Genomic DNA, 52,266 nt, shown 5'->3' on the forward strand with positions numbered 1-52,266 from the left:
CGTCCCGGGCCCCCGTCCCCGCCGGCCCCCCCCTCCCCCCCCCCGCCCCCCGCCCACCCGGGCGCGGGCCCCCCGCCGCACGGCGCGGCCGGGGGCCCGGCCCCTCTCGTCGTTCAGCGGCGCAGCAGCGGCTGCCCCGGCGGGACCGGCCCGTCGGGCGGGAGCAGCGCCAGGTCCAGCCCGCGCACCAGGCGGGCCCGCAGGGTCTCGTCGGCCGCCAGCGCCTGAGCGACCCGGCGCGCGGCCGCGGGGGGCTCGGCGCCCGCGGCGAGCACGACGGCGAGGGTGCCGTCGGCGTCGGCGCCGCCCCGGCCCAGGTGGGCCCGGACCACGGCCGGCTCGGCCGCCACGACGGCCCGTACGGCTTCCCGTACGGCGGGATCGGTCAGCGGGTCGGCGTCGGTGCGGCCCTCGGCGAGCGCGAGCAGCGCGGCGCCGGTGAGCTGGTAGGTGACCGGGCCGGCCAGGTCGAGCACCACGGTGTCGGCCTTCTCGTGCGCGGCGGCCGCCAGGGCCTGGTGCAGCGGGACGGCCACCGGCCGGGCCGCCGGGTCCCACAGCGCGAGCGAGGCGATCGAGGTGAAGGCGGGCAGCGCCCTCCGGTCGCCCGCCCTCAGCGTGGGGACGGCCATGTCGCTGGTCTTCTCCCGCTTGAGCCCGGTCTCCGGGTCGGTCTCCACCTCGCCGAGCACGGCGACGACCGGGACGAGCAGCCGCGCGCCCTTCAGCGCCGCGAGCACCTCGGGCTCCTTGGCCCGGTCCCCGGACCAGGCGGCCAGGGCCGCGGTCAGGCGGGGGTCCGCGGAGCCGTCGTCGTCGGAGAAGCCCGGGTCGGGAATGTTCTTGTTCGCCACTTGTCCCACGTTCGCCTCGTTCGCCACGGTCGGTCCGACCCTACTGTGCGGCGCGCGCGTCCCGCCGCGTGCCCCGGCGCGGGCGGCGGGCCAGTACGCAGGCCAGCGCGAGCAGCGCCGCCCCCGCGACGGCCGCCGCCGGGGGGCCGAGCCGGGCGGCGCGCTCGGGCGGGCGGACCGGGTCGGGGCCGGAGCCGAAGTAGGTCCGCCCGGCCGGGACCGGGGTGGGCACCGGGGCCTGCGGGCGCATCGCCTCCGCCATCTGCAGGGCGGCGGCCGGGTCGGCCATCCCGTGGCCGCGGGCGTCGTCGCGTCCGCCGGCCGGGGAGTCGGAGGCGGTGTCCTCCAGCAGCTTCTTGATCTGGGCCGGGGACAGTTCCGGGTGGGCGGACCTGACCAGGGCCACCGCGCCGGAGACGAAGGCCGCCGCGGCACTGGTGCCCCAGCCCTCGTAGTAGGAGCGGTCCGGGTCGGCGATGACCACGTCCACGCCGGGGGCGCTGACGGTGGCGTACCAGTTGCGGGTGGAGAACTTGGCCTTCCGGCCGCGCCGGTCGACGGCGGTCACGGCGATCACGCCCGGGTAGGCGGCCGGGTAGGAGACCCGGTCGCCGCTCTCGCCCCCGTTGCCCGCGGAGGCGACGACGACCACGCCCTTGGAGAGCGCGTACTGGACGGCCTCGTCCTCCCCCGCCTCGTGGTGCGCGGAGTCGCTGTCGTCGCCGAGGGACAGGTTGATCACGTCGGCGCCGTGGTCGGCGGCCCAGCGGATGCCCTCGGCGAGGGCGCCGCCCTTGGACTCGCGGGCCTGGGCGCGGCCCGGGTCCCCCTCCTCGAGGATCACCCTGACCGGCAGGATCTTCGCCTGCGGGGCGACGCCGAGCACGCCCTGGCTCCGGTTGGGGCCGTGGCCGTGGCCGGCGATGATGCCGGCCATCGCGGTGCCGTGGCGGGCCCAGGAGCGGTCGCCGCGGCCGGCGCCCATGCCGACGAGGTCGGTGCCGTCCTGGACCTGGCCCGCGAGGTCGGGGTGGGAGTCGTCGACCCCGGTGTCGAGGACGGCGACGGTGACCCCGTCGCCGCGGGTGGTGCCCCAGGCCTCCTCGGCACGCAGGGCCAGCAGGCCCCACTCGCGGTCCCGGATGGTGTCCGCGGCGGCGGTGGGCGCGGCGGCGCCGGTCGCGAGGAGGGCGGCGAGCGCGAGGGCGGCCGTACGGCGGGCCGGCCTCATCGGGCCGGCGCCGGGGTGGGCGGGGCGGTCAGGGTGCGTACGGCTGCGGCGACGCGGCCGGCGAGGCCCTTGGCCTCGTGGCCGAGCCCGGCCCGGGCGGCGGGGGCCGTGGCGTCCTTCTTCATCAGGTCCTCGGCGGGCAGGGGCGTTTCCAGGTGGCGGCCGTCGGCGAAGGCGGACACCGTGTAGAGCACGACGGGGGCGTCGGGGAGCACGGAGGCGGTCCAGGCGGCGCGCTGTGCGTCGGTGAAGCCGTAGGCGGGCGGGGCCGCGAGCTGCCCGGTGAGCGCGGCCATCGAGGGGGCGTCGGCCGGGGTGAAGACCAGGCCGACGGTGATCAGGGAGCTGCCGGTGGCGTCGGTGTAGGTGGCGCGGAGCACGCGGGTGCATCCGGTGGCGGCCAGCAGGTGCTGCCAGTCGGCGGAGAGGGCGGCGGCGCAGTCGGCGTCGGGGGCCAGGGCGACGCGGGTCCAGCTGCGGTCGGCGCCGCCGGGTCCGGCCGCGGGGCCTGCGAGGACGGGCGGCAGGAGGCCGTCGACGGGGCTGGAGTGCCACAGCGAACGGGCCTTGTCGTAGGCGGCGTCGGCTGAGGGCGGGCGGTGCGTGGCACGGTGCTCGGACCAGACGGTGAGGCCGGCTCCGGCGAGGAGGCCGGTGCCGAGGGTCGCGCACACCGCTGCGGCCAGCAGCCGTGCGGGGCCCCGGCCGGGGCGGGGTGCGGGGGGCTGGTCCGGGTCGGGCTCGGCCGTGATCGCGGTGCGCGGTGTCGTCGTGGTCATCCGGCGGCTCCGCCCCCCGTTCCGTACGGCTGCCTTCCCGATACTTTACGGGGTTCGTCCGAGGCCCTGCTCCGTCCCGGGGAGCGGATACCCCTACCCACCGGTAGAGACCTCTGGCAAGCTGCCGCCATGTCTTCCGACCGGGCCCGGTACGACCGGGCGACCGCGCATCTCGACGCGCCGCTGGCCATCGTGGACCTCGAGGCGTTCGACGCCAACGCAGACGACCTGGTCCGCCGGGCGGGCGGCAAGCCGGTGCGCGTGGCCAGCAAGTCCGTGCGGTGCCGGGCGCTGCTGGAACGCGTACTGGCGCGGCCCGGGTTCGCCGGGATCATGTCGTACACGCTGGCGGAGTCGATCTGGCTGGCCCGCGCGGGCTTCGAGGACGTGCTGCTCGCCTATCCGTCCGTGGACCGGGCCGGATTCGCGGAGCTGGCCGGGGACGCCAAGCTGGCCGCCGCCGTGACGGTGATGGTGGACGATCCCGCGCAGCTGGAGATCGTCGACGGGGCCCGCGACGGCGGTTCCGAGGAGATCCGGGTCTGCCTCGAACTGGACACCTCGCTGCAGCTGTTCGGCGGGCGGGTCCGGGTCGGGGCGCGGCGCTCGCCGCTCAGGGAGCCCGCGCAGCTGGCGGAGCTGGCGCGCGCGGTGGGCGAGCGGCCCGGGTTCCGGGTGGTCGGCCTGATGGCGTACGAGGGCCACGTCGCCGGGGTCGGGGACTCGCTGGCCGGCCGGCCGCTGCGCTCGCGCGCGATCCGGCTGATGCAGGGCGCGGCCCGCAAGGAGCTGGCGGCGCGGCGGGCCGAGGTGGTGCGGGCCGTACGGGCCGTGGTGCCGGACCTGGAGTTCGTCAACGGGGGCGGGACGGGGAGCGTCGCGGAGACCGCGGCCGAGGACGCGGTCACCGAGATCGCCGCCGGGTCGGGGCTGTACCTGCCGCGGCTGTTCGACAACTACACGAGGTTCAGCGGGCGTCCGGCGGCGCTGTTCGCGCAGCCGGTGGTCCGGCGGCCCGGGGTGGGCGTGGTGACGGTCCTCGGGGGCGGGTACCCGGCCTCGGGCGCGGCCGGCGCCGACCGCTCGCCCGTGCCGTACCTGCCGCAGGGGCTGCGCTACGACCCCCAGGAGGGCGCGGGCGAGGTCCAGACCCCGCTGCTCGGCAGCCCGGCCGACGACCTGCTGATCGGCGACCGGGTGTGGTTCCGGCACGCGAAGGCCGGTGAGCTGTGCGAGCGGTTCGACACCCTGCACTTCGTCGAGGGCGACGGGGTGACGGGCAGTGCGCCGACGTACCGGGGCGAGGGGAAGACCTTCCTCTAGACCTCGTACTCAGTACACGGAGTCCGTCTGGTCCGGGACGACGCTCGCGTCGGGGCGCAGGACCGGGCCCTTGGTGCCGTCGTGGTCGACGTAGCCGGTCGTCGCGCACGGGTAGGGCGTGGTCTTCTGCTTCTTCGGCTCGATGAACATGGGGTTGACGATCCAGCGGCCGTCGCCGTTCTCGTACGCCCGGCACATGAGCTCGTTCTTGTTGCGGTTGAGGACGAGCCGCAGGGCGGTCGCGTCGCGCAGGAACGAGACGTCGGTGTCGGAGTCGCCGGCGGCGAACACCTGGCGGCGGGCGGGCGGCTGGACCTTCTCGGCGTCCGCGCCGCGCACGCCGAAGACCTCCTGGTTGATCCAGCAGCGCTTGCCGTCGATGTACGTGATCATCGTGTCGGCGCCGTCGGGGACGGAGCCGCAGCCCTGGAGGCGGGAGGTGAGCTTCCCGCCGCGGGTGGTCGTGTTGCGGATGCCGATGACGTGGTCCGCGTCGATGCCCACGCCCTTGGCCCACACCTCGACGACGGGCTGCGGTGAGGCCGAGCTGATCCAGACGTCGAAGCCGGCCCGGCGCAGGGTGTTGACCAGGTCCTTCTGCTGGTCGTAGTAGCGGACCCAGCCGGTGGCGGTGCCCGTGCCGACCTGCTGGGTGGCGCCGATGGGCGCGGCGAGGTTCTCGGTGCGGGCGGCGGCGGCGAAGCCGCGGACGTCGCGGGCGGTCCAGCCCTGCATCAGCTGGGCCAGCCAGGAGTACGAGGGCTCGGTGGTGCGGCGGTCCCAGCCCGCGAAGGCGGGGGCGCCGGCCCGGGTGGCGACGGTGCCGTAGACGGCGTTGATCTCGTCGGCGCAGCCGGCTCCCTCCGGGGTCCCGGTGGGCAGCGGCTCGCCGGTGCGGGCGAGGGGGGTGCAGGCGGCGTCGAGGGCGGTGGCGGCCGCGGGGGTCAGGAAGCGGCTGGTGGCGGACCAGTCGGCCGGGCGGCGGATCTTCCCGTTGCGCAGCAGCCAGTACATGGTCGCGTCGCCGACGTCGTTCTTGACGACGGTGTTGTCCCAGTCGAAGACGGCCACCGGCCTGTGCCGCCGTCCGCCGCAGGTGCCGTACCGGTCGACGAGTTGCTGGAGGCGGGCCTGGTTGTCCCCGTACCAGCCGGGTCCGACGACCGCCCGTCGGCAGGAGCCCGGGTCCGCCTGGGCGGGTGCCGCCAGGAGGAGTCCGGAGCCGGTCGCGGCCATGAGGGCGAGGGAGGCGGTTCTGTTCCTGCGCATGCTGCTCCTCGGGGGGATTCGGGGGGGTGGGGATACGGCACAGCCGGGCGCCTTGCGGGGCGCCCGGCTGGGGGAAGGCCGGTGGTACGGGCCGGTGGTGCGGGTCGGGCTACAGCGGGGTGACGTACGCGCCGGAGATGCCGCCGTCGACGAGGAAGTCGGTGGCGTTGATGAAGGAGGAGTCGTCGCTGGCGAGGAAGGCGACGGCCGCGGCGATCTCGGTGGGCTCGGCGAAGCGGCCGAGCGGGATGTGCACGAGGCGGCGGGCCGCGCGCTCGGGGTCCTTGGCGAACAGCTCCTGCAGGAGCGGGGTGTTCACGGGCCCCGGGCACAGGGCGTTGACGCGGATCCCCTCGCGGGCGAACTGCACGCCGAGCTCGCGGGACATGGCGAGGACGCCGCCCTTGGAGGCGGTGTAGGAGATCTGGGAGGTGGCGGCCCCCATGATGGCCACGAAGGAGGCGGTGTTGATGATGGAGCCGCGGCCCTGGCGCTGCATGTAGGGCAGTGCGGCCTTGCAGCAGAGGTAGACGGAGGTGAGGTTGACGTCCTGGACCCGCTTCCAGGCCTCCAGGCCGGTGGTGAGGATCGAGTCGTCGTCCGGGGGCGAGATGCCCGCGTTGTTGAAGGCGATGTCGACGGAGCCGTAGGTGTCGAAGGCGGTCCTGAACAGCGCCTCGACGTCCTCGGGGCTGGTGACGTCCACCTTCACGAAGGTCCCGCCGACCTCTTCGGCCGCGGCCTTGCCGGCGGTCTCGTCGATGTCGCCGCAGACGACGTTGGCGCCCTCGGATGCAAGGCGGCGTGCGGTGGCGAGGCCGATGCCGCTGCCGGCTCCGGTGATGACGGCGGTACGGCCGACCAGGCGGCGGCAGACGATCTCTTCAGTGCTCATGTGCTTCAGGCCTCCGTGCTGATGAAGACGTTCTTGGTCTCGGTGAAAGCGGTGAGGGCGTCGGGTCCGAGCTCGCGGCCGAGTCCGGACTGCTTGTATCCGCCGAAGGGGGTCCAGTAGCGGACGCTGCTGTGGGAGTTGACGGACAGGTTGCCCGCGGCGACGGCGCGCGATACGCGCAGCGCCCGCCCGATGTCGCGGGTCCAGAGGGAGCCGGAGAGGCCGTACTCGGTCGCGTTGGCCAGGCGTACGGCGTCCTCCTCGTCCTCGAAGGGCAGGACGACGGCGACCGGGCCGAAGACCTCCTCGGCGGCCACGGGCGCGGTGGGGGCGACGTCCGTGACGAGGGTCGGGGGGTACCAGAAGCCGGGGCCCTCGGGGGCCTTGCCGCGGATCGCGGTGAGGTCGCCGGTGACGTAGGAGCGGACGCGCTCCAGCTGGGCGCGCGAGATGAGCGGACCCATCTGGGTCTTCTCGTCGAGCGGGTCGCCGACGATGACGGACTCGATGCCGGGGGCGAGGAGCTCCAGGAACCGGTCGTAGGCGGAGCGCTGTACGAGGATCCGGGTGCGGGCGCAGCAGTCCTGGCCGGTGTTGTCGAGGAAGGCCATCGGCGCAGCGGCGGCCGCCGCTTCCAGGTCGGCGTCGGCGAAGACGATGTTGGGGCTCTTCCCGCCGAGTTCGAGGGTGACGCGCTTCACCCGGTCGGCGCACTTGGCCATGATCTGCTTGCCGACGCGGGTGGAGCCGGTGAAGACGATCTTGGCGACGCCCGGGTGTTCGACGAGTGCGTCGCCGGCGACGTCCCCGCGGCCGGGGAGCACCTGGAAGAGGTGCTGGGGGATCCCGGCCTCGAGGGCGAGTTCGGCGAGGCGCAGCGCCGTGAGGGGGGTGGTCTCGGCGGGCTTGAGGATGACGGCGTTGCCCGCGGCCAGGGCCGGGGCCACGGCCCAGGCTGCGATCGGCATGGGGAAGTTCCAGGGGGCGATCACGCCGATCACGCCGAGGGGTTCGAGGAAGGTGACGTCGATGCCGCCGGCGACGGGGATCTGGCGGCCGGAGAGGCGCTCCACTCCCCCGGCGGCGAAGTCGAGCAGGTCGCGTACGTTGCCCGCTTCCCAGCGGGCGTTGCCGATGGTGTGGCCGGCTTCGCGGACCTCCAGCAGGGCCAGTTCCCCGATGTTCGCGTCGACGACCGCGGCGAAGCGGCGCAGCAGCCGCGCGCGGTCCGCGGGGGCGGCCGCCGCCCAGGCGCGCTGGGCCGCAGCGGCCCGGGCGACGGCGGCGTCGACATCGTCCCGTGTGGCGGCCGGGACGATGGCGACGGTTTCCTCGGTGGCCGGATTCAGAACCTCGAGATCGAGGGGGGCCAGCACATCGGACACGTGGTGCCTCACAGTTTCGTTCGGTGGCGTGCGGTGGCGTGCTGCGGCTACAGGCGTTCGAAGGAGCGGCGCAGCTCCCAGTCGGTCACCGCGGAGTCGTAGGCGTCGAGTTCGACGCGGGCCATGTTGCGGTAGTGGGCGACCACTTCCGGGCCGAAGGCGGCCTTGGCGATCTCGCTGTTCTCCCAGAGCTCGGCGGCCTCCCGCAGGGTCGCGGGGACGTGCGCGTAGTCGGCGGTGTAGGCGTTGCCCGCGCACACCTCGGGGAGTTCCAGCCGGTTCTCGATGCCGTAGAGCCCGGCCGCGACCAGGCCGGCGACGGCGAGGTACGGGTTGACGTCGCCGCCGGGGAGGCGGTTCTCGAAGCGCATGGAGCGGCCGTGGCCGACCACGCGGAGCGCGCAGGTCCGGTTGTCCACCCCCCAGGCGACCGCGGTGGGCGCGAAGGATCCGGGCCGGAAACGCTTGTACGAATTGATGTTGGGGGCGTAGAGAAGGGAGAAGTCGCGCAGCGCCGCCAGCTGGCCGGCCAGGAAGTGCCGCATCACCGGTGACATTCCCCCTGGCCCGTCTCCGGCCATGGCGTTGCGTCCGTCGGTGTCGTTCAGCGAGAGGTGGATGTGGCAGGAGTTGCCTTCGCGCTCGTCGAACTTGGCCATGAAGGTGAGCGAGACGCCTTCCTGGGAGGCGATCTCCTTCGCCCCGGTCTTGTAGACGGAGTGCTGGTCGCAGGTGGTCAGCGCCTCGTCGTAGCGGAAGGCGATCTCGTGCTGGCCGAGGTTGCACTCCCCCTTCGCCGACTCGACGACCAGGCCCGCGGCCTGCATCTCGTTGCGGATGCGGCGCAGCAGCGGTTCGATGCGGCCGGTCCCGAGGACGGAGTAGTCGATGTTGTACTGGTTGGCGGGGGTCAGGCCGCGGTAGCCGGCGTTCCAGGCCTGCTCGTAAGTGTCCTGGAAGACCATGAACTCCAGCTCGGTGCCGACCATCGCCGTGTAGCCGAGCTCGGCGAGGCGCTCCAGCTGGCGGCGCAGGATCTGCCGGGGCGCGGCGACGACGGGCGAGCCGTCGTTCCAGGCGAGGTCGGCGAGGACGAAGGCGGAGCCCGGGTTCCAGGGGATCCGGCGCAGGGTGGCGAGGTCGGGGTGCATGGCGAAGTCGCCGTAGCCCCGGTCCCAGGAGGACATCTCGTAGCCGTCGACGGTGTTCATGTCGGTGTCGACGGCGAGCAGGTAGTTGCAGCCCTCGGTGCCGTGCGCGAGGACATCGTCGAGGAAGAACTGTGCGGCGAACCGCTTGCCCTGGAGCCGCCCCTGCATGTCGGGGAAGGCCAGGACGACTGTGTCGATCTCACCGCTGGCGACGAGGGCACGGAGCTCCTCGGGCGCGAGCGGCGGCTTGCGGTCTACCACTGGATTCTCTCCTTCGGTGAGCCGAGTGGGCCTAAGGTATTGAACAGAACCATTGCTTGGGAAGGGGAGGAGCCAAGATGACCGACACGGCGAGCGAAGGGGACGCCGCGCGGCGGCTGGATCCCGTACTGCGACAGGTGCGGGCGGGCAACGGTTTCGAGGAGGCCCTGGAGCAGATCCTCCAGGTGGTCCGGCTGGGTCTGGTCTCGGGCGGCGAACGGCTCCCGCCCGAGCGCGAGCTGGCGGAACGGATGGGAATCAGCCGGGTCACGCTGCGCGAGGTGCTGAAGGTGCTCCAAGACCAGGGGCTGGTGGAGGCCCGGCGCGGCCGGTACGGCGGAACGTTTGTGCTGCCGCGCCCCGACACCCCCGCGGGCGGCGCCGAGGAGGAGCTGCGCCGGCGCGTCGCGGGCGTGGACATCGAGGACGTACTGCGCTTCCGCGAGGTCCTGGAGGTGGGGGCGGCCGGACTGTGCGCCTCCCAGGGGCTGACCGAGGAGGCCACGGACCGGCTCCTCGGGGCGCTGGCCGCCACCCACGACGCCCCGCTCGCCGACTACCGCCGCCAGGACACCCTCTTCCACCTCACCCTGTGCGAACTGGCCGGGTCCGCGACCCTGACGGCCCAGTACGCGGCGGTCCGGGCCACGGTCAACGACCTGCTGGACTGCATCCCCCTGCTCGTGCGGAACCTGGAGCACTCCCAGCAGCAGCACACCGCGCTGGTGGAATCGGTCCTGGACCGGGACGCCGCCGGGGCCCGGGAGACCATGCGCGAGCACTGCTGCGGCACGGCCGCCCTGCTGCGCGGGTTCCTCGCGTGACCCGGCGGGAGAGGGCTTCGTAACTTCCGTTTAACGCAGAGGTCTTGCGCACTCCACTCTCCTGCGGCAAAGGTACGCAGCACAACCATTGCAGCATCGCCCGCAGGCAGGAGCGCACGATGGCCGACGACGTCGCGGCACGGCTGAAAGCCGCGCCCGGAACAACCGACTCCCCCGAGGGCGGGGACGACTATCTGGAGCGCCGCACGCTGCGCCGCGGCAGCGCCGGCTGGCTGCTGCTGACCGGCCTCGGCGTCGCGTACGTCGTCTCCGGGGACTTCTCCGGCTGGAACGTCGGCCTCGACAAGGGCGGCTTCGGCGGACTCGCCATCGCCACCGTCCTCATGGGGGCGATGTACGCCTGCCTCGTCTTCTCCCTCGCCGAACTGTCCACCATCCTGCCGACGGCGGGCGGCGGTTACGGCTTCGCCCGCCGCGCGCTGGGCCCCTGGGGCGGCTTCCTCACCGGCACCGCGATCCTCATCGAGTACATCCTGGCCCCGGCGGCGATCGTCATCTTCATCGGCGACTACGTGGAGTCCCTCGGCCTCTTCGGCCTCACCTCCAGCTGGCCGGTCTACCTCGGCTGCTTCGTGATCTTCATCGGCGTGCACCTGTGGGGCGTCGGCGAGGCGCTGCGCTTCAGCCTCGTCGTGACGGCCGTCGCCGTGGCCGCGCTGCTGATCTTCGCGGTGGGCGCCTTCACCGAGTTCAGCGCCGACGGCCTGAACGACATCCCCGTCGACCCGGGGGCCTTCGGCTCGAGCTCCTGGCTGCCGCTGGGCGTCCTGGGCATCTGGGCGGCGTTCCCCTTCGGCATGTGGTTCTTCCTCGGGGTGGAAGGCGTACCGCTGGCCGCCGAGGAGGCCAAGGACCCCGTCCGCTCCATGCCGAAGGCGCTGGCCATCTCCATGGGCATCCTCGCCCTGCTCGCGCTGATCACCTTCTTCGCCGCGACCGGCGCGCAGGGCGCGGACGCCGTCAAGACCGCCGGAAACCCCCTGGTGGTGGCCCTGGAGGGGGACGGCGGCCCGACCGCCCTGAGCCGCTTCGTGAACTACGCGGGCCTCGCCGGCCTGGTGGCCTCCTTCTTCTCCCTCATCTACGCGGGCTCGCGCCAGCTCTTCGCCCTCTCCCGGGCCGGCTACCTGCCCCGCTTCCTCTCCCTGACCTCCCAGCGCAAGGCCCCGTACCTGGGTCTGGTCATCCCCGGCGCGATCGGCTTCGCCCTCGCCGCGGCCACCGGGAACGGCGCGCGGATGCTCAACATCGCGGTCTTCGGCGCGACCATCTCCTACGCCCTGATGGCCCTCTCCCACATCGTGCTGCGCCGCCGGGAGCCCGGCCTGGAGCGGCCGTACCGCACCCCCGGCGGGGTGGTGACCTCCTCGGTGGCCTTCGTGCTCGCCCTCTCGGCCCTGGTCGCCACCTTCCTGGTGGACAAGGACGCGGCATTCATCGCGCTGGCCGTGTACGCCGTCGCCCTGGCCTACTTCGCGTTCTACAGTCGGCACCACCTCGTGGCCTCGGCCCCCGAGGAGGAGTTCGCGGCTCTGGCGGAAGCCGAGGCGGAACTGACCCGCGACTGAAATCCTGCCCTTGTCCCGCCCCGCTCCACCCCTGCCCCGCCCCTCAGCTCTGCGCCCGTCCGGAGGTATCGAAGTGCCCAGGCCGCTCATCGGCATCACCACCTACGTCGAGGAATCCACCCGCTACGGGGTGTGGGACCTGCCGACGTCCCTCGTACCGTCCGGGTACTACGAGCTCGTCCAGGCGGCGGGCGGCGCGGCCGTGCTGCTCCCGCCGGACGAGCCCGCGGCGGCGGCGGAGGTGCTGAGCCGGGTGGACGGCCTGGTCGTCGCGGGCGGCCCCGACGTGGACCCGGTCCGCTACGGGGCCGTACGCGACCCGCGCACGGGCGCCCCGGCCACCGTCCGCGACCAGTGGGAACTCGCCCTGATCGCGGCGGCGCTCGAGTCGGGCACACCCCTCCTGGGCATCTGCCGGGGCATGCAGGCGCTGAACGTGGCCCTGGACGGCACGCTGATCCAGCACATCGACGGCCACGTCGACACCCCCGGCGTCACCTCCTGGCACCCGGTCCGCCCGGTCCCGGGCACCCGCTACGCGGAGCTGGTCCCGGAGGAGGCGCAGGTCCCGACCTACCACCACCAGGCCGTCGACCGCCTGGGCCGCGGCCTGGTCGCCTCGGCGTACGCGCTGGACGGCACGGTGGAGGCGATCGAACTGCCCGGCTCCGAGCAGTGGGTGGTGGGTGTCCAGTGGCACCCGGAGCGGGACACGGACACGAGGGTGATGTCCGCCCTCGTCGAGGCGGCCTCCGTCCGCACCGCGGTCCCGGTGGGCTGACCCCGACCTCCGTCCCCCGCGCCCGGCGGCGCTCCGGCCCCGATTGGCCGGTCGCCCGCCGGGCGCGCAGGCTTGAAGGGTGCAGACCGACGCGAAGGGCGCGGCATCCGGACCGCTGTCGGGTCTCCTGGAGAACCCGGTCGTCGGGATGGCCCCGTGGATCGTCTTCTCCCTGCTGGTCGGCCCGGGGCGGTTCGAACTCGCGGTCGGGCTGGCGCTGGCTTCGGCGGTCACGCTGATCGTGGTGAGCCGCGCGGTCAACCGGGGCACGTCCTGGAAGCTGCTGGAACTCGCCGACGTGGTGTTCTTCGCCTCCATGGCCGTCGTCGGACTGCTGGCGAGCGAGGGCACCCGGCGCTGGCTGGAGACGTACGCCGGGGAGGTCGCCAACATCACCCTGGCCGTGATCGCCTTCGGCTCGATGGCCGTGCGGATGCCCTTCACCCTCCAGTACGCCCGCGAGCAGGTGGATCCGTCCCTCTGGCACACCCCCGCCTTCCTGCGGACCAACTACGTGATCACGGGTGCGTGGGGCGCCGCCTTCCTGGTGGCGGCGGCCGCGGGCGCGTACGGGGACCTCGTCCTGCACAACCCGAACAACATCTGGACCGGCTGGATCATCCAGATCCTGGCGATCGTCGCCGCCCTGAAGTTCACCGTCTGGTACCCGGACGTCGTCCGCGCCCGCAGCGCCCGCGAGGCCGCCGGGCTGGAACCGGAACCGACGCCCTGGGCCGGGCTGGCGCTGCCTCTCGCCGGCCTGCTGGTACCGGTCGGGATCGCGGTGCTGATCTTCGACAACATGTGGTGGCTGGGCGTCGCCCTGATCGTCGCGGGCTCGCTCCTAACAAAGACCCTCGCCGCGAAATCCAGCCCAGCCGGGTAGATCCGGCTCCGGGGGCACACCCAGCCCCGCCGGCGTTCGAGGCGCGGGGGTCCGGGGGCAGCGCCCCCGGCAACGGCGCCGCACCCGGCACCAAGCCGCCAGGCCCGCCGCTAGGCGCCCCGGCGGGTCAGCGACAGCAGGTCACGCGCCGGCCCGGCCGGCCGCGCCCCCGTCGGCCAGACCGCCCGCAGGGCCCGGCCGAGCGCGGCCCCCGCCACCGGGACCTCCACCAGCCGCCGCGCCGCGAGTTCGTCCCCCACCGCCAGCTCCGACAGCACGCACGGCCCCGCCCCGCTCAGCGCCGCCGACTTCACCGCGGTCGTCGACGCCAGTTCGAGCAGCGGCGCCGCCAGCCCCCCTGCCGGGGCCAGCGCCGCGTCCAGCACCTGCCGGGTCCCCGACCCCCGCTCCCGCAGTATCAGCGGCGTGGCCGCCAGTTCCGCCGCCTCCACCGGCCGGGCCCGCCGGGCCCACGCGTGGCCCGGTGCCACCGCCACCACGAGCCGGTCCTGCGCGATCACCGCCGAGTCCAGCCCGTCCGGCACCGTCAGCCCCTCCACGAACCCGAGGTCCGCCTCGTGCGAGAGGACCCGCTGGGCGACCACCGCGGAGTTCCCGGCGTGCAGCGACACCGCCGTGTCCGGCCGCTGCCCGCGCAGCGCGATCAGCCACCCCGGCAGGAGGTACTCGGCGATGGTCATGCTGGCCGCCACCCGCAGCCGGGAGTCCCGCCGCCCGCGCAGCGCCTGCGCCCCGGCGTCGAAGGCCTCCGCCGCCTCCACCACCTGCCGGGCCCAGTCCGTGACCAGCGCACCCTCCGCCGTCAGCGACGACCCCCGCGGGGAGCGGTCGACCAGGGCCACCCCGAGCCGGCTCTCCATCGCCCGGATCCGGCTGCTGGCCGCGGGCTGCGTGATGCCCAGCCGCCGCGCCGCCCCGCTCAGGCTCCCGACCCGCGCGACCGCGAGCAGCAGCTCCAGCGCACCCAGATCCGGCACCCGGTGCGCCAGCGGCACCCACTCCTCTTCACCCATAACACCAGTTTATGGCCTGATAACGAGATGACCTCTGCCACCCGCCCCCACCTGCATCGATGCTGGATCCATGGCCACCACCATCGTGCGACCCCGCACCCTCGCCACCGAACCCGAGCCCCGGGCCCACAAGGCCCCCGCGCTCCGGCACCTCGGCCCCAACTGGTACGCCTCCGTCATGGGCACGGCGATCATCGCCAACGCGGGCGCGACCCTCCCGTACCAGCTCCCCGGACAGCGCGTGGCCTGCCAGATCGTCTGGGCGCTGTCCGCCGTCGTCCTGGCGGTCCTGCTCACCGCCCGCGCCGGCCACTGGCTCCACCACCGCGACCAGGCCCGTGCCCATCTCCTCGACCCCGCGGTCGCCCCCTTCTACGGCTGCCTCTCGATGGCCCTGCTGGCCGTCGGCGGCGGCACCTTGATCGTCGGCAAGGACCTGATCGGGACCGGCGCGGCCGTCGCCGTGGACACCGTGCTCTTCACCGCCGGCACCGCGATCGGCCTGCTCGCGGCCGTGGCCGTGCCCTACCTGATGGTGGTCCGCCACAAGGTCGAGCCCCGGCAGGCCACCCCTGCCTGGCTGCTCCCCCTCGTGGCCCCCATGGTCTCGGCGGCCGTCGGACCCCTGCTGATACCCCACCTGCCGGCCGGCCAGCCCCGCGAGACCCTGCTGCTCGCCTGCTACGCGATGTTCGGCATCAGCCTGCTCGCCACCCTGCTGATGCTGCCCCTGGTCTTCGGCCGGCTGATCGTGGGCGGCCCCCTCCCCCTGGCCCTGACCCCGACCCTGTTCCTGGTCCTCGGCCCCCTCGGGCAGTCCACCACCGCCGTGAACCAGCTCGCCGACGTGGCCCCCCAGTCGATCGGCGCCCCCTACGCCGGAGCGCTCGGGGCCTTCGCGGTGGTCTACGGGGTCCCCGTGATGGGATTCGCCCTGCTGTGGCTGGCCCTCTCCGCGGCCATGCTGGTCCGGGCGGCCCGTAACGGGATGGGCTTCGCCATGACCTGGTGGGCCCTGACCTTCCCCGTCGGCACCTGCGTCACCGGCGCCGCCGGCCTGGCCCGGCACACCGGCCTGACCGCCTTCGCCTGGCTCGCCGCGGCCCTCTTCCTGGCCCTGCTGACCGCCTGGCTCCTGGCCGCCGCCCACACCCTGCGCGGCCTCACCACCGGCCGCCTCCTCGCCGCTCCCCGCTGATCCCGGCCAGGCCGGAGAGACGGTCTACCGAGCCGCCCGCAGGGCCCCCGCCAGTACCGCGGGGGCCTCGGCCAGGGAAGGGCCGTACCAGGTCAGGTGACGGCCGCCGACCAGGGCGGCCGGGATGCCCGGGAAGGCCTCCGGGCCGTCGTCCGCCGTGAAGCGGTACGGCTCGTCCGGCAGCACCACCAGATCGCAGCCGGCCGCCGCCAGCTCCTCCACGGGGACCCGGGGATACCGCTCCGGGTGCCCGGCGTACACGTTGCGCACCCCGAGGCGCCCCAGCAGGTCCCCCGCGAAGGTGTCCCGGCCGAGCACCATCCACGGCCGCCGCCACACCGGGACGAAGGCGTCGAGCGGGCCGGCCGGCTCCACCCGGGCCCACGCCCGCTCCGCGTCCGCCAGCCAGCCCGGCCTCGCCAGCCCCAGCGCCCCCACCAGCACCCGGTCCAGCTCCCGGAACGCCTGCGGCAGCCCTCGTACCTCGGTGACCAGCACCTCCACCCCGGCGGCGCGCAGGGCCGCCAGGTCGGGGGCCCGGTTCTCCTCCTCGTTGGCGATCACCAGGTCCGGGCGCAGCCGTACGATCGCCTCCACGTCGGGGTTCTTCGTCCCGCCGATCCGCGCCGCGCCACCCAGGTCGGCGGGGTGCGTGCACCAGTCGGTGACCCCCGCCAGCAGCCCCGGCGCACTCACGGCGACCGCCTCCGTCAGCGACGGCACCAGCGAGACGACCCTGCGCACGCCGCTCAGCGTCCGGGGGACGGCGGCTCGGAGGTGGCGTGGATGTGCTCCCCCACCGCGACCACCAGGATCCGGGTGTCCTCGGTGACGGCCCGCCAGCGGTGCCGCACCCCTCCGGACAGGAACAGCGCGTCGCCGCTCTCCAGCCGGTACGCGCGGCCCTCCGCCTCCACCTGGCAGGCGCCTTCGACCACGTACATCAGCTCGTCGTTGCGGTGCTGGTACTCGCGGCCCGCGTCCTGGTCGCCGGTGAACTCCAGCGCGTGCAGCTGGTGGTGACCGCGCACCAGGGGCCGCACGCCCGGGACCGGGGTGAGCCCCGATTCGTCCCCGGCCCGTACGAGGTCCACCGTACGGGCGGTGTCGGAGGCGGCGAGCAGCTCGACGGCGGTGGTCTCCAGCGCGTCCGCGACCCGTTCCAGGGAGCGCATGCTGGGCCGGGCCCGCTCGTTCTCTATCTGACTGAGGAAGGGCACCGACAGACCGCTGCGCGCCGACACGGCCGCCAGCGTCAGGCTCAGCGCGCGGCGCCGCTTGCGCACGGCCACGCCCACCCGGAGCGGTTCCTTGGCGTCCTTTTCGGCGTCCTTTTCGGCGTCCTTGTCGGCGTCGTGGTCGATCCCGCCGATCCCGCCGCCGTGGTCGCCCTTGCCGTCCTTGCCGTTCATGTCGGGGCTGCCCTCCCCTTGTCCGTCGCACATCGGTGTGCTGTAAGCACCTTACGCAGCATCCGCCCCGGGTTTCGCGTGCTCGGGATTCCCGTACGCGCCGGGTGCGCAGCCGTTCACCTTCCGTGGCGGCGGACCCATCCGGCCCACCGGCCGCGTTGCGGCATCATCGTCACCGTGACGACGACACGACGCCTGATGCTCCTGGACACCGCCTCCCTCTACTACCGCGCGTACTTCGGTGTGCCGGACTCCGTGAAGGCCCCCGACGGCACCCCCGTCAACGCCGTCCGCGGACTGCTCGACTTCATCGGCCGGCTGGTCCAGGACCACCGCCCCGACGACCTGGTGGCGTGCATGGACGCCGACTGGCGGCCGCACTGGCGGGTGGAACTGATCCCCTCCTACAAGGCCCACCGCGTCGCCGAGGAGACCGAGAGCGGCCCCGACCTCGAGGAGACCCCGGACACCCTCGCCCCCCAGGTCCCCATCATCGAGACCGCGCTGGACGCCTTCGGCATCGCCCGGGTCGGCGTTGCCGGGTACGAGGCGGACGACGTGATCGGCACCCTAACGGCCCGCGCTAGCGGCCCGGTGGACATCGTCACGGGCGACCGGGACCTCTACCAGCTCGTCGACGACGCCCGGCAGCGGCGGGTGCTGTACCCCCTCAAGGGCGTGGGCACCCTCCAGGTGACCGACGAGGCGTGGCTGCGCGAGAAGTACGGGGTGGACGGCCCCGGCTACGCGGACCTCGCGCTGCTGCGCGGGGACCCGAGCGACGGCCTGCCCGGGGTTCCGGGCATCGGCGAGAAGACGGCGGCCAAGCTGCTCGACGCCTACGGGGACCTCGCGGGGATCATCGCCGCGATCGACGACCCGAAGTCGAAGCTGACCCCCACCCAGCGCAAGCGCCTGGACGAGTCCCGGCCGTACCTGGCGGTGGCCCCGAAGGTGGTCCAGGTGGCCTCCGACGTCCCGCTCCCGGCCTTCGACCCGGCCCTTCCGAAGGCGCCCGCGCAACCCGAACTGGTGGAGGCCCTAGCCCATCGGTGGGGCCTGGGGGGCGCAGTTTCCCGCCTGAGCGGCGCATTGCACGCCTGAGGTGCTAACTTAGGTAAGGCTAAGTTTCTGGGGAGTCAGGGGAGACACCGTGGCACAAGGACGCACCCGCACCGTCGGCACCGCAGCCGTCGTACGCACCGAGCGGCTGACGCCGCACATGGTGCGGGTCGTGCTGGGCGGTGAGGGCCTGGCGCGCTTCGGCGCGGGCGAGTTCACCGACCATTACGTCAAGCTCCTCTTCCCCCCGCAGGGCGTCACGTATCCCGAGCCGTGGGACCTGGAGCGGATCCGCGCCGAATTCCCCCGCGAGCAGTGGCCGCGCCAGCGCGCGTACACCGTGCGGCGCTGGGACCCGGCGCGCCTGGAGCTGACCCTCGACTTCGTCGTCCACGGCGACGAGGGCCTGGCGGGCCCCTGGGCGGAGCGGGCCCGGCCCGGCGAGCCCGTACGGTTCCTGGGCCCGGGCGGCGCCTACGCCCCCGACCCGGCGGCCGACTGGCACCTCCTGGTGGGCGACGAGAGCGCACTGCCCGCCATCGCGGCGGCGATGGAGCGGATGCCGGCCGGCGCGCGGGTGCACGCCTTCGTGGAGGTCGAGGGAGCGGCCGACGAGCAGCGGATCGCCACCCCGGACGGCATCGTCCCGGTCTGGGTCCACCGCGGAGACCGCCCGGTCGGCGAGGCCCTCATGGACGCGGTCAGGGCCCTGCGCTTCCCGTCGCCGGACGTCCACGCCTTCGTCCACGGCGAGGCCGGCTTCGTCAAGGGCCTGCGCCACCACCTCCGGCTGGAGCGCGGCATCGCGCGCGAACGCCTGTCGATCTCGGGCTACTGGCGCCTGGGCGAGACGGACGAGGGCTGGCGCGCGATCAAGCGCGACTGGAACGCCGCGGTGGAAGCCGAACAGGAACACGCGGCCGCCGCGTAGCCACCTCCCGGCGCGGCCACCCTCCCGACCCCGCTCCGCTGCCGGGGCTCCGCCCCGGACCCCGCGCCTCAAACGCCGGCGGGGCTGATCTTCCCCGACCGGCGCCACGAGCAGCGGGCACGCACTCACAGGCCGGCATCAGCCAAATCCAGCCCCGTCGGCGTTTGAGGCGCGGGGCCCGGTGGCAGCGCCCCCGGCAGGCGGCGGCGCACCCGCCCACGGTCCGCGGCAGCGCCCCGCACCGGGACGGCCACCCCGCGCGCGGAGCGCGTACCGGCGGGACAATGTCCCCATGCGTACGCTCCGCGCGCTCGGGGCAGCAGGGGCCGCCGCACTCCTGGCGACGGGAGCGGCCACCGCACCCAGCCCGCCCCCGCCCCCGAAACCGCAGATCAGCGACGAGGCCGTCGACAACGCAGTCGACCACCTCGACCAGACCGTCGCGGACATGATGCGCCGCACCGGCGTCCCGGGCGTCTCGGTGGCCGTCGTCCACGACGACAAGGTCGTCCACATCAAGGGATTCGGCCTCCGCCGCACCGGTGAGACCGCGAAGGTCGACCCGGACACGGTCTTCCAGGTGGCCTCCGTCTCCAAGCCGATCTCCTCGACCGTCGTCGCCGGCGCGCTCACCGGCCCCGGCGAATGGGGCCGCCACACCGACCTCCCCGGGTTCTCCCTCAAGGACCCCTGGGTCTCCGGCCACGTGACGACCGCCGACCTGTTCTCCCACCGCAGCGGCCTTCCCGACCACGCGGGCGACCTCCTCGAAGACCTCGGCTACGACCAGGCGTACATCCTCGACCACCTCCGCCTCGAACCCCTCACCCCGTTCCGCGCGAGCTACGCCTACACCAACTTCGGCCTCACAGCCGCCGCCGAGGCCGTCGCCCGCGCCAAGGGCACCAGCTGGCAGAAGCTCTCCGAGGACGTCCTCTTCAAACCGGCCGGGATGACCAGCACCAGCACCGAGTTCTCCGCGTTCGAGCAGGCCCCGAACCACGCCGCCACCCACGTGAAGAACCCGGACGGCACCTGGAGCCCGCGCTACGTCCGCAACCCCGACGCCCAGGCACCGGCCGGCGGGGTGAGTTCCTCCGCCCGCGACATGTCCCGCTGGCTGCGGCTCCAGCTCGCCGGCGGCACCCTCGACGGCAAGCGCATCATCCCGGCCGACACCCTCGCCGCCACCCACCTCCCGCAGATCCTGTCGCAGCCGCCCGCCCCGCCCGCGAACCACACCGGCTTCTACGGCCTCGGCTGGAACGTCTCCTACGACGACGCGGGCCGGCTGCGCCTGAGCCACTCCGGCGCCTTCGAACTCGGCGCCAACACCAACGTCACCATGCTCCCGCTGGAGCAGCTCGGCATCGTCGTCCTCACCAACGGCGCCCCGGTCGGCGTCGCCGACGCCATCGCCCTGAACTTCTTCGACTTCGCCGAGCACGGCAAGGCCACCACCGACTGGCTCCCCCTGCTGGCGGCCGTGTACGAGCAGGGGGACTTCGCGCTCCGCTCCCCCACCGACTACGCCCGCCCGCCTTCGGGAGCGAAGCCGGCCCAGGACAGCGCCGTGTACACCGGCACCTACGACAACGCGTACTACGGCAAGGCCACCGTCACGGCCGACGACCACGGCGCGCTCACCCTCTCCCTCGGCCCGAAGCCCCAGCGCTATCCGCTCACGCACTACGACGGCGACACCTTCAGCTTCGAGACGGCCGGAGAGAACGCGGTCGGCCGCACCGGGGTGTTCTTCTCCGACGGCACCCTCCGCGTCGAGTACCTCGACGCCGACCACCTGGGCACCTTCACCCAGCAGTAGGGGGTGTGCGCCCCGCGCGCATAGCCTGTCCCCGATGAGACGCAAAGCCCAGGTACCGCCCTCGCCCCTCCCCCAGCGTGCCGGAATCGACCCGGTGCGCCTGCGGCTGCCCGCCGATCCGGAAGGGCGGTGGCCCGATCTCGGCACGTACCTGGCCGCGCGGTACGCAGGCACCCGCGGCGCCGACTCCATGGCGCACCTCCTGGCCGCCGGCCGGGTCCTCGGCCCGGGCGGGCGGGTGCTGGGCGCGCACGACCCGTACGAGCCCGGCGGGTACCTGTGGTTCCACCGGGACATGGAGCCCGAGCCGGCCGTGCCCTTCACCGTCCGCGTCGTGCACCGCGATCCGCACCTGCTGGTCGTGGACAAGCCGCACTTCCTGGCGACCACCCCGCGCGGCAGCCACATCACCCAGACCGCCCTGGCCCGGCTCCGCGAGGAGCTGGACCTGCCGGAGCTCAGCCCGGCGCACCGGCTGGACCGGCTGACCGCGGGGCTGGTCATGTTCAGCGTCCGGCCCGAGGACCGCGGCGCCTACCAGCTCCTGTTCCAGCGGCGGGAGGTGCACAAGGAGTACGAGGCCCTCGCGGCCCACGATCCCGCGCTGGACTTCCCCCGCACGGTGCGCAGCCGGATCGAGAAGACGCGCGGGGTCATCGCGGCGGTCGAGGTCCCGGGCGGCGAGCCGAACGCCGAGAGCCTGGTCGAGCTCACCGCAACCCGCGCCGGCCTGGCCCGCTACCGGCTGACCCCGCACACCGGGCGCACCCACCAGCTGCGGGTGCACATGAACTCCCTGGGCCTGCCCATCCTGGGCGATCCGGTGTACCCGCGGGTCACGGACCCGGCCCCGGACGACTACCGCCGCCCGCTGCAGCTCCTGGCCCGGGTACTGGAGTTCACCGACCCGGTCACCGGCACCGCCCACCGCTTCGAGAGCGGCCGCGAACTCCAGGCCTGGACCGACCGGCCCGGCTGGGAGGCCGGCAGCGGGTGATCCACGCCAGGGGTGATCCACAGCAGCCGGCTGCCTACGGGACGCGGACGCCCGCGATCCGCAGTGCCGCGTCGGCGGTGGCCTCCGCGAACACCGCCACCGGCCGCTCCGGATCGGAGCGGTGTATCAGCATGACGCCCTCGATGAGTCCGAACACGAGGTCGTTGCGCAGGTCCAACCCGGCCTTGTCCCCGGCCAGTTCGTCCCCGACGGACGTCCCGTCCAGCAACGCCCGGTAGGCGTCCCGGAGTTCCTCGCGCATCCGGCGGAACTGCGAGAAGCGCGATCCGGCCACCTCGGGCAGCAGGTACAGCGCCCCCAGGTTGTACGGCCCGCCGCACAGCAGCAGCACGTCGGAGCGGCACAGCTCCCACAGCCGGCGCGCCGCCGGCCGCTCGCACTCGGCGAGCAGCCTCCGGGCCAGTACCAGCGACGGCGCGACCGTGGACTCCAGCAGCTCCGCAAGGAGTTCCTCCTTGCCGCCGAAGTAGTGGTACATCGTGGCCTGGCGCATTCCAGCCCGTTCGGCGACCGACCGCGTGGTCGTCGCCGCGTATCCTCTGGCGGTGAAAAGCTCGGCCGCCGCACTGAGGAGTTCCTCGCGCGGCGGCCTGCCACTTTCCGGTCTCGCCTGGTCGGCGCGCGGCCGACCGACCCTTTTAGGCCCCCCGGCCAATCCCCCACTCATGGGCCGATCGTCGCACACAGCACGCCGATCCGGTCATGGCAAGAGAACAGATCGGGCCAGGCCCGCCTTTGGGGGAACCTCCAAGTCCGGTTAGCCGACGGAGCTGTAGGCCACCACACCCCGCAGCAGCGCGTCCACGGCCTTGCGGGCATTCTTCGCCACCGTGCTCCCGCTCCCGCCGGACGCCGAGGGGGCTGCCGCCGCGATCTGCCCGAGCACGTCGATGACTTGCTTGCACCAGCGCACGAAGTCACCGGCCGGCATCTCCGCCTCGCGCAGCACCTCGTCCAGGCTCTTGTCCGAAGCCCACTGGTACGCCGCCCACGCGAAGCCGAGGTCCGGCTCGCGCTGGCCCACGCCCTCCGCCTGGTTGATGCGGTGCTCCTCCTCCAGGGCGTCGAGCCGGCCCCAGATCCGCACCATCTCGCCCAGTGCCGCCTTCGCCGCACCGCCCGGCACCTTGGGTGCGACCGCGTCGTCGGACTGCCGCGCCTCGAAGACCAACGCGGAGACGCAGGCGGCCAGTTCGGCCGGGCTCAGCCCCTCCCACACCCCGGCGCGCAAGCACTCCGAGGCCAGCAGGTCGAGCTCTCCGTAGAGCCGCGCCAGGCGCTGCCCGTGCACGGTGACCTCGTCCTCGCGCAGGTAGTCGAGCTCGGTGAGCAGCGCGTGGATCCGGTCGAAGGTGCGGGCGATGGTGTTCGTCCGGCCCTCGATGCGCCGCTCCAGCGCCTGCGTGTCCCGCTTGAGCCGCCAGTAGCGCTCCGCCCAGCGGGCGTGGTCCTCGCGCTCGTCGCAGCCGTGGCAGGGGTGCGCCCGCAACTCGGCCCGCAGCCGGGCGATCTCGCGGTCGTCCGCGGCCGCGGCCCGGCCGCGCGTCCGGCGCTCCGGCGTGATGTGCCCGGCCTTCGACCGCAGTTGGGACGCCAGGTCCCGACGGGACTGCGGGGAACGATGGTTGAAGGTCTTCGGAATCCGCATCCGGTCCAGGGCCTCGACCGGGACCGGGAAGTCGATCGCGGCGAGCCGCTTGACCTGCCGCTCCGCCGTGAGCACGAGCGGGCGCGGGCCCTCGACCCACTCCTGCCCGCGGTGCCCGTGGACCCGCCCGGCCGGCACGCCCGGGTCCAGGACCAGCGCGAGCCCGGCGAACTTGCCGGTCGGCACGTGGATGATGTCGCCCGGCTTGAGCTTCTCCAGCGAACTGGCCGCCTGCGCCCGGCGCTGGGCCGCGCCCTGCTTGGCCAGCTCCGTCTCACGGTCCTTCAGGTCGCGGCGCAGCCGCGCGTACTCCTCGAAGTTCCCCAGGTGGCAGGTCATGCCCTCCTGGTAGCCCTCCAGGCCCTCCTCGTTGCGCTGCACCTGCCGGGAGATCCCGACGACCGAGCGGTCCGCCTGGAACTGCGCGAAGGAGGTCTCCAGCAGCTCGCGCGAGCGGTGCCGCCCGAACTGGCTGACCAGGTTGACCGCCATGTTGTACGAGGGCTTGAAGCTGGACCGCAGCGGATAGGTGCGCGTACCCGCGAGCCCGGCCAGGCCCGCCGGGTCCATGCCGCGCTGCCACAGCACCACCGCGTGGCCCTCGACGTCGATGCCGCGCCGACCGGCCCGGCCGGTCAGCTGCGTGTACTCGCCGGGGGTGATGTCGGCGTGCTGCTCGCCGTTCCACTTGACCAGCTTCTCCAGGATCACCGTGCGCGCGGGCATGTTGATGCCCAACGCCAGGGTCTCGGTGGCGAAGACGGCCTTGACGAGCCCGCGGACGAACAGCTCCTCCACGACCTCCTTGAAGGTGGGCAGCATGCCCGCGTGGTGCGCGGCGATGCCCCGCTCCAGCCCTTCGAGCCACTCGTAGTAGCCCAGGACGTGCAGGTCCTCGGCCGGGATGGAGGCGGTGCGCGCCTCGACGAGCTCACGGACCTTGAGCCGCGCCGACTCGTCGTTCAGCCGCAGGCCCGCGTAGAGGCACTGCTGGACGGCCGCCTCGCAGCCGGCCCGGCTGAAGATGAAGTTGATCGCGGGCAGCAGCCCGTCCCCGTCCAGGCGGGCGATGACCTCGGGTCGGGACGGGGTCCAGATCCGGCCGCGGGAGCGCCGCTCGCGCTCGCGGTCGGCCTCCCGGACCATCTTCCCGCGCCGCCGGTCCTTCGGGCTGTACGTACGACTGTTCTCCTCGCGCGCCATGCGCAGCAGGTCGGGGTTGACCTCCCGGCGCGCGGAGCCGCGGCCGCCGTGGTCGGACTCCTCCTCGAACAGGTCGTAGATCCGCCGGCCGGCCATGACGTGCTGCCACAGCGGGACCGGGCGCTCCTCGGAGACGATCACCTCGGTGTCGCCGCGCACGGTGTCCAGCCAGTCGCCGAACTCCTCCGCGTTGGACACGGTGGCCGACAGCGAGACCAGGGTCACCGACTCGGGGAGGTGGATGATCACTTCCTCCCACACGGCTCCGCGGAACCGGTCGGAGAGGTAGTGGACCTCGTCCATCACCACGTAGCCCAGGCCCAGCAGCGACTGCGAGCCCGCGTAGAGCATGTTGCGGAGCACCTCGGTGGTCATCACGACCACGGGCGCCTCGGAGTTGACGCTGTTGTCACCGGTCAGCAGGCCCACCTTGTCGGCGCCGTAGCGCTTGACGAGGTCGGCGTACTTCTGGTTCGACAGGGCCTTGATCGGCGTCGTGTAGAAGCACTTGCGGCCCTGCTGGAGGGCCAGGTGCACGGCGAACTCGCCGACGATCGTCTTGCCCGAGCCCGTCGGGGCGGCCACCAGGACGCCTTTGCCGGCCTCCAGTGCCTTGCAGGCCTCGACCTGGTACGGGTCCAGATCGAATTCGTACATCTCGCGGAAGGGGTGCAGGGCACTGGCCTCTTCGGCGGCGCGGATCCGGGCAGCGGCGTACCGCTCGGCGGGTGAGAGTTCTTCGGTCATCTTGGGATCGAGCCTACCCGCCACCTCTGACAACAGTCGCGATCATTTAAACCGGCTGCGAGACGGGCTGCGGGGGCTGCCGCCGGGCTGCCGCCCGGCCCCCGCGGGACCGCCGGCGGGGACCCGGCTACGCGACGACCCGGAGCGCCCCCGGGACGCACTCGGCGGTCACCGGCAGCGCCCCCAGCGGCTCCCCGTCCGCGTACGCCGTGATCCCGGCCGCCTCCAGCGTCACCTTCCGCGCCCGGTGCACGGTCACCTTCGGATGGTCCAGGTGCGTCCCCCGGTACACGCGGGGGAAGACCTTCAGGAGCGTGGCCCGGCTGCACGCGCCGACCACCGTCACGTCGAAGAGCCCGTCGTCGGGTTCGGCGCCCGCGCAGATGCGCATCCCGCCCCCGTAGGAGGAGCCGTTGCCGACGGCCACCAGCGTGGCCTCCGTCTCGACGGCCGGCCCGTCGTCCAGCGTGATCCGGTACGGGAAGGGGTGGAACGCGGCCAGCTCCGCGATCATCGCCAGGTCGTACTTGAACCGCCCGGCCGGCAGCCGCATCCGGTTGCCCCGGTCGTTGACCCGCGAGTCGAAGCCGGCGCACAGCACCGTCCCGTACCAGGTCCCCCCGCCGGCCCCGACCACCCGGCCCAGGTCGATCTCGCGGAACCGGCCCTCCTTGAGGGCCTCGGCGGCCAGCCGCCCCGCCCGCGCGGGCTCCCGAACGGGCAGCCCCAGCGCCCGCGCGAAGTCGTTGCCGGTGCCCTCCGCGACCACCCCGAGCGGCACCGGGGTCCCGGCGAGGGCCTGCAGCGCGAGGGAGACCATCCCGTCGCCGCCCACCACGACCACCGCGCCGGTGCCCTCGCGGACGGCGGCCCGCAGCCGCTCCAGCGCGTCCGGCCCGTCCGCGCCGACGACGCTGCGCACCTGGAAGCCGGCCTCCCGCACAGCAGAAGCGGCCGGCTGCGCGGCGTGCGCGCCCCGGCCGCGTCCCGCGGTGGGATTGACGAAGAGGGTGATCTCAGAGCTCACCCGCCGGAACCTACCTGTCAGGTGGCGTCGTCGTAACCGTTGATCCGCTGACGGCCGCCGTCGTCCTGGCCGGGCAGCGCGGCCGGGGCCTGGATCGCCTCCATCTCGCCGATCGGCGCCGGCGTCAGGTCCAGCGAGGAGGCCTCGTCGTCGTCGAGCCCCGCATCGGGGTTGTTCCGCGCCCGCCTGCGGTCGTTGAGCAGGCACAGGCCGAGCGCCAGGAAGTACAGGGCCACGATCGGCGCCGCCAGCGTCAGCATGGTCAGCGGGTCGCCCGTGGGCGTGGCGAACGCCGCGAAGATCGTGATCCCGAGGACCATCCCGCGCCACCAGCCCGCCAGCCGCTTGGCCGTGAGGACCCCGGTGAAGTTCAGCAGGATCAGCAGCAGCGGCAGCTCGAAGGCCAGGCCGAACACGACCACCATGCGGGCGACCAGGTCGAGGTAGTCGTCGACCGGCAGCAGGTTGCGCGTGTTGTCGGGCGTGAACTCCAGCAGGATCGTCGCCGTCTGCGGGAGGATCTTGTACGCGAGGACCGCGCCGGTCAGGAACAGGGGCGCTCCGACCGCGACGAAACCGCGCGCGTAGTTCTTCTCGTGCTTGTGCAGCCCGGGCGCGGCGAACGCCCACAGCTGGTAGAGCCACACCGGTGTGGAAAGCACGACACCGGTCATCAGCGAGACCTTCAGAGCGATCGAGAACGCCGAGATCAGGCCGTTCACGGTCATGTCCGCGCAGGGACGGCCGTTGCGCTGGGTCACCACTCCACCGGTGCAGCCGACCGAATCCAGCATCGGCTTCAACAGGAAGTTGATGATGTCCTTGTAGAAGAAGAAAGCGACGCTCGTGATCACCACGATCGCCAGGACCGACTTCAGCAGTCGGTTACGAAGCTCACGCAGGTGCTCGACGAGAGGCATCCGCCCTTCGGCGTCCTGTGCCTTCCGGTCCTTCTTCTCCTGCTTGCGGGCAGACTTGAGCAACCCACGTCCCTTGTCTCGTTGCAGATGACTGGCGCGACCGGGGCGGGTCAGCCCTGGGCGGTACGGTTCGGCTCGCTCACGGGCCGGGAGCTGGTGACGTCACCGGGCGCGGCCTGGATGGTGCGCGGGGCGACGGGCTGCTGGGCTGCCTGGTCGGCAACGTTCGCCGCCGTGGCGGCGTCCTCGGCCTCGCCGTCCTTCTTCATGGCCTTGGCCTCGCTCTTGAGGATGCGGGCCGACTTGCCGAGGGAGCGGGCCATGTCGGGGAGCTTCTTGGCACCGAACAGCAGGAAGATCACGGCGACGATCAGGAGGATCTCGAGGGGCTTCAGATTGCCGATCATGTGTGTCGTCCTTCTCACCGAAACGGCTGGTTGTGGTGGCTGTGCCCGGCCACCACGGAGAACCGGCGACCGACTTCCAAGGATCGTAACCCCCTGGGGTAAACGCTCGGCAATCCCCCGGGGTACCCGCGCTTGCGCAAAGACCGGTTGTTCACGCCCCGGTCACACGGGTTCGTCCCGCTTTGAGGACCGCGTTACGGCCGCACGCCGCGTCCCGCACGCGCGAGATCCGACGCCGCCCGCTCCAGCTCCCCCGAGGCGTCCGAGATCCGCCGGCTCGCCCGCTCCACCTGCCCGGACAGCCTGCGCACCTCCACGAACACCCGCACGGCCAGCACGGACAGGACGGCGAGCCCCAGGAAACCCAGAGCGATTGCGATCATCGGCCACAGCATGACAGGAGCCTAGACGAGGAGCGCCGTCAGACACTGCGCAGGGTGCTCACGCCGCCACCCGTCAACAGCTCCACGATCCGCTCACCAGCGGGCTTACGGACGGCCACACCGCACTCGGGACACGTGAAGGAGTAGAACGTGGCCCTGCGGCTGCCCCCGATCGCCAGACGCAGCGCACCCGCCTCCAGCTCGAAGCGGGCACGGCAGTCGGGACAGGAGGCCTTGAAGGCGACGGGCCCGGACTTCTGCGACATCGACCCCGCTCCCCTCAGACCGTTTCCCCGTACCCCGCGAGTGCCTCTCGAGCCGCGCTCCGCGCACTCTCCGCCAGCTCGAGAGGCGCCACGATCCGCCCCTCCCGGCCCAGCCGCAGCGCCAGCCGGCGCAGCGACGCCGGATCCGGGCTGCGCAGCGTGATCCGGAGCCCCCCCTCGGGCAGCTCCTCCGCGCTGTCGTGCGGGTAGTACTCGGCGACCCAGCGCCCGCCCGGCCCCACCTCGACGACCACCTCCGGGTCCTCCGCCGCCGGCTGGACCAGACCCACGGACAGGTCCCGCGGCTCGATCGCGGGCGGCTCGGCCCGCTCCTCCAGCAGCCGGATCTCCGCGACCCGGTCGAGGCGGAAGGTGCGCCGCGCCTCCGAGAGGTGGCACCACCCCTCCATGTACGTGTGCCCCACCGCGAACAGCCGGATCGGGTCGACCTTGCGCTCGGTGAGCTCGTCGCGCGCCGGGGAGTAGTAGCGCAGCCACAGCCTGCGGCGCTCCGCGATCGCCCGGTCGACGTCCGCGAAGACACCGCCCTCGGACTCGAAGGTCACCGACAGCCGCGAGGAGGCCCCGGCGGCCTCGCCCGCCGCCGCCTCCAGCTTCGCCGTGGCCCGCAGCAGCGCCTCCCGGTCGCTCTCACGCAGCCCCGGAAGAGTCGCCACCGCCCGCGCCGCCACCAGCAGCGCGGTCGCCTCGTCCGCCGCCAGCCGCAGCGGCTCCGCCGTGGACTCCCCCGACGCGTCCGGATTGCGCCACCAGATGCGTTCCCCGTCGGTGTCGATGTCGAGCAGGTCGCCGCCCCGGAAACTGGTCCCGCACATGGGCAGCACGTCGAGGTCCGAGATCAGCTCGTCCTCGGTGATCCCGAAGGCCCGCGCGACGTCGGCGACGTGCGCGCCCGGGCGCTCCCGCAGATAGGTGACCAGGGACAGCATCCGGCGGGTCTGGTCGATGGCGTTGGCAGCCATGCTGGTACGTCTCCCCCTCAGGGCGTGCTCTTCGGATGGCGCGCTCGCGATCGCGCTCGCGCTGGTGCCCGCGCTCGTACGCGCGCGGGCAGTCAATGACGGGGGCGGCGCTCAGGCCTTGGCGACGGCCCGCAACCGGTCCACCACGTCCGCCCGCAGATCGGCGGGCCCGACCACCACGACGTCCGGCCCGAACTCCACCAGCCAGGCGTCCAGCCCGTGCCCGTACGGAATCTCCAGCTCGTCCCAGCCGTCCCCGCCCTCCCGCACGGCCGTCGCCTTGGCCCGCAGCGGATACCCCGCCCCGGACCGCAGCCGGATCAGCGCCGAACGGTCCGCGCTCTCCCCCGCCCAGCCCGCCACGGTCTCCCGCACGGTCACCACGTCGGGCACCTCCGCGGAATACTTGCCCGCCCGCGACCGGACCTTCCCCGTGATCCGCGACAGCCGGAACACCCGCTCCGCACCCCGGTCACGGTCGTAGCCGGCCAGGTACCAGTGACCCCGCCAGCACTCCAGCGCCCACGGCTCCACCTGCCGGGTCTCCGGCCGCGCCGCATTCGACTTGCGGTAGTCGAACACCACCGGCCGCCGGTCCCGGCACGCCAGCATCAACGGCTCGAAAGCCGCCTCGTGCACCGGAATCCGCGGCTCGATCGCACTGTGCTGGCCCTCGTACGGATCCCCGGCCTCCGGCATCCCGCCCGCACGCAGCTTCTGCAGGGCGCCGCTCGCCGCCCCCGCCAGCCGCGCCTGCTGCCACACCTTCGCCGCCAGCCCCAGAGCCGCGGCCTCCTCGGCGTCCAGCGAGACGGGAGGCAGCCGATTGCTGTCCCGGCGCGCGAGATAACCGATCTCGCCCTCCAGGTTCTCCACCGTCTCGATCACCAGACCGAGTTCACGCAGATCGTCCTTGTCCCGCTCGAACATCCGGTTGAAGGACTCGTCGTTGCCGGCCTCGAGGTACGCCTCGATCGAACCCCGCAACTCCCGCTTGCTCAGCGGCCGACGCGTCCCCAGCAGACACAGCGCCAGATTCATCAGCCGCTCGGCCTTGGCAATCGCCATCGACGCCCATCCCCGCTTCCCTCGTACGCGTCCGCTCGCGGACACAGCCGTGACCGTTGACCGTACCGCCCCGGCGCGCCGGGACAAAAGCGAGGGGCCCCCACCGACAGGCAGGGGCCCCTCAACCGATCAAACGGTCGCCGAATCAGGCGTCCATCAGGTCACACACGAAGATCAGCGTCTCGCCCGGGGCGATCGCACTGCCCGCACCGCGGTCACCGTAGGCCAGGTGCGCCGGGATCGTCAGCTTGCGACGACCGCCGACCTTCATCCCCTGGACACCCTTGTCCCAGCCCTGGATGACCTGGCCGACACCCAGCTGGAACTGCAGCGCGCTGCCACGGTTCCACGAAGCGTCGAACTCCTCACCGGTGGAGAAGGCCACGCCCACGTAATGGACCTTGACGAACGCCCCGACCTTCGCCTCGGCGCCGTCGCCCTCCCAGATGTCCTCGATCACCAGGTCGGTCGGAACCGGACCCTCGGGGAAGTCGATCTCGGGCTTCTCGAGCTTGTCGCTCACGGAACTGCTCCTCAAACTTACGAACCGGTCAACCGGGACAGTCTTACATCACCGCGAGGATGTCGAGGCTGAAGACCAGCGTCGACTTAGCCGGAATGGACCCCTTCTCCTGGTCCCCGAACGCCATGTCCGGCGGGATCACCAGAAGAATGCGGCTGCCGACCTTCTTCCCGGTCAGCCCCTCCTTCAGCCCCTTGACCGAAAGCTGCGACATCGGCCACGTCACCGTCGTGTCCGACGTGTACGTGCTCTCGAACGTCTTGTCGTCCTTCCACGTCTTGCCGTGGAACTTGACCACGACGCTGTCGGTGTCCTTCACCGGCGCGCCGTCCGCCTCCAGGACGTAGTTCGACACCAGCTTCGCCGGCGGCTCCGTGTCCTTCGGAACGGTCACGGAGACTTCCTTGCCGTCCGTGTTCGTACCGATCTTCGGCAGCGCCTTGTCGTCCTGCGGGATCTCCTTGCCCGTCGCCGAAACCGGCACGGACGTACCCTTGACGATGTCCACCACGAACACCAGCGTCGCGTTCGGCTTGATCTTCTCGCCCGAACCCTGGGCCCCGTAACCCATGTCCGGCGGAATCACCAGCTCGACGCGGCTGCCGACCTTCTGGCCCTCGAGACCCTGGTCCCAGCCCTTGATGACAGCGCCCGCACCGATCGTCACGTCGAACGGCTGACCCCGGTCGAAGCTCTGGTCGAACGGCTCCTTGCCGTCCCACACCTGACCGAGGTAGTTGACCTGGGCGATGTCGCCCTTCTTCAGCACCGGGCCCTTGCCCTCGCTGACGGTCACCACCTTCAGCTCCTTCGGCGGCGTTCCCTTACCCGTCGACAGGGTGGGCTTCTGCCCGAACTCGGCACCCTTCGTGATCGCGGGCGCCCCGTTCTTCATCTGGGCGGAGTCGGAGCCGCTGTCACCACACGCCGCTGTCGACAGCAGCAGAAGGGGTACGACAAGCAGGCCGGCAAGTCGGCGCACGTGTTCCTCAGATCTCAGACGGCAAGCGGTCGCCGCCACTCTAAGCCGTGAAGAGGGCCCCGTACGAGACAGGTACGGGGCCCTCATCACACACCGGGGAGATCTACATCCCGGCGATCAGCTTCTCCACCCGGTCGTCCACCGACCGGAACGGGTCCTTGCACAGCACCGTCCGCTGCGCCTGGTCATTGAGCTTCAGGTGCACCCAGTCCACCGTGAAGTCCCGCCGCTGCTCCTGCGCCCGCCGGATGAAATCACCGCGCAGCCGCGCCCGCGTCGTCTGCGGGGGCACCGACTTGCCCTCGAAGATCTTCAGGTCGTTGCAGATCCGCGCCGCCTGCCCCTTGCGCTCCAGCAGGTAGTACAGACCGCGCCGCCGGTGGATGTCGTGGTACGCGAGGTCTATCTGCGCCACCCGCGGATTCGACATGGTCATGTTGTGCTTGCCCCGGTACCGCTCGATCAGCTGGTACTTCATCACCCAGTCGATCTCGGTCCCGATCCGGTCCAGATCCTCCGCCTCGATCGCATCGAGGGTCCGGCCCCACAGCTCCAGCACCTGCTCCACCGTGCCGGTACGGATCCCCCGGCGCTCGGCGAAGTCCACCGCCTTGTCGTAGTACTCCCGCTGGATCTCCAGCGCCGAGGCCTCCCGGCCACTGGCCAGACGCACCTTGCGCTGACCCGTGATGTCGTGACTGACCTCACGGATCGCCCGGATCGGGTTCTCCAGCGTCAGGTCCCGCATCACCGTGCCCGCCTCGATCATGCGCAGCACCAGATCGGTCGCCCCGACCTTCAGCAGCATCGTCGTCTCGGACATGTTCGAGTCCCCGACGATCACGTGCAGCCGGCGGTACCGCTCCGCATCCGCGTGCGGCTCGTCCCGCGTGTTGATGATCGGCCGCGACCGCGTCGTCGCCGAACTGACACCCTCCCAGATGTGCTCGGCCCGCTGGCTCACGCAGTACACCGCACCCCGCGGCGTCTGCAGCACCTTGCCCGCACCACAGATCAGCTGCCGCGTGACGAGGAACGGAATGAGGATGTCCGCCAAGCGGGAGAATTCCCCGTGCCGCGCCACCAGGTAGTTCTCATGGCAGCCGTACGAGTTCCCCGCCGAGTCGGTGTTGTTCTTGAAGAGATAGACGTCGCCCGCGATTCCCTCCTCGTGCAGGCGCCGTTCGGCATCGACGAGCAGTCCTTCGAGAATGCGCTCGCCCGCCTTGTCGTGCGTGACCAGTTCGGTCACGTTGTCGCATTCGGGTGTTGCGTATTCCGGATGCGAACCCACGTCCAAGTACAGGCGGGCACCGTTCCGCAGGAAGACATTGCTGCTGCGGCCCCATGACACAACACGGCGGAAGAGGTAGCGCGCCACTTCGTCAGGAGACAGTCGGCGCTGTCCCCTGAACGTGCACGTGACGCCGTACTCGTTCTCCAGCCCGAAAATGCGGCGGTCCATGACTGAACATTACGCCTTCTGCCCCCTTCTGAAACCGGGTTCGCCAGCGCGGTTCGATCAGTTTCCCCGGAAACCGCCGACGAGCCGCCGCAAAACACCCGGGGGCCGACCCGATAAGCACAGCACGACACCTGTGCATACCCGGCCCGCCCCCGGCGAAACCCCGAGCTCAGCCCTGCCCGGCAGACGCCTCCACACCCGCCGGAGCCCCCGCCGAACCCGCCACCGCACGGCTGCGCCCGCGCGCCGCGAGCACCCGCTGAGTGGCCATCAGGACCACCAGCGCCGCCGCCCCACCCGCACTCGCCACACCGAAGCCCGCAGCCGTACCACCCAGTTCCACCGCCGGACCCGCAACCGCCGTACCGATCGCCGCACCCACCCCGAAGAACGTCACCAGCCACGAGAACGCCTCCGTGACCGTCCCCACCGGAGCATGCCGGTCCACCACGATGAACGCACACGCGATCGCCGGAGCCAGGAACACCCCCGCAAGCGCCGTCAACGCCGTCATCGCCACCGCACCCGGCACCAGCATCAACGGCAGATAACACACCGCCAGCAACGCCACCAGCACCCGCAGCCGCCGCTCCGGCGCACCCGCCCACTGCCGCGCCCCGTACGCCACACCGCCCACCAACGCACCCAGACCCAGCGCCGCCATCAGCCAGCCGTACACCACCTGCCCACCGTGACCGTCCGCATACGCCACCCCCGCCACCGTGATCGAACCCAGCGCCGACCCCACGAAGAAGAACGCACCCAGCAGCGCCAGCAGACCCCGCGAACGCAGCGCCCCCAGCCAGTGCGCCTCACGCGGCTCCGAACGCCACGCCCTCGACGGCTCCGACACCACCACCGACAACGCACCCAGCACCCCGATCGCATTGAGCGCCAGCAGCGCCCCGGCCGGAGACCACAGCGCCACGAACAGCGTCACCAGCAGCGGACCGACCGTGAACATGACCTCCTGGGCCACCGCATCCATCGCGTACGCCTGGTGCACCCGCTCCTCACGGCCGCCCAGCACACCCGGCCACAGCGCCCGCAGCCCGCCCTCCAGCGGCGGCGTGAACAGCCCCGCGACCACCACGGCCGCGTACGCCGCCACCGCCGACCCGGTGCCCGCCAGCGCGAGCCACACCATGCCGAGCGCCGAGACGAGCGCCGCCGGCAGCTGCACCCGCGGCTGCCCGTACAGGTCCACCGCACGCCCCAGCAGGGGCTGGCCCACCGCGTTCGCCACCCCGTACACGGCCGCCAGCGCGCCCGCCAGGCTGTAGCTGCCGCCCTCGGCCCGGGTGAACAGCACGATCGCGATCGGCGCCGTCGCGTTCGGCAGCCGCCCCACCAGCGTGCCCACCAGCAGCCTCGCGGCATGCCGGGTCCTGAGCAGCTCCGCGTATCCCGCGGCCATGTCCGCCCCCTTCTGCCCGGACCCACGCCGGGGTAATACGTATAACGTGACGGGTCATACGTACCATGGCCCCAGCCCACCGGTCCACCCACCGGAACCGCAGACCCGTTCTGACCACGCACTTCAGGAGCCCCCTGTGACGAGACCCACCAGCCGGGACGTCGCCACCGCCGCCGGGGTCTCCCAGGCCACCGTCTCCCTCGTCCTCGGCGACAAATGGCGCGGCCGCGTCTCCGAACGCACCGCCGGCCTCGTCCGCGAAGCCGCCACCACCCTCGGCTACCGCCCCAACCTCGCCGCCCGCAACCTCCGCCTCGGCACCACCCGCACCGCCCTCCTCGTCGTCCCCGCCCTCACCAACGAATTCTTCGCCCGCGTCTACACCGGCGCCGCCCGCATCGCCGCCGAACACGGCTTCGGCGTCGTCCTCTACCCCTCCCCCGACGGCACCGGCCCCGCCCGCGACCCCTTCGCCTCCGCCCGCGCCGCCCTGGACGGAGTCATCGCCTCCTCCATGGCCGCCGACGCCCTCCACGCCATCGGAGGCACCGACCTCCCCCTCGTCATGCTCGACAGCGACCCCGACACCGGCCACGCCTCCGCCCACATCAACCTCGCCATGGCCGACGGCATGCGCCAGGTCACCGAACACCTCCTCGACCTCGGCCACCGCCGCTTCCTCCACCTCGCCTCCGCCATCGACAGCTGGACCTTCGACGTCCGCGCCAAGGCCCTCGCCACCCACCTCGGCCCCCACCACACCGAACTGCGCACCGTACGCGCCCCCCTCAGCGTCGACGGCGCCCGCACCGCCATGGAAGCGGCCCTCGCCACCCCCGGCCCCGACCGCCCCACCGCCGTCATCTGCGACGACGACATCCTCGCCGCCGGCGCCTGCAAGGCCGCCCGCCGCCTCGGCCTGCGCGTCCCCGAAGACCTCTCCGTCACCGGCTTCGACGACCTCGCCCTCGCCACCGCCGTCGAACCCGAACTCACCACCGTCCACCTCCCCGCCGAACGCATCGGCGAACAGGGCATGACCGCCCTCCTCGCCGTCCTCGAAGGCACCCCCTGGACCGCCCCCGACCTCCCCGTGAACCTCGTCGTACGCGACTCCTCGGGCCCGGCTCCCACCCCCTGAACACACGAAAGCCCCGGCCCGCCGAAACGGCGAACCGGGGCCCCGCACCTCACACTCCTACTCGGCGTCGTCCTCCGGCGCCTCGTCGTTCGACACGGCGTCCGCCTGGGCCGCCGCCGGAACCTCCGCCTCCAGCAGCCGCGCCAGCTGCCGGCCACGGATCCGCTTGAACTTCCGCTGCTGCGACCGCGTACGGTCCAGCACCGCAACCTCCAGCCGCTCCGCCGGAATCGCCTTGTCCGCACTGTTGGCCTGGCTGGACAGCGCCTGCACCGCCAGCTTCAGCGCCTCGGACAGGGTCATCCCGTCCTGGTGACGCTGATCGAGGTAGGTGCTGATCTGCTCGGCATTGCCACCGACCGCGACCGAACCGTGCTCGTCCACGATCGACCCGTCATGCGGAAGCCGGTAGATCTGGTCCCCCGCAGCGGTGGCCCCCACCTCGGCGACGACCAGCTCCACCTCGTACGGCTTCTCCCCTGCACTGGAGAAGATCGTGCCGAGCGTCTGCGCGTACACGTTCGCCAGCCCACGGGCCGTCACATCGTCACGGTCGTAGGTGTATCCACGCAGATCCGCGTACCGCACACCGCCGATCCGCAGGTTCTCGTACTCGTTGTACTTGCCGGCGGCCGCGAAGCCGATCCGGTCGTAGATCTCGCTGAACTTGTGCAGCGCACGGGACGGGTTCTCGCCGACGAACACGATGCCGTCGGCGTACTGCAGCACGACAAGGCTGCGACCGCGGGCGATGCCCTTCCGGGCGTATTCCGCCCGGTCGGCCATGGCCTGCTGGGGTGACACATAGAACGGAGTCGACACCGGCTGTCCGTCCCTTTCTTCTGGGCTCCTACGGGGCGACGGATGGTCAGAGCAGGGCGGCGCGCGGGCCGTCGGGCTGCTCCAGCCGACGGTTGGTGACCGTACGGGCCAGCTCCTGCGACTGGTCGTCGGTCAGCCTGCGGAATCCCTCGTCCGTGATGACGGTGACGATCGGATAGATGTGGCGGTACAGGTCGGGCCCACCGGTCGCCGAGTCGTCGTCGGCGGCGTCGTACAGCGCCTGCACGACCAGCGTGGTGGCCTGCTCCTCCGTCAGATCCGGGCGGTAGAGCTTCTTCATCGAACCGCGGGCGAAGATCGAGCCCGAACCGGTGGCGGCGTAACCGTGCTCCTCGGAGCGGCCGCCGGTCACGTCGTAGGAGAAGATCCGGCCCTTCTCCTTGGCCTCGTCGAAGCCGGCGAAGAGCGGCACGACGGCCAGTCCCTGCATCGCCATGCCCAGATTGCTCCGGATCATGGTCGAGAGCCGGTTCGCCTTGCCTTCGAGGGAAAGGGTCGTCCCCTCCACCTTCTCGAAGTGCTCCAGCTCCAGCTGGAACAGCTTCACCATCTCCACGGCCAGGCCGGCCGTACCGGCGATGCCGACCGCGGAGTACTCGTCGGCCGGGAACACCTTCTCGATGTCCCGCTGCGCGATCATGTTCCCCATGGTCGCCCGCCGGTCACCGGCGAGCACGACGCCTCCGGGGAAGGTGGCCGCGACGATGGTCGTCCCGTGCGGCGCCTCGACGACGCCTTCCGGCAGCTTGCGGTTGCCGGGCAGCATCTCGGGCGAGTGCGCACCCAGGAAGTCCATGAAGGACGACGACCCCGGCGTCAGGAAGGCTGCCGGTAGACGCCCTGTGCTACGAGTGTTGGGTTCCACAGGTTTCCTTCCACGTAAGCGGCTGCACGCCGTATGACGTCCGGCCGATCCTTGAACTGCCCCAGCGCTGCGTTACAGCTGAAGCACAGTACGCCTCGGACCTTACCCGTCTGATGATCGTGATCAACGTGCTCGGCAAGAGCCGTCTCGCAGATCACGCAGACCCCGGCCTGAGCCGCGATCATCTCGTCGCGCTGAGACTCGGTGATGCCGTACGAACGCTTCAAGTGACCAGCCCGGCCCTGGATGGCCCGGCACGCCTTGCACCGAGTGGACAAGCCATCGGACGCCGAGGCGTTCTTGTGCCACTCGCTGTGCGGCTTGACCTCACCGCACTGCCGACAGAGTTTGTGGCCCGACGGGACATCCACTCTCTCCTTGACGACCTTGCCCTGCGCCGCTTGACGACGCCGGTAGTGCGCGGCGCTGTACTCCGCCACACACTCCCGACACCTCGGCTGAAGGCCGTCGCCGCGATTCCGATCCAGGGCGAACCCGCTCAGTGGGACGTCGCGACTACAACCGCGACACCACTTCGTTCCATTGGACATGGAGCCATGCTTGCGAGTTCACCTTGGATTCGAAGGCTATTCGCCGCCTTTTTGTACGAAACTCCGAACGAAGTCCTCGGCATTTTCCTCGAGTACATCGTCAATCTCGTCAAGTACGGAGTCGACGTCATCGGAGAGCTTCTCCTGCCGCTCCTTGAGATCGGTCGATTCCTCGACCGCAGCCTCCTCGACCTCCTCGGTCGAGCGCTGCGCCTTCTGCTGTCCGCCGCCGGTGTCCTTGGTCGCCATGTCTACCTCACCCCGCTCGGTTCGCACGCTCACGTCGAGAGACCCCGGGATTCGGGATCTCTCAAGATCAGACCCTACGCCGGACCCTACAAGGAGGGTCCGACATTCGTCCCCGCACTTTCATAACGTCCGGCTGATTTCATGATTCCCGGACCGGGGCCCTTTCAGGCCCCGAAGGCACCACTCACTGACCGGAAAGCACCCGCACCAGGTCCTCCGCCGTGCGGCAGCGGTCCAGGAGCTCCTTGACGTGGTTCCGGGTCCCCCGCAGGGGTTCCAGGGTCGGGACGCGCTGGAGCGAGTCCCGGCCCGGGAGGTCGAAGATCACCGAGTCCCAGGAGGCCGCGGCCACGTCGTCCGCGTACTGCTCCAGGCAGCGGCCGCGGAAGTAGGCCCGGGTGTCCTCCGGGGGCTTGCTCTGGGCCCGCTCCACGGCTGGCTCGTCCACCAGCCGCTTCATCTTGCCGCGGGCCACCAGGCGGTTGTACAGGCCCTTCTCCGGCCGTACGTCCGAGTACTGCAGGTCCACCAGGTGCAGCCGGGCCGCGTCCCAGCCCAGGCCGTCGCGGCGCCGGTAGCCCTCGAGGATCTCCCGCTTGGCGATCCAGTCCAGCTCCCCCGACAGGCTCATCGGGTCGGTCTCCAGCCGCCCCAGGACGTCCTCCCAGCGGGCCAGGACGTCCTTGGTCTGCTCGTCCGCGTCGGACCCGTACCGCTCGTCCACGTACTTCCTGGCGAGCTCGAAGTACTCCATCTGGAGTTGCACCGCGGTCAGTGTCCGGCCGCTGCGCAGCGTGATCAGGTGCTGGAGGTCCGGGTCGTGGGAAACCTGGTGCAGGGTGCGTACGGGCTGGTCGACGGCGAGGTCGACGTTGATGAACCCGTCCTCGATCATCCCGAGGACCAGCGAGGTCGTGCCCAGCTTGAGGTAGGTGGAGATCTCGGAGAGATTGGCGTCTCCGATGATCACGTGGAGCCGGCGGTACTTCTCGGCGTCCGAGTGCGGCTCGTCGCGGGTGTTGATGATGGGCCGCTTGAGGGTGGTCTCGAGGCCGACCTCGACCTCGAAGTAGTCCGCTCGCTGGCTGATCTGGAAGCCGTGCTCGCGGCCGTCCTGGCCGATGCCCACCCGCCCGGCCCCGGTGACGACCTGGCGCGAGACGAAGAAGGGGGTCAGGTGGCGCACGATCTCCGAGAAGGGGGTTTCCCGCTTCATCAGGTAGTTCTCGTGCGTGCCGTAGGAGGCGCCCTTGTTGTCGGTGTTGTTCTTGTAGAGGTGGATCGGCTGGGCGCCGGGCAGCTGGGCGGCCCGTACGGCGGCCTCGGCCATGATCCGCTCGCCGGCCTTGTCCCAGAGGACGGCGTCGAGCGGGTTGGTGATCTCCGGGGAGCTGTATTCGGGGTGGGCGTGGTCCACGTAGAGCCGTGCGCCGTTGGTGAGGATGACGTTGGCGAGGCCGATGTCCTCGTCGGTGAGCTGGCTGTTGTCCGCGGCCTCGCGGGCGAGGTCGAAGCCCCGGGCGTCCCGCAGCGGATTCTCCTCCTCGAAGTCCCAGCGGGCGCGGCGCGCCCTGTGCATCGCCGCCGCGTACGCGTTGACGATCTGGGACGAGGTGAGCATGGCATTGGCGTTCGGGTGGCCCGGGACGGAGATCCCGTACTCCGTCTCGATCCCCATTACTCGCCGTACGGTCATGCGGCCCTCCTTGCCCGGCGGCGCCCCTCGTCGGGAGCGGCGCTCAAGTACCGCTGGTGCTCCGGTGCGCGTGCCTGTGCCTGTTCCTGTGCGGTGCCCGTCCCCGCAGTGCGCGTCCGGCGGCGGTAAGGAAGAGCGTAGAACCACTTCGCGCTCGTGGGGAGATCATTTCCGTCATTGAATTGGCCTCGTCACCGGCTGAAAATCGGCCGGTAAAGCAGTCGGCTGCGGATGCCCGGGGAGGGCATCCGCAGCCGCTCCGCTCGGTCAGAGGTACTGACCGGTGTTTGCCACCGTGTCGATGGAGCGTCCGGTGTCCGCGCCTTGCTTTCCGGTGACGAGGGTGCGGATGAATACGATCCGCTCGCCCTTCTTTCCGGAGATTCGGGCCCAGTCGTCCGGGTTGGTGGTGTTGGGCAGGTCCTCGTTCTCCTTGAACTCGTCCACGCATGCCTGGAGGAGGTGGGAGACGCGGAGGCCCTTCTGGTTGTGTTCGAGGAAGGCCTTGATGGCCATCTTCTTGGCCCGGTCCACGATGTTCTGGATCATGGCGCCGGAGTTGAAGTCCTTGAAGTAGAGGACTTCCTTGTCGCCGTTGGCGTACGTGACCTCGAGGAAGCGGTTCTCCTCGGATTCGGCGTACATCTGCTCGACGACGGTCTGGATCATGCTGTGGACGGTGCCGGCCGGCGAGTCCTGGTGTTCGGACAGGTCGTCCGTGTGCAGGGGCAGCGAGGCCTTGAGGTACTTGGCGAAGATGTCCTTCGCGGCTTCTGCGTCCGGGCGCTCGATCTTGATCTTCACGTCGAGGCGTCCGGGCCGCAGGATGGCCGGGTCGATCATGTCTTCGCGGTTGGAGGCGCCGATGACGATGACGTTCTCCAGGCCTTCCACGCCGTCGATCTCGGCGAGCAGCTGGGGGACGATGGTGTTCTCCACGTCCGAGCTGACTCCGGATCCGCGGGTGCGGAAGAGGGATTCCATCTCGTCGAAGAAGACGATGACGGGGGTGCCCTCGCTGGCCTTCTCGCGGGCACGCTGGAAGACGAGGCGGATGTGCCGCTCGGTCTCGCCGACGTACTTGTTGAGGAGTTCGGGTCCCTTGATGTTCAGGAAGTAGGACTTTCCTGCTGCCTGTCCGGTCACCTCGGCGACCTTCTTGGCAAGGGAGTTGGCGACGGCCTTGGCGATGAGCGTCTTGCCGCAGCCGGGCGGGCCGTAGAGCAGGATGCCCTTCGGGGGCCGCAGTTCGTGTTCCTTGAAGAGGTCGGGGTAGAGGTACGGGAGCTCAACGGCGTCGCGGATCAGCTCGATCTGGTCGCCCAGGCCGCCGATCTTGTCGTAGTCGATGTCGGGGACCTCTTCGAGGACGAGGTCTTCGACCTCGCTCTTGGGGACCACTTCGTAGACGTAGCCGGAGCGGGGTTCGAGCAGCAGGGCGTCGCCGGGGCGGATGGTGATGTCCAGGAGCGGCTCGGCGAGCCTCACCACCCTTTCCTCGTCGGTGTGCCCGACCACCAGGGCGCGCTCGCCGTCCTCGAGGATTTCCTTGAGGGTGACGATGTCCCCGGCCCGCTCGAATTCCATGGCCTCGACCACGTTGAGCGCTTCGTTGAGCATGACCTCCTGGCCGCGCCGGAGGTCTTCCGGGTCGACGCTGGGGCTGACGTTCACGCGGAGCTTTCGGCCTCCGGTGAAGATGTCGACGGTGCCGTCCTCGTTGGCTTGCAGGAAGACACCGAAGCCGGCCGGCGGCTGTGCGAGCCGGTCGACTTCCTCCTTGAGGGCCACGATCTGGTCTCGGGCCTCACGGAGGGTATTCGCGAGTCGTTCGTTCTGTGCGGAGACGCCGGCCAGATTTGTCTGAAGCTCGACGATCCGCTCTTCGAGAATCCTCGTGTGTCGCGGAGAGTCGGCGAGCTTGCGGCGCAGGACGGCGATTTCCTGCTCGAGATAGGCAACCTGGCCGGCGGGGTCCTCAGACCCTCGCCCGGGCCGGATGCCGCGGTTGATGTCGTCGTCGTGGGCTGCCACGGTCCTCACCTCCTCCAAGGGGAGCTGGACGCTTCCTGACCCTACCTGGGCTGGTGGTGATTGAAACCCCTAGATCACAAAGACGGTAGAGGCGTGTCCGATCTTCACCCTTGCGTACTCCCTCACGCCAAGGAAATACCCACCCATCAACATCTGAAAGCGGCCGGTTGTAAGGTCGAACTGTTCAACACCCGTCAGGGCCCGCGCGACTTGCCGCGAGTTGTGACCGGGATGGATCACTCAGGGCAGGGAACGGCAGGAGATATGAGCGTGCAGCAGGAGGCTCCGGCGGGCGTCGCGGGCGGGTCCGGCGAGGCTCTCGAGGTCTGGATCGACCAGGACCTCTGCACCGGGGACGGCATCTGCGTGCAGTACGCGCCGGAGGTGTTCGAGCTGGACATCGATGGTCTGGCGTATGTGAAGGGTGCGGACGACGAGCTGCTGCAGGAGGCGGGGGCAACGACTCCGGTTCCGCTGGTGCTGTTGCAGGACGTGGTGGATTCGGCGAAGGAATGTCCGGGTGACTGCATCCACGTGAGGCGTGTTTCGGACCGGGTGGAAGTGTTCGGTCCGGACGCGGAGTGAGGCTTCAAACACTCCTGGCGGCCGAGTCCGTCAGCTCCTGGCGGAATTTTCCGTCGCTCCAGCGCCACTTGGCGCGCTGTTTGAGGTCGGGGCTGTAGCGGGGGACGTCGGGTGAGGAGTACCCGAGGAGGCTCGCCGTGACGGTGCCGTCGCGCACGGTGAGGTCGGTGGCGGTCTTGCGCTGGCCGGCTTCGAGCAGGGTGGCGACGACGCGGGGGCGGGCTCCTGCGGTGCGGTCCTGGACGAGTACGTAGATGGCGTGGGGCGGGGTGCCGGATCCGGCGTCGCAGCGGACTGCGGCGACGGTTTCGGGGCGGCCGTCGCCGTCGAGGTCGCCCTGGGCGGTGGCGGTGACGGCCTGCGGGGCGCCCTTGCAGTCGAGGGGGTAGGTGATCCCTGCCGGGTCGGGGGCGGCTGCCTGGGGGCCTTCGGCGGCCCGGGCGGTGGTTCCGGCGGCGGCCGGTTGGAGAAGTCCCGCGCCGGCTATGACGGCGGCCATGGCGGATGCGGTGGCGATCCAGTGGACGGGCCTGGTGCGGGTGTGTCCCAGGGTGTCCAATGTCGGCGTCAGCTCGGCGGGGCTGTGCAGCACGCTGGGTGTCTCCTGTGCGAGGGGTGACGGGGAGCCAGCATCGTGCCATACCTCACACGATGGTGGAACGTCCGGGTCCGGCTCCGGCCGTGGCGTTCGATGCGACAACGAAAAGGCGCTGTGCCGCAGTTCCCGGGGTTTGCGGGGAACTGCGGCACAGCGCCTTCGTGTTGGGTGTGCGGGGTGGTTACGCGGAGCGGTCGCTGCCGGGGCCTTCGTAGTCCTCGCCGTAGGCGCCCTTGGCGGGGCGGCGGCGGCGCATGGGGGGCTCGACGCCGTCGGCGAGGCGGCGGGCGGTGACGAGGAAGCCGGTGTGGCCGATCATCCGGTGGTCCGGGCGGACGGCGAGGCCTTCCACGTGCCAGTTGCGGATCATCGATTCCCAGGGCTGCGGCTCGGCGAAGCAGCCGATCTCGCGGATGGACTCGACGGTCTTGGACAGCTGGGTGGTGGTGGCCACGTAGCAGCAGAGGATGCCGCCGGGGACGAGGGCCTTCTTGACCGCTTCCAGGCACTCCCAGGGGGCGAGCATGTCGAGGATCACGCGGTCGACGTCGGTCTCGTCCAGGTTGTCCTGGAGGTCGCCCACGGTCAGCTTCCACGCCGGGTGGGGGCCGCCGAAGTAGCGCTCCACGTTGGCGGTGGCGATCTCGGCGAAGTCCGCGCGGCGCTCGTAGCTGTGGAGCATGCCCTGGTCGCCGATGGCGCGCAGCAGGAAGCTGCTCAGGGAGCCGGAGCCGACGCCTGCCTCCACGACGCGGGCGCCGGGGAAGATGTCGGCGAAGGCCAGGATCTGGCCGGCGTCCTTGGGGTAGACCACGGCGGCGCCGCGGGGCATGGACAGGACATAGTCGGGGAGCAGGGGGCGCAGCGCGAGGTAGGCGACGTTGCCGGTGGTGCGGACAACGCTGCCCTCGGGAGCGCCGATCAGCTCGTCGTGCGGGAAGGAACCCTTGTGGGTGTGGAAGTTCTTCCCTGCTTCGAGCGTGAACGTGTAGTGGCGGCCCTTGGGGTCGGTCAGCTGTACCTGGTCCCCGACCTCGAAGGGCCCGCGTCGGCGGGCGGCACCGGTCGGTTCGGACATGTGACCAGTGTATTGGCTTCAGGACTGGGGCCGTGCCATGGCTTTCACGAAGGCTTTTTCGACGTCGAGGGTGGAGAGGACGCCGTAGATCTCGCCGGTGGGTTCGAGGACGAGGTATTCGGTGGCGGGGGTGGCCCGGAGGTGGTCGAGGAGTTCTTCGCCGGTGAGGTCCGCGGAAACCTTCATGCCGTCGGTGAGGTCCTGGGCGAGGGTGCTGACGGCGACCCAGGGGCGGCGGTGTTCGGGGACGGAGGCGATGGCGGTTTCGCGGACGATGGCGGTGGGGTCTCCGTGGCCGTCGACGACGACGAGGGCGCGGGCGCCTGCTTCGTTGGCGCGGCGGAGGGCTTCGGAGAGGGGGGTGGTGTTCTCGACGGGGATGGCGCGGCGGGTGAGGGTGCGGGCGCGCAGTTCGGGGAGGTGTTCGCGCAGGCGGGCCATGCGGAGGCTGTTGCCGGCTCCGGTCCAGATGATGGCGGCGAGGATGGCGGCGAGGAGTGCGTCCATGACGGTGTTCATGCCGGCGGAGTCGACGGCACCGCCGCGTGTGCCGAGGGTGCCGGTGTGGGTGAGCAGGGGGAGGCCGAGGAGGACGGTGACGGCGAGGGCGCGGCCGATCCAGGCGGCGGCGATGGTGCCGGTCATGGGTTTGCCGGTGATGCCCCAGATGACGGCGCGGAGCATGCGACCGCCGTCGAGGGGGAGGCCGGGGAGGAGGTTGAAGGCGGCGACGAGGAGGTTGGAGATCATCAGTCCGGCGAGGAGGACGCCGGGGACGGTGGCGGGGTCGACGGCCTTCATGCCGAGGTAGAAGGTTCCGGCGAGGAGGAGGGAGAGGAGGGGGCCGACGAAGGCGAGGACGAATTCGCGGCCGGGGGTCTCGGATTCCTTCTCGATTTCGGAGACTCCGCCGAAGAACTGGAGCTGGATGCGGCGGACGGGGAGTTTGAAGCGGAGGGCGGCGACGGTGTGCGCGAGTTCGTGGACGAGGACGGAGGCGTAGAAGGCGACGGCGAAGAAGAGGGAGACGAGGTAGCGGACGGGTCCGAGCTCGGGGAGGACGCGGTCGAGCTGGTTGCCGAAGACCCAGGTGATGAGGGCGGCGACGAGGAACCAGCTGGAGGAGACGTAGACGGGTACGCCGAAGGGGCGGCCCATGAGGATTCCGCCGCCCGGTCCTGAGCGCCGGTCTGCGCGCTCGCCGGTTTCGTCGGTGTCTGCCACGGCTGTCCTTCGGTCGGTGCTGTTGTTTCCAGTGTGGTTCAGGTGTGGTTCAGATGGCGCTTTAGCCGGTGTGTAGCGGGTCGTGGTGCTCCGATCATGCAGTGCGAGGGGGTCCGGAGTCGATGGTATGGCGCGGGCTGTCGGTGGCGGGTCGTAGGGTTTTGTGCATGACGACGAGCTCGGGTGCCCCTTTCGCGGATGCCGCTGTGGATGCCGGTGCGGGTGCCGGTGCTGGGGTGGAAGCCGGTGCGGGTGACGATGGCCGCGCGCAGGCGGGTGCGGATGCCGGGATGGAAGCCGGTGCGGGTGTGGAAGCCGGTGATGGCGCGGGGGCGCCGGTCGCGGTGGCGCCTTCTTCGCTGTCTCCTTCGCGGGCGAGTGATTTCATGCGGTGTCCGCTGCTGTACCGGTTCCGGGTGATCGACAAGCTGCCGGAGAAGCCGAGCGCTGCTGCGACGCGGGGGACGCTGGTGCATGCGGTGCTGGAGCGGCTTTTCGATCATCCTGCGGCGGAGCGGACGGCTCCGGTGGCGAAGGCGTTGATTCCCGGGCAGTGGGAGCGGTTGCTGGAGTCGAAGCCCGAGCTGGCCGGTCTGTTCCCGGAGGGGGACGAGGGGGCGGGGCTGGCGCAGTGGCTGACGGAGGCCGAGGCGCTGGTGGAGCGGTGGTTCACGTTGGAGGACCCGACGCGGCTGGAGCCGGTGGAGCGGGAGTTCTTCGTGGAGACGGAGCTGGCGTCGGGGCTGCGGCTGCGCGGGATCATCGACCGGGTGGACGTGGCGCCGACGGGTGAGGTGCGGATCGTCGACTACAAGACGGGCAAGGCGCCGCGGCCGGAGTATGCCGAGGGTGCGTTGTTCCAGATGAAGTTCTATGCGCTGGTGGTGTGGCGGCTGAAGCAGGTCGTGCCGCGGCGGTTGCAGCTGGTGTACCTGGGCAGTGGTGAGGTGCTGACGTACGACCCGGTGGTGGAGGACCTGGAGCGGGTGGAGCGGAAGCTGCATGCGTTGTGGGAGGCGATCCGGGAGGCGACGGAGTCGGGGGACTGGCGGCCGCGGCCGACGAAGCTGTGCGGCTGGTGTGATCATCAGGCGGTGTGTCCGGAGTTCGGGGGTACTCCCCCGGCCTATCCTCTGACGATCGTCCCCCGTTAGGCGGTCAGGGCAGAATGGGCGGCGTCCGTCGAAGCCGCCGTGCGAATACGAGGTAGACCCCGTGGCGATCCGCGTCCTTCTGGTCGATGACCAGCCGCTGCTGCGTACCGGCTTCCGGATGATCCTGGAGGCCGAGGAGGACCTCGCGGTGGTCGGCGAGGCCGGGGACGGCCTGCAGGCGTTGGACCAGGTGCGGGCGCTGCAGCCGGACGTGGTGCTGATGGACATCCGGATGCCGCGGATGGACGGGGTGGAGGCGACCCGGCAGATCACGGGTCCGGGCCGGGACGGTCCGGCGAAGGTGCTGGTGCTGACCACGTTCGATCTGGACGAGTACGTGGTGGAGGCCCTGCGGGCGGGGGCGAGCGGGTTCCTGCTGAAGGATGCGCCGGCCAATGAGCTGGTGCAGGCGATCCGGGTGGTGGCGGGCGGCGAGGCGATGCTCGCGCCGAGCATCACGCGGCGGCTGCTGGACAAGTACGCGGGTCACCTGCCTTCGGGTGAGGAGCGCGTGCCGGACACCTTGGGCACGCTGACCGAGCGGGAGGTCGAGGTGCTGAAGCTGGTGGCCCGGGGGTTGTCGAACGCGGAGATCGCGGCGGACCTGTTCGTGAGCGAGACCACGGTGAAGACGCACGTGGGGCACGTGCTGACGAAGCTGGGGCTGCGGGACCGGGTGCAGGCGGCGGTGTACGCGTACGAGAGCGGTCTGGTGCGTCCGGGCGCGGGGCAGGGCCAGTAGGGCTCCTGCGGGTTTCGGTGTACGGCGAACGGGCCGGCGGCTGCGTGGTGCGGCTGCCGGCCCGTTCGGGTCGTGCGGTGGGGCTCAGCCCTTGCTGATCTCCCAGAAGCGGAAGACGGTCGAGGCGTCGAGGGACCACTGCAGGCCGGTCACGTTGGGGCGGGTGACGGCGTACTGCTTGCCCTGCCAGAGCGGGAGGATCGGGATCTCGTCGGCGACGATGTCCTGGAGGCGGTTGTAGTCCGTGGTGGCGGCGGTGCGGTCGGACTTCGCGGAGGTCGACGGGATGATGCTCCCGGTGATCTCCTTGTTGTCGTAGTTGTTGCCGAGGACGTTGTCGGGGCCGAAGAACGGCTGGGTGAAGTTGTCGGCGTCCGGGTAGTCGGGCACCCAGCCCTTGACGTAGACGCCGTACTTGCCCGCCTGGATGTCCTTCTCGTACTGCTCGAACTCGGCGGACTTGACGTCGGCTTCGAAGAGGCCGCTGTCGTTCAGCTGCTTGGCGATGAGCTGGAGTTCCTGGTCGGTGGAGGGGCCGTAGCGGGTGGGCGTCGAGTACAGGGTGATCTTGACCTTGTCCTTGACGTTGGCCGCGCGCAGGACGGCCTTGGCCTTCTCCAGCTGGGGGCTGCCGCCGTAGCGGTCGAAGAAGGGGGTGGTGTGCGAGGCGATGCCGGCCGGGACGATCGAGTAGAGCGAGGTCGCGGTCCCCTGGTAGACCTCCTTGACCAGGGCTTCGCGGTCGACGAGGTAGGCGATGGCCTTGCGGATGTGGATCTTTCCGGCGACCGGGTCGTTCATGTTGAAGACGAGGTGCTGGACCTCGGCGCCGGTGCCCTGGACGACCTCGACCTTCTTGTCGCCGGTGTTGGCGGAGAGGCCGGCGATGTCCTTGGCGGCGAGGCCGCGGAAGGCGAAGTCGACGTCGCCGCTTTCGAGGACCCGCTTCAGGGCGGCCTGGTCGTCGTTGTAGAACTTCATGGTGACGCCGGAGTTCCGCACCTTGGCCTTGCCGGTGTAGGACTCGTTGACGGAGAAGCTCGCGCTCTTGTCGCTGATCGAGTCCAGCTTGTAGACACCGGAGCCGATGGCCTTGCCGTCGGTGCGGATCTTGTCGGCCGGGTACTCGGCGTGGTCCACGATGGAGCCGGCGCCCGAGGCGATCTTGCTGGGGAAGGTCGCGTCGGAGCTCTTGAGATGGAAGACGACGGTCTTGTCGTCGGGGGCCTCGATGGAGCCGATCGAGGCGAGCATGACGGCGGGGCCGTTCGCGTCGTTGATCTTCAGGGTGCGCTCGAAGGAGTACTTGACGTCCTTCGCGGTGAGGCTGTGGCCGTTGCTGAACTTCAGGCCGCCGCGCAGGGTGCACTTGAAGGTCTTGCTGTCGGAGCCCTCGAACCCGCAGGTCTCCGCGGCGTCGGGCTCGGGGGCGGTGCCGCCCTTGGGGAAGCTGAGGAGGGACTGGAAGACGTTGTTGAAGAGCACCCAGGAGCCCGGGTCGTAGCCCGAGGCCGGGTCGGTGGCCTTCACCTTGTCCGATATGCCCATGACCACGCCCTTGCCGCTGCCGGCGTTGGAGCCATCGGTCGAGCCGCAACCGCTGAGCAGCGCGGCGGCGGTGGCTGCGCCGAGCGGGGCCGCCAGCCACTGGTTACGTCGATTCACGGTTACGTCCTTCTCAGTCGAACAGATTCTTCGGGCCGGCCCGCGACACCCGCTGCCGGTTGTTTGCGTGCGTCAGCCGCTTACGCCGCGGCCGAGCTCCCACAGCTGGAGGTCGGAGATGGCGTTGACCGACCACTCCACTCCGGTGATCCCGTCGCGTGCGGCGACGTACTGCTTGCCCTGCCACAGGGGCAGGACGGGTACGTCCTCGGCGACGATGTCCTGCATCTCCGTGATCGCGGGGGCGGCGACGTTGCGGTCGGCGGCGCGCCGGGATTCGGGGAGGAGGCGGGTGCGTACGGCGGCGTTGGCGTACGGGGTGCCCAGGAAGTTGTCCTGCTCCAGGAACGGGGCGAGGAAGTTGTCGGCGTCGGGGTAGTCGGGGAACCAGCCGAGTCCGTAGGCGGCGTGGTCGCCCTTCTTCTGCGCGGGGCGGAAGTCGGCCCAGTCGCTGCCCTGGACGGTGATGTCGAACAGCTGGGTGGAGTTCAGCTGGGCCCTGAGGGCTTCGAACTCGGCCGCGGTGCCGTCGCCGTAGTGGTCGTTGGTGTAGTTCAGCGTGAGCTTGACCGGGGTCTTGATCCCGGCGTCCTTCAGCAGGGTGGCGGCCTTGGCGGTGTTGGCGTCGCCGTACTTGTTGAAGAAGGAGTTGACGTGGCCGGTGACGGTGGTGGGGACCAGCGAGTAGAGGGGCTGGGCGGCCTTGCCGTAGACCTTGTCGATGAGGGCGTTGCGGTCCACGGCGGCGGCGAGGGCCTGGCGTACTGCCTTGTCCTTGACGGCCGGGGCGTCGGTGTTGAAGCCGAGGTAGCGGATCTCGAGCCCGGACAGCGGGGTGAGCTTGACGCCCTTGGGGGGCTTGGTGGAGAGCTCGGTGATCTGGGCGGGCGACAGGGTGCGGGAGATCACGTGGATCTTCCCGTCGGCGAGCGCCTTGCCCATGGCCGCGGAGTCGGCGAAGGTGCGCAGTTCGGCCTTGTCGTTCTGCAGCTTGAGGTCGCCCTTGTAGTGGGGGTTCTTCGTGAAGACGGCGCGGACGAGCTCGTTGTTCTTGACCTCGGCCTTCATCGTGTACGGGCCGGAGCCGTCCACGGCGAAGCCCTCGCGGAGCTTCTTGGCGTCGTAGTTCTTCTCGCTGACGATGCCCGCGGCGGGGGTGGAGAGCTTGAACGGGAAGGTCGCGTCCGGGGTCTTCAGGTGGAAGACGACGGTGTCGGCGGCCTTCGCCTCGACGGAGTCGATGTTGGCCAGGAGCGAGGAGGGGCCGTTCTCGTCCTTGATGGCGAGGACGCGGTCGATGGAGAACTTGACGTCCTTGGCCGTGACGGGGTCGCCGGAGGCGAACTTGAGGCCCGGGCGCAGGGTGCAGCGGTAGCTCTCGTTGCCGGTGTCGGTGAAGCGGCAGTCGGAGGCCGCTTCGGGGACGGGCTGACCGCCGGCCCGCGGGGTGTGCATCAGCGTCTGGACGGTCTGGCGCAGGACGTTCCAGGCACCGGCGTCATAGGCGTAGGCCGGGTCGAACGGGGCGGGGGCGTATTCGGCGGCCTCGAACCGGTCGGTGGTCCCGACGACGATCGCTCCGGATCCTGCTCCTCCGCCGGTCGCGGTGCCGCATGCGGCCAGCGCGGGGGTGAGCAGTCCGGCCGCGGCCGTCAGCACCATGGTCTTGCGGTTCATGCTGGAAGTACTCCCTGTTACCGGCACTTGCTCAAAGCGGTGTGAAGGGCACTTCGCGGCGGTCGCCCGTTCAGGGCGGAACGATCGGGCCGGTGTAGTGACGATCGGTCCACGCGGTCCCGGCACAGGGGTGTGTGGCCGGGGCGGCTGAGGTGCGGCGCAGTGCCCGCAATGACACTAGTGGTCCGGGACGGGATGGCTGGAACTGGCCGGACTTGGGGTGTAATCGCACCGTGACGGGAGTGAACCGGCTGTTCACGCGACGCTCTGTCCGGATTCGGTCAGGAGCTGATCAATCCGGACAGAGCGGTAGGCTCCAGGGCCCCGGGACAGGTCCGTAGGGGCCGTGACGGGTGACAAAGGTCACCCGGGTCAACTCCATCAGACAGGATGGAATTTCAGCCTCCGCCACCCTCGGCGGAAGATTCTTCCGCGGGACCTTGGACCTGGGGTCGTTTCGTTCGGTACAGAGCGTGCGGTGGCGTGTGCGCTCAGTTCATGGGGGCGATGAGGGAGCGCAGGAAGGCCAGGTCCACGTCCTCCAGCGAGCGCATGATCGTCCGGCCCGGGGCGGGATCGATGCGGCCGACGGAGGGGATCGCCACGACCCGGCAGCCGGCGGCCTCGGCGGCGGCGACGCCGGTGGCGGTGTCCTCGATGACGGCACACCGGGAGGGGTGCGCGCCCAGGGTGTTCGCGGCGAGCAGGTACGGGTCGGGGTGCGGCTTCGTACGGGCGACCTCGTCCCCGGCGACGGTCATGGTGAAGCGGTCGCGGCCCAGGGTGAGCAGGACCTGGTCGATGACGCGGCGGTGCGAGGCGGAGACGAGGGCGGTGGGCACGTTGTGCCGGGCGAGCTCGCTCAGCAGCCGCTCGGCACCGGGCATCAGGGGGACCCGGTCGGCGATGCGGGCCTCGAAGCGCTCGTTGAGCAGGACGCTCAGCTCGGCCAGGCCGATGGCGGCTCCGGTGGCCTCGATCAGGAAGGTCGCGCTGCGGGTCATGGGACCGCCGACGACCACGTCGCGCCAGGCCTCGTCGAGCCGGTGGCCGAGCTCGTGGAAGATCTCCGCTTCGATCTCCCACCAGAAGCCCTCGGTGTCGACGAGGGTGCCGTCCATGTCGAGCAGCACCGCCTGCAGGGCGTGCCCGTCGGCCGTGCGGGCGACGGGGGCGGGAACGGTGCTGGTCATTGCTACGCCTCTCTCCGGGGACGACAAGGCCGGTCACCTCGCCCCGCGGGCATACCCCTTCGGGGAACAGGTGACCGGCCTGTTTGGGACCGACCAGTGTACGCCGATCCGTGTCAGCGTGCGTTGAAATACTTCGCTTCGGGGTGGTGGATGACGATCGCGTCGGTGGACTGCTCGGGGTGGAGCTGGAACTCCTCCGAGAGGTGGACCCCGATCCGCTCCGG

At 71.2% G+C, this 52,266-nt stretch carries 49 protein-coding genes; 14 read left to right on the forward strand and 35 right to left on the reverse strand.

Annotated features, from left to right (window positions below; all coding sequences use genetic code 11):
• Positions 1-113 precede the first annotated feature (113 nt).
• Genes ACIGFK_RS40465 through ACIGFK_RS40475 form a run of 3 tightly spaced genes read right to left on the reverse strand, consistent with a single transcriptional unit; the run spans position 114 to position 2,864 of the window.
• Positions 114-854, reverse strand: coding sequence for an SseB family protein (locus tag ACIGFK_RS40465; protein WP_400055885.1), 741 nt, complete (start codon positions 852-854; stop codon positions 114-116).
• A 40-nt stretch (positions 855-894) separates the two neighbouring features.
• Positions 895-2,085 (reverse strand): type VII secretion-associated serine protease mycosin, encoded by a 1,191-nt coding sequence (gene mycP / locus ACIGFK_RS40470; RefSeq protein WP_376657785.1) that lies wholly within the window; start codon positions 2,083-2,085, stop codon positions 895-897.
• Positions 2,082-2,864: a hypothetical protein gene (locus tag ACIGFK_RS40475; protein WP_376657786.1), complete on the reverse strand. Its 783-nt coding sequence runs from the start codon at positions 2,862-2,864 to the stop codon at positions 2,082-2,084. The genes mycP and ACIGFK_RS40475 overlap by 4 nt, the downstream gene beginning before the upstream one ends.
• Positions 2,865-2,993: 129 nt before the next feature.
• Here ACIGFK_RS40475 and ACIGFK_RS40480 point away from each other — a divergent pair, with 129 nt between their 5' ends.
• Positions 2,994-4,187, forward strand: coding sequence for an amino acid deaminase/aldolase (locus tag ACIGFK_RS40480; RefSeq protein WP_376657787.1), 1,194 nt, complete (start codon positions 2,994-2,996; stop codon positions 4,185-4,187).
• 9 nt (positions 4,188-4,196) lie between these two features.
• Here ACIGFK_RS40480 and ACIGFK_RS40485 read toward each other — a convergent pair whose 3' ends face one another.
• The 4 genes from ACIGFK_RS40485 to ACIGFK_RS40500 all read right to left on the reverse strand — a co-directional run bounded on the left by ACIGFK_RS40485 (position 4,197) and on the right by ACIGFK_RS40500 (position 9,148).
• The gene (locus tag ACIGFK_RS40485) at positions 4,197-5,456 is read right to left on the reverse strand and encodes a haloacid dehalogenase-like hydrolase (protein ID WP_400055869.1); all 1,260 of its coding nucleotides are present in this window, start codon (positions 5,454-5,456) and stop codon (positions 4,197-4,199) included.
• A 109-nt stretch (positions 5,457-5,565) separates the two neighbouring features.
• Entirely contained in the window at positions 5,566-6,351 is a 786-nt protein-coding gene (locus tag ACIGFK_RS40490) for a 3-oxoacyl-ACP reductase (RefSeq protein WP_376657789.1), read from the reverse strand.
• Positions 6,352-6,356: 5 nt separating this feature from the next.
• Positions 6,357-7,736, reverse strand: coding sequence for an aldehyde dehydrogenase family protein (locus ACIGFK_RS40495; protein ID WP_400055870.1), 1,380 nt, complete (start codon positions 7,734-7,736; stop codon positions 6,357-6,359).
• A 47-nt stretch (positions 7,737-7,783) separates the two neighbouring features.
• On the reverse strand, positions 7,784-9,148 hold the full coding sequence (locus ACIGFK_RS40500) for a glutamine synthetase family protein (RefSeq protein WP_376657791.1): 1,365 nt from the start codon (positions 9,146-9,148) through the stop codon (positions 7,784-7,786).
• Positions 9,149-9,225: 77 nt separating this feature from the next.
• On the opposite strand from ACIGFK_RS40500, the gene ACIGFK_RS40505 reads away from it, so the two are divergent.
• The 4 genes from ACIGFK_RS40505 (at position 9,226) to ACIGFK_RS40520 (ending at position 13,228) form a co-directional block, all read left to right on the forward strand.
• Positions 9,226-9,972 (forward strand): FadR/GntR family transcriptional regulator, encoded by a 747-nt coding sequence (locus ACIGFK_RS40505; protein WP_384582337.1) that lies wholly within the window; start codon positions 9,226-9,228, stop codon positions 9,970-9,972.
• Between the two features lie 119 nt (positions 9,973-10,091).
• Entirely contained in the window at positions 10,092-11,561 is a 1,470-nt protein-coding gene (gene eat, locus ACIGFK_RS40510) for an ethanolamine permease (RefSeq protein ID WP_400055871.1), read from the forward strand.
• 73 nt (positions 11,562-11,634) lie between these two features.
• The gene (locus ACIGFK_RS40515) at positions 11,635-12,342 is read left to right on the forward strand and encodes a gamma-glutamyl-gamma-aminobutyrate hydrolase family protein (protein ID WP_376657794.1); all 708 of its coding nucleotides are present in this window, start codon (positions 11,635-11,637) and stop codon (positions 12,340-12,342) included.
• Positions 12,343-12,421: 79 nt separating this feature from the next.
• Positions 12,422-13,228 (forward strand): hypothetical protein, encoded by an 807-nt coding sequence (locus tag ACIGFK_RS40520; RefSeq protein WP_376657795.1) that lies wholly within the window; start codon positions 12,422-12,424, stop codon positions 13,226-13,228.
• 110 nt (positions 13,229-13,338) lie between these two features.
• Here ACIGFK_RS40520 and ACIGFK_RS40525 read toward each other — a convergent pair whose 3' ends face one another.
• Positions 13,339-14,262: a LysR family transcriptional regulator gene (locus tag ACIGFK_RS40525; RefSeq protein WP_376657796.1), complete on the reverse strand. Its 924-nt coding sequence runs from the start codon at positions 14,260-14,262 to the stop codon at positions 13,339-13,341.
• A 70-nt stretch (positions 14,263-14,332) separates the two neighbouring features.
• On the opposite strand from ACIGFK_RS40525, the gene ACIGFK_RS40530 reads away from it, so the two are divergent.
• Positions 14,333-15,460, forward strand: coding sequence for a TDT family transporter (locus ACIGFK_RS40530; RefSeq protein ID WP_376657797.1), 1,128 nt, complete (start codon positions 14,333-14,335; stop codon positions 15,458-15,460).
• Between the two features lie 24 nt (positions 15,461-15,484).
• On the opposite strand, the gene ACIGFK_RS40535 is transcribed toward ACIGFK_RS40530, so the two are convergent.
• Positions 15,485-16,204 (reverse strand): helical backbone metal receptor, encoded by a 720-nt coding sequence (locus ACIGFK_RS40535; protein WP_376657798.1) that lies wholly within the window; start codon positions 16,202-16,204, stop codon positions 15,485-15,487.
• A 5-nt stretch (positions 16,205-16,209) separates the two neighbouring features.
• A complete protein-coding gene (locus ACIGFK_RS40540; protein ID WP_376657799.1) occupies positions 16,210-16,905 on the reverse strand; it encodes a helix-turn-helix domain-containing protein in 696 nt (231 codons plus the stop codon).
• Between the two features lie 165 nt (positions 16,906-17,070).
• Between ACIGFK_RS40540 and ACIGFK_RS40545 the strand changes: the two genes are divergently transcribed.
• The 4 genes from ACIGFK_RS40545 to ACIGFK_RS40560 all read left to right on the forward strand — a co-directional run bounded on the left by ACIGFK_RS40545 (position 17,071) and on the right by ACIGFK_RS40560 (position 21,687).
• On the forward strand, positions 17,071-17,976 hold the full coding sequence (locus ACIGFK_RS40545) for a 5'-3' exonuclease H3TH domain-containing protein (protein ID WP_386471823.1): 906 nt from the start codon (positions 17,071-17,073) through the stop codon (positions 17,974-17,976).
• Between the two features lie 49 nt (positions 17,977-18,025).
• Entirely contained in the window at positions 18,026-18,865 is an 840-nt protein-coding gene (locus ACIGFK_RS40550) for a siderophore-interacting protein (RefSeq protein WP_400055873.1), read from the forward strand.
• Between the two features lie 292 nt (positions 18,866-19,157).
• Positions 19,158-20,690 carry a serine hydrolase gene (locus ACIGFK_RS40555; protein WP_376657801.1) on the forward strand — a complete coding sequence of 511 codons (1,533 nt, stop codon included), beginning with the start codon at positions 19,158-19,160 and terminating at the stop codon, positions 20,688-20,690.
• Positions 20,691-20,724: 34 nt separating this feature from the next.
• Positions 20,725-21,687 (forward strand): RluA family pseudouridine synthase, encoded by a 963-nt coding sequence (locus tag ACIGFK_RS40560; protein ID WP_400055875.1) that lies wholly within the window; start codon positions 20,725-20,727, stop codon positions 21,685-21,687.
• 34 nt (positions 21,688-21,721) lie between these two features.
• Here ACIGFK_RS40560 and ACIGFK_RS40565 read toward each other — a convergent pair whose 3' ends face one another.
• From ACIGFK_RS40565 to ACIGFK_RS40625, 13 genes are all read right to left on the reverse strand, one after another.
• A complete protein-coding gene (locus ACIGFK_RS40565) occupies positions 21,722-22,375 on the reverse strand; it encodes a helix-turn-helix domain-containing protein (RefSeq protein ID WP_376657803.1) in 654 nt (217 codons plus the stop codon).
• A 90-nt stretch (positions 22,376-22,465) separates the two neighbouring features.
• Positions 22,466-25,306, reverse strand: coding sequence for a DEAD/DEAH box helicase (locus ACIGFK_RS40570; protein ID WP_400055877.1), 2,841 nt, complete (start codon positions 25,304-25,306; stop codon positions 22,466-22,468).
• A 127-nt stretch (positions 25,307-25,433) separates the two neighbouring features.
• Positions 25,434-26,333, reverse strand: coding sequence for a diacylglycerol kinase (locus tag ACIGFK_RS40575; RefSeq protein WP_400055879.1), 900 nt, complete (start codon positions 26,331-26,333; stop codon positions 25,434-25,436).
• 17 nt (positions 26,334-26,350) lie between these two features.
• The gene (gene tatC, locus ACIGFK_RS40580; RefSeq protein ID WP_376657806.1) at positions 26,351-27,316 is read right to left on the reverse strand and encodes a twin-arginine translocase subunit TatC; all 966 of its coding nucleotides are present in this window, start codon (positions 27,314-27,316) and stop codon (positions 26,351-26,353) included.
• Between the two features lie 47 nt (positions 27,317-27,363).
• Entirely contained in the window at positions 27,364-27,660 is a 297-nt protein-coding gene (gene tatA, locus ACIGFK_RS40585; RefSeq protein ID WP_376657807.1) for a Sec-independent protein translocase subunit TatA, read from the reverse strand.
• 194 nt (positions 27,661-27,854) lie between these two features.
• Complete coding sequence (locus ACIGFK_RS40590) at positions 27,855-28,055, reverse strand: hypothetical protein (protein ID WP_376657808.1); 201 nt, start codon at positions 28,053-28,055, stop codon at positions 27,855-27,857.
• 26 nt (positions 28,056-28,081) lie between these two features.
• Positions 28,082-28,309 carry a hypothetical protein gene (locus tag ACIGFK_RS40595; protein ID WP_376657809.1) on the reverse strand — a complete coding sequence of 76 codons (228 nt, stop codon included), beginning with the start codon at positions 28,307-28,309 and terminating at the stop codon, positions 28,082-28,084.
• A gap of 14 nt (positions 28,310-28,323) precedes the next feature.
• The gene (locus ACIGFK_RS40600; protein WP_376657810.1) at positions 28,324-29,292 is read right to left on the reverse strand and encodes a helix-turn-helix transcriptional regulator; all 969 of its coding nucleotides are present in this window, start codon (positions 29,290-29,292) and stop codon (positions 28,324-28,326) included.
• A 111-nt stretch (positions 29,293-29,403) separates the two neighbouring features.
• Positions 29,404-30,360 carry a helix-turn-helix transcriptional regulator gene (locus ACIGFK_RS40605; protein WP_376657811.1) on the reverse strand — a complete coding sequence of 319 codons (957 nt, stop codon included), beginning with the start codon at positions 30,358-30,360 and terminating at the stop codon, positions 29,404-29,406.
• 145 nt (positions 30,361-30,505) lie between these two features.
• Entirely contained in the window at positions 30,506-30,883 is a 378-nt protein-coding gene (locus tag ACIGFK_RS40610) for an FKBP-type peptidyl-prolyl cis-trans isomerase (protein WP_376657812.1), read from the reverse strand.
• Between the two features lie 43 nt (positions 30,884-30,926).
• Positions 30,927-31,865 (reverse strand): FKBP-type peptidyl-prolyl cis-trans isomerase, encoded by a 939-nt coding sequence (locus ACIGFK_RS40615; protein WP_376657813.1) that lies wholly within the window; start codon positions 31,863-31,865, stop codon positions 30,927-30,929.
• A gap of 103 nt (positions 31,866-31,968) precedes the next feature.
• A complete protein-coding gene (gene pafA, locus ACIGFK_RS40620; RefSeq protein ID WP_376657814.1) occupies positions 31,969-33,330 on the reverse strand; it encodes a Pup--protein ligase in 1,362 nt (453 codons plus the stop codon).
• 169 nt (positions 33,331-33,499) lie between these two features.
• Positions 33,500-34,747, reverse strand: a complete 1,248-nt coding sequence (locus tag ACIGFK_RS40625; protein WP_400055882.1) for an MFS transporter — start codon at positions 34,745-34,747, stop codon at positions 33,500-33,502.
• A 136-nt stretch (positions 34,748-34,883) separates the two neighbouring features.
• On the opposite strand from ACIGFK_RS40625, the gene ACIGFK_RS40630 reads away from it, so the two are divergent.
• Positions 34,884-35,888 (forward strand): LacI family DNA-binding transcriptional regulator, encoded by a 1,005-nt coding sequence (locus tag ACIGFK_RS40630; RefSeq protein ID WP_376657816.1) that lies wholly within the window; start codon positions 34,884-34,886, stop codon positions 35,886-35,888.
• A gap of 57 nt (positions 35,889-35,945) precedes the next feature.
• On the opposite strand, the gene prcA is transcribed toward ACIGFK_RS40630, so the two are convergent.
• From prcA to arc, 6 genes are all read right to left on the reverse strand, one after another.
• On the reverse strand, positions 35,946-36,710 hold the full coding sequence (gene prcA, locus ACIGFK_RS40635; protein WP_376657817.1) for a proteasome subunit alpha: 765 nt from the start codon (positions 36,708-36,710) through the stop codon (positions 35,946-35,948).
• Positions 36,711-36,756: 46 nt separating this feature from the next.
• Entirely contained in the window at positions 36,757-37,596 is an 840-nt protein-coding gene (prcB, locus tag ACIGFK_RS40640) for a proteasome subunit beta (protein ID WP_376657818.1), read from the reverse strand.
• Entirely contained in the window at positions 37,548-38,147 is a 600-nt protein-coding gene (locus ACIGFK_RS40645) for an endonuclease VII domain-containing protein (protein ID WP_376657819.1), read from the reverse strand. The genes prcB and ACIGFK_RS40645 overlap by 49 nt, the downstream gene beginning before the upstream one ends.
• 36 nt (positions 38,148-38,183) lie before the next feature.
• Positions 38,184-38,396 carry a ubiquitin-like protein Pup gene (locus tag ACIGFK_RS40650; RefSeq protein ID WP_030294332.1) on the reverse strand — a complete coding sequence of 71 codons (213 nt, stop codon included), beginning with the start codon at positions 38,394-38,396 and terminating at the stop codon, positions 38,184-38,186.
• A 184-nt stretch (positions 38,397-38,580) separates the two neighbouring features.
• The gene (dop, locus tag ACIGFK_RS40655; RefSeq protein ID WP_376657820.1) at positions 38,581-40,092 is read right to left on the reverse strand and encodes a depupylase/deamidase Dop; all 1,512 of its coding nucleotides are present in this window, start codon (positions 40,090-40,092) and stop codon (positions 38,581-38,583) included.
• Positions 40,093-40,359: 267 nt separating this feature from the next.
• Positions 40,360-42,126: a proteasome ATPase gene (arc, locus tag ACIGFK_RS40660; protein WP_376661335.1), complete on the reverse strand. Its 1,767-nt coding sequence runs from the start codon at positions 42,124-42,126 to the stop codon at positions 40,360-40,362.
• A gap of 264 nt (positions 42,127-42,390) precedes the next feature.
• On the opposite strand from arc, the gene ACIGFK_RS40665 reads away from it, so the two are divergent.
• Complete coding sequence (locus tag ACIGFK_RS40665; protein ID WP_376661336.1) at positions 42,391-42,711, forward strand: ferredoxin; 321 nt, start codon at positions 42,391-42,393, stop codon at positions 42,709-42,711.
• A 4-nt stretch (positions 42,712-42,715) separates the two neighbouring features.
• On the opposite strand, the gene ACIGFK_RS40670 is transcribed toward ACIGFK_RS40665, so the two are convergent.
• From ACIGFK_RS40670 to ACIGFK_RS40680, 3 genes are all read right to left on the reverse strand, one after another.
• Positions 42,716-43,303 carry a hypothetical protein gene (locus tag ACIGFK_RS40670; RefSeq protein ID WP_376661337.1) on the reverse strand — a complete coding sequence of 196 codons (588 nt, stop codon included), beginning with the start codon at positions 43,301-43,303 and terminating at the stop codon, positions 42,716-42,718.
• 187 nt (positions 43,304-43,490) lie between these two features.
• Entirely contained in the window at positions 43,491-44,387 is an 897-nt protein-coding gene (locus ACIGFK_RS40675) for a tRNA (adenine-N1)-methyltransferase (RefSeq protein ID WP_042814566.1), read from the reverse strand.
• A gap of 18 nt (positions 44,388-44,405) precedes the next feature.
• Complete coding sequence (locus ACIGFK_RS40680; RefSeq protein WP_376661338.1) at positions 44,406-45,611, reverse strand: site-2 protease family protein; 1,206 nt, start codon at positions 45,609-45,611, stop codon at positions 44,406-44,408.
• 290 nt (positions 45,612-45,901) lie between these two features.
• Between ACIGFK_RS40680 and ACIGFK_RS40685 the strand changes: the two genes are divergently transcribed.
• On the forward strand, positions 45,902-46,765 hold the full coding sequence (locus ACIGFK_RS40685) for a RecB family exonuclease (RefSeq protein WP_376661343.1): 864 nt from the start codon (positions 45,902-45,904) through the stop codon (positions 46,763-46,765).
• Positions 46,766-46,826: 61 nt separating this feature from the next.
• Positions 46,827-47,507 carry a response regulator gene (locus tag ACIGFK_RS40690; protein ID WP_376661339.1) on the forward strand — a complete coding sequence of 227 codons (681 nt, stop codon included), beginning with the start codon at positions 46,827-46,829 and terminating at the stop codon, positions 47,505-47,507.
• An 84-nt stretch (positions 47,508-47,591) separates the two neighbouring features.
• Here the strand turns inward: ACIGFK_RS40690 and ACIGFK_RS40695 are convergent, their stop codons facing one another.
• From ACIGFK_RS40695 to ACIGFK_RS40705, 3 genes are all read right to left on the reverse strand, one after another.
• The gene (locus tag ACIGFK_RS40695) at positions 47,592-49,172 is read right to left on the reverse strand and encodes an ABC transporter substrate-binding protein (RefSeq protein WP_376661340.1); all 1,581 of its coding nucleotides are present in this window, start codon (positions 49,170-49,172) and stop codon (positions 47,592-47,594) included.
• A gap of 72 nt (positions 49,173-49,244) precedes the next feature.
• The gene (locus tag ACIGFK_RS40700) at positions 49,245-50,849 is read right to left on the reverse strand and encodes an ABC transporter substrate-binding protein (RefSeq protein ID WP_376661341.1); all 1,605 of its coding nucleotides are present in this window, start codon (positions 50,847-50,849) and stop codon (positions 49,245-49,247) included.
• 491 nt (positions 50,850-51,340) lie between these two features.
• Entirely contained in the window at positions 51,341-52,042 is a 702-nt protein-coding gene (locus ACIGFK_RS40705; protein WP_376661342.1) for an HAD family hydrolase, read from the reverse strand.
• Between the last annotated feature and the right edge of the window lie 224 nt (positions 52,043-52,266).

This window comes from Streptomyces sp. NPDC085524 (genome assembly GCF_044541755.1).
In the GTDB taxonomy this organism is placed as follows: Bacteria; Actinomycetota; Actinomycetes; order Streptomycetales; family Streptomycetaceae; genus Streptomyces.

What these genes read in the sequence shown, in the direction of transcription:
- ACIGFK_RS40595 (WP_376657809.1), bottom strand. Translation starts at nt 28,309, where the DNA reads ATGTCGCAGAAGTCCGGGCCCGTCGCCTTCAAGGCCTCCTGTCCCGAC.
- ACIGFK_RS40565 (WP_376657803.1), bottom strand. Translation starts at nt 22,375, where the DNA reads ATGAGTGGGGGATTGGCCGGGGGGCCTAAAAGGGTCGGTCGGCCGCGC.
- ACIGFK_RS40685 (WP_376661343.1), top strand. Translation starts at nt 45,902, where the DNA reads ATGGAAGCCGGTGCGGGTGTGGAAGCCGGTGATGGCGCGGGGGCGCCG.
- ACIGFK_RS40605 (WP_376657811.1), bottom strand. Translation starts at nt 30,360, where the DNA reads ATGGCGATTGCCAAGGCCGAGCGGCTGATGAATCTGGCGCTGTGTCTG.
- ACIGFK_RS40650 (WP_030294332.1), bottom strand. Translation starts at nt 38,396, where the DNA reads ATGGCGACCAAGGACACCGGCGGCGGACAGCAGAAGGCGCAGCGCTCG.
- pafA (WP_376657814.1), bottom strand. Translation starts at nt 33,330, where the DNA reads ATGGACCGCCGCATTTTCGGGCTGGAGAACGAGTACGGCGTCACGTGC.
- ACIGFK_RS40540 (WP_376657799.1), bottom strand. Translation starts at nt 16,905, where the DNA reads ATGTGCGACGGACAAGGGGAGGGCAGCCCCGACATGAACGGCAAGGAC.
- ACIGFK_RS40480 (WP_376657787.1), top strand. Translation starts at nt 2,994, where the DNA reads ATGTCTTCCGACCGGGCCCGGTACGACCGGGCGACCGCGCATCTCGAC.
- ACIGFK_RS40625 (WP_400055882.1), bottom strand. Translation starts at nt 34,747, where the DNA reads ATGGCCGCGGGATACGCGGAGCTGCTCAGGACCCGGCATGCCGCGAGG.
- ACIGFK_RS40590 (WP_376657808.1), bottom strand. Translation starts at nt 28,055, where the DNA reads ATGCTGTGGCCGATGATCGCAATCGCTCTGGGTTTCCTGGGGCTCGCC.
- ACIGFK_RS40705 (WP_376661342.1), bottom strand. Translation starts at nt 52,042, where the DNA reads ATGACCAGCACCGTTCCCGCCCCCGTCGCCCGCACGGCCGACGGGCAC.
- ACIGFK_RS40665 (WP_376661336.1), top strand. Translation starts at nt 42,391, where the DNA reads ATGAGCGTGCAGCAGGAGGCTCCGGCGGGCGTCGCGGGCGGGTCCGGC.
- ACIGFK_RS40560 (WP_400055875.1), top strand. Translation starts at nt 20,725, where the DNA reads ATGAGACGCAAAGCCCAGGTACCGCCCTCGCCCCTCCCCCAGCGTGCC.
- mycP (WP_376657785.1), bottom strand. Translation starts at nt 2,085, where the DNA reads ATGAGGCCGGCCCGCCGTACGGCCGCCCTCGCGCTCGCCGCCCTCCTC.
- ACIGFK_RS40505 (WP_384582337.1), top strand. Translation starts at nt 9,226, where the DNA reads ATGACCGACACGGCGAGCGAAGGGGACGCCGCGCGGCGGCTGGATCCC.
- ACIGFK_RS40545 (WP_386471823.1), top strand. Translation starts at nt 17,071, where the DNA reads ATGCTCCTGGACACCGCCTCCCTCTACTACCGCGCGTACTTCGGTGTG.
- ACIGFK_RS40645 (WP_376657819.1), bottom strand. Translation starts at nt 38,147, where the DNA reads ATGTCCAATGGAACGAAGTGGTGTCGCGGTTGTAGTCGCGACGTCCCA.
- ACIGFK_RS40555 (WP_376657801.1), top strand. Translation starts at nt 19,158, where the DNA reads ATGCGTACGCTCCGCGCGCTCGGGGCAGCAGGGGCCGCCGCACTCCTG.
- ACIGFK_RS40700 (WP_376661341.1), bottom strand. Translation starts at nt 50,849, where the DNA reads ATGAACCGCAAGACCATGGTGCTGACGGCCGCGGCCGGACTGCTCACC.
- ACIGFK_RS40525 (WP_376657796.1), bottom strand. Translation starts at nt 14,262, where the DNA reads ATGGGTGAAGAGGAGTGGGTGCCGCTGGCGCACCGGGTGCCGGATCTG.
- dop (WP_376657820.1), bottom strand. Translation starts at nt 40,092, where the DNA reads ATGACCGTACGGCGAGTAATGGGGATCGAGACGGAGTACGGGATCTCC.
- ACIGFK_RS40485 (WP_400055869.1), bottom strand. Translation starts at nt 5,456, where the DNA reads ATGCGCAGGAACAGAACCGCCTCCCTCGCCCTCATGGCCGCGACCGGC.
- tatA (WP_376657807.1), bottom strand. Translation starts at nt 27,660, where the DNA reads ATGATCGGCAATCTGAAGCCCCTCGAGATCCTCCTGATCGTCGCCGTG.
- ACIGFK_RS40530 (WP_376657797.1), top strand. Translation starts at nt 14,333, where the DNA reads ATGGCCACCACCATCGTGCGACCCCGCACCCTCGCCACCGAACCCGAG.
- ACIGFK_RS40675 (WP_042814566.1), bottom strand. Translation starts at nt 44,387, where the DNA reads ATGTCCGAACCGACCGGTGCCGCCCGCCGACGCGGGCCCTTCGAGGTC.
- ACIGFK_RS40475 (WP_376657786.1), bottom strand. Translation starts at nt 2,864, where the DNA reads ATGACCACGACGACACCGCGCACCGCGATCACGGCCGAGCCCGACCCG.
- ACIGFK_RS40570 (WP_400055877.1), bottom strand. Translation starts at nt 25,306, where the DNA reads ATGACCGAAGAACTCTCACCCGCCGAGCGGTACGCCGCTGCCCGGATC.
- eat (WP_400055871.1), top strand. Translation starts at nt 10,092, where the DNA reads ATGGCCGACGACGTCGCGGCACGGCTGAAAGCCGCGCCCGGAACAACC.
- ACIGFK_RS40600 (WP_376657810.1), bottom strand. Translation starts at nt 29,292, where the DNA reads ATGGCTGCCAACGCCATCGACCAGACCCGCCGGATGCTGTCCCTGGTC.
- ACIGFK_RS40490 (WP_376657789.1), bottom strand. Translation starts at nt 6,351, where the DNA reads ATGAGCACTGAAGAGATCGTCTGCCGCCGCCTGGTCGGCCGTACCGCC.